Origin of the sequence: Actinomadura opuntiae, assembly GCF_030283205.1 — a bacterium.
Taxonomy (GTDB): Bacteria; Actinomycetota; Actinomycetes; order Streptosporangiales; family Streptosporangiaceae; genus Spirillospora.
The window spans coordinates 1-57,671 of sequence record NZ_JASNWF010000027.1 but is presented as its reverse complement, the minus strand read 5'-3'; the positions used below and the strand labels follow the sequence as shown (position 1 = coordinate 57,671).

The following is a 57,671-nucleotide window of genomic DNA, read 5'->3' as shown; positions in this document are numbered from 1 at the left end:
CGCCTCGCGGGCCTTCTGCCATTCGCCATGCAGGCGGGCGTGGGTGTCTGCGTCGTCGGCCGCACGCTCCCGCAAGTTCCCTTCGAGGGTTCCGACCTGCTTCTTGAGGTCGGCGAGCAGCGCCTTGCGGTCGATCATGAAGCTCTCCCAGCGGACGATTCGTCCGGCTGCCCGAACAGGCGGGGCAGCACGAGGTGTTCGTTGTCGGTGTTCGTAGGGACGACCGCGTCGTCCAGTAGCGGCAGGTTCTTCGGGTCCGCCATCGGGCACAGCAGCCACAGCCCGTTCGGCGCCTCGTGCGGGTCGCGGGCCGCTTCGGCGAGGCGGGACAGCAGTTCGGGGCCGCCCTTGTAGCGGGCGAGGGGTGTCGCGTCGTGCAGCAGCGCCACGTTCGCGGTGGCGCAGACGGTCTTCTCCACTTCGGCGAACGCCTGCTCGATGAGCTGGTGGAAGACGGGCGGCGCGTCCGCCGGGTCGGCCTCCAGCATCGTGTCCCAGGTCGGCAGCTCGCGGGCGGCGACGACGTCGCGGAGGGCGCGCGTGAATTCCGTCGTCACATTGATGGGGGTGACGTCCGGGAACGCTGTGAGGGCGGCGAGCATCGCGTCCGCGTTGCGGAGGCGGGTCTTGAGGGCGAGGAAGCCGCCGTCAGTGACGCTGCCGAGGAGCCGCCGGGTGATCTGGTCGGTGGAGATGCGTCCGGTGGCGGTGGCCGTCCCGGGACTATGCCCACCACTGTAGGAGCGGACGGCGACGTCGAATCGGGGGTCGACGAGGCGCTTGCCGTCCTTGCTCCACTCGACTTCATATCCGGCCTTGCGGAGCGCCTTGTAGAGGGCGGCCGGGGTGTCCGGCAGGCGGGTCATGCTGGGGAAGCGGGCGAGGACGCGGCGGCGCAGGTCGGCGGCGGTGATGCCGGTGCCGCCGAGGTATCCGGCGATCTGTGCGAGTTCGAGCGCGCGGACCGGGTCGAGGTCCGTCGGGTACAGCTCGAGGCGGGCGGTGACTGCCGCGTTCGCGGACGCGGCGGCGGCCAGCGCGACGAGCGCCGTGTCGGGCAGCAACGGCATCCCGGACGGGACGATGACCTCGCGCAGCGTCCCCTGGACGGTGACGGCGCTGGGCAGCGGGTTGAGGCCGGCGAGGGTGTCGGCGCGCTGCCCCAGCTCTTCCGCGTAGTCGAAGAGGTCGGGGGCGTCCGGAAGATCAGCGTCCTCGGGGGCGCGCAGCGCGATGAGGACCTTCTTGCCACCGGGGCCGGTGCGGCGCTTGGCGAGGCGCGGCTCGTCCAGGCGCTCCTCGGTCTCGATGGCGACGCGCAGGGCGGCGCCGGCGACGGCGCGGCGGGCGGCGGGGTCCGCGAGGCCGCTCCCCCGCCGGGTCAGCAGCTCGGAGGCAAGCTGGTCGGCTTCGAGGACGCGTCCCTTTTCGGTGAGGATCGCGACGACGTCCTCACGGAGCGGCTTGATCGCGCTGTCGGACGTCCAGCGGCGGCGGGCGGCGGCGAGCGCCTGCGACACGTCCGTGGGCTTGATGCGCTTGTGATCGGCGATGTCACGCTGCGACGCCCACGGCTCCAGCGGTGCCTTCGCCCCGTCCGGGCCGGGCAGCGCGAGGGCGAGCGCGACGATCTCAGCGTCCTGCCCCTCTTCCTTGGGGACGAGGCGTCCGGCGATCTCGTCGAGGCTGAGGCGCTTCAGCCGCTCCTTGACGTCGGCGCCGGCGACGGAGACGTCCTCCCCCGCCTTGCGCTGGTCGTTAGCGACGGCGGCGACGGACTCCTTGGAGCCGAGGCGGTGCCGCCAGTCGCGACCGAGGCGCAGCAGCTCGTTGCGAGGGCCGGAGCCGATCCCCGCGTTGCGCAGCCGGTGGACACGGGCGGCCGGGACCGCCATCAGCTCCCCGACCGTCGACACCCCGAGCCCGTCGATCGCGGCGGACAGCGCGCGCGGCGACAGGCCCGCCTCGACCAGCTGCGTCTCCGCGGTGGCGGCGGTAGCCCGGGCCTCGCGGGCCTTAAGGACGTCCTCGGTGTCCTCGTCGGTGCTGCTCGGCGTGGACGGAGGCGCTGTCTGGTCGAGGGCGAGGAACATGCCGCGCCAGGCGTCCCGCATCTGCTTCAGCGACGCGAACCGCTTCCCGGCGTCGCGGTGCAGGGCGCGCTGGAAGAACGCGACGAGCGCGTCGCGCAGACCCGCGTCGAACCGGTCCTCGGCGATCTGCGGGACGGTCTCGGCCTTGTCGATGAACTCGGGCTCGGCCATGCCGTCGCCCCAGGACGGGCGTTCCGCGGAGGCCATCTCGTGCAGCGTCACGGCGATGGAGTAGCGCTCGGCGTGGTCGTCGTAGCGGGGGCGGCGGTCGGTGCCGACGAACGGGTCCTTGTAGTCGGGGGTGCCGGCCTTGACGGCGGTGTCCGGGGTGTCCGCCATGGAGAAGTCGAGCATCACCAGGCGGCTCATGTTGTTCGCCAGGCGGCGGATCGCAAGGTTCTCCGGCTTGATGTCGCGGTGCCGGACGCCCTCCTCCTCCAGGTAGTCGACCGCGTCGAACAGCTCGTCGCCGAACTTCTCCAGCTCGTCCGGGGACAGCCGACCCTGCCGCTTGATGTGCTCGGCGAGCGTGACCTGCCCGGCCTCCTCCAGCACGACGACCGTGCGGTCCGCGACCTCGAACGGGCCCTCGATCAGCCCGACGATGCGGGTGCTGCGCAGCCGCGCGAGCAGCGCCGCCTCCGCATGAAGGCGGTCGGACGCGGCCTCGGTCAGCGCCACCTTCAGCACACCGGTCTGCTTGCAATCGGGCGTCTGCCGCTCGGCGAGGAAGGTGCGGGACGTGGAGCCCTGGCCGAGGTTGCGCAGCACCGTCCAGCCGTTGACGACCGTGCCACGGACGGCGTCGAGCGGGTCCGCGTCGGGCTCGGCGTCCGGCGCGGTCAGCTCCTCCTCGACCAGGTCTAGGTACTCCAGGAACTCCTTCACCGAGTCGAACCGGTCGAACACGTCGAGCGCGGTGGCGCCCTCGATCACGTCGTCCATCTGCGGGGTGATGGACTCGTCGATCGCGGACGGGGTGAGCCGGTGCTCCTCCGTCAGCCGGCGGGCGAGCGCGCCGCGGCTGTCGGCGGGCGCGGCGCCCGTCATGATCAGGTAGCCGAGCGCGCCGAGGCCGAACACGTCCAGCGGCACGCTCTCGGCGTCGGCCCGGCCGAACTCGGGGGCCAGGTACGCCTCCGCGGACCGCTCGATGTGCCCGGCGGCCGTCGCGACGGCCCCGGCGAGCGTGGAGGTACGTCCGGGATGCCCGCCGTTCGACCCGCCGCCGGGACGGGCCGCGGCCTGCCAGTCGATGATCTTCAAGGTGGGGTCGTAGCCGGCGCCGTGGAAGGCGACGTAGACGCTGCGGGCGGCGAGCGCCCGGTGGTACAGGTGGCGGCGGTGCGCGTGAGCGACGGCCTCGGCGAGCTGCCGGATCATCCCGAGGCGGGTCTCGACGTCCAGGCCGTCGCCGTACTGGGCCATGTAGTGGTCGAGGCGCAGCCACTCGGGCCGGTGCGGGAACACGATCGCCGGACCCGCGTCATGGTCGTCACTGAACTGCTCCGCCTTGACGATCCCCGGATGGTCGATGCCCTGCAGGACCAGGTACTCGCGGCGCGCGGCGCGGCGCGTCGACTCCTGCGCCTCGCGGGACGCGCCCAGCTCCGACAAGTAGAGCCTTACTCGCCGGTGGTCACCTTCGAGAGCCGTGTTCTCGGCGAGGTAGTCCTCCCAGGTGGGGCCCGCGTCCATCGCCTTGGGCTCCAGGCGCCACGTCCCGACCGTCCGGTGCTTGCGGTAGCCCTGGATGCCGATGGCGTCCATCAGGTCCGGCATCTTGCGGGAGAACGTGAGCTCAGTGCGAGAAGGCGCGACAGGACGGCGCCTGCCGAGCAGGGCATCCCAGACGGGAGGCAGCCCGTTGTCCGCGGCGCGGGCGTAGACGCCGGTGCTCTGCACATCGTCCAACTCCGACCTCAACGCCGGGTCGGACAGGAACACCGCCGCCTGGATGAACGGGACCTTCAGCCCCTTGGTGTTCGTCCTGCGCAGCGCCCACTGGAGCTGCTCCTTGAGCTCCTTGGCCTTGCGGTCGGCCAGGTGCAGCGGGTTCTCGATCGTGCTGACCCGGCCCTGGTGGTGGAACATCCAGGTGCTGCCGGAGTTGACCAGCCGCCCCTGATGGCTCTTGATCTCGACCAGGAACAGCCCGGAAGGCGTCACCATCAGCAGGTCGACCTCGCGGACATGGCCGGACTTCGCGGTGAACGTGAAGGTCGTCCACGCGCGGTACGGGTCGGTCGTGGGCATGCGCTGCCGGATGAAGTCGAGGGCGTCCTGCTCCCAGGGGAACTCGGACCGCGCCCCCCACCAGCGGTTACCGCCCGTCGCCATCAGCCTGCCATCCCCCGGATCCACTCGTGCCTGGACAGGATAGGAGTCAGGACCGACAGTCCGCACCTCGTCCCGATCACGAACCGGCAACCTTGCCAGATGCGGCCCCGCACGCCCTGTACACGAGTCATGAGGCCCTTGACCGGTTTAACCTCGGACCACAACTCGACAACGCGCACCGAGGAGCGCCGGCGTGCCCTTCGAAACTCCCCAGTACCTGCTGAGCGAACTGGTCGAAATGGTCGATGACGGCCGGATCCAGCTGCCCGACTTCCAGCGCCCCTGGAAATGGGACGACGAACGGATCGTGTCGCTGCTGGCCACCGTCACCAGGCACTATCCGGTCGGAGTCATGATGGCGCTGGAGACCGGCGGACCGGGTACGCGGTTCAAGCCGCGTCCGCTCTCCGGGGCACCTGTGGGGCGCGTCGAGCCGGCACTCCTGCTCATGGACGGCCAGCAGCGCCTGACGTCGCTCTACCAGGCCCTCCACTCGGACGCACCGGTCGAGACGATGGACGCGCGCAAGAAGAAGCTGAAGCGCTGGTACTACATCGACATCGCCAAGGCCATCGATGACGACTTCGACCGCGAAGAGGCCATCCTGTCCGTCCCCGAGGACCGAGTTCTCCGCGAAGACTTCGGCAGGGGCGTCACCTACGACCTCAGCTCCCTGGAGAACGAGGCCGCAGCCGGCATCTTCCCGTTCCAGGCCATGCTGGACACTCAGAAGGTCATGGAGTGGATGTTCGCCTTTACGGCCGGCGATCCGGCCCGGCAGCAGCTCTGGACGAAGTTCACCTCTAAAGTGCTGAACAACGTCAACCAGTACCAGATCCCCGTTATCAGGCTCACCAAGGACACCCCGAAGGAGGCCGTCTGCACGGTCTTCGAGAAGGTGAACACCGGTGGTGTGGCGCTGAGCGTCTTCGAACTGGTGACCGCCACCTACGCCGCCGATCCGGCGTACTACGACAAGCACGGCAAGGACTTCCAGCTCCACGAGGACTGGGACCGGATCTGGCGCGACCTGGACACGAACACCATGCTGACGGCCCCACGCGCCGGACTCAGCAATACCGACTTCCTCCAGGCAGTCACCCTCGTCTCCACCTACTTCCGGCGGAAGGCTCGTCCGGCGTGCAAGCGCAAGGACATCCTCGAACTGCCGTTGGAGGACTACCTGGAGTGGTCGCCTCGAGTGGTCGACGCCTTCCACTGGACGGCCCAGTTCCTTCGCCGGCAGTGCGTCTTCAACGTCGGAGACATCCCGTACATGACCCAGCTCGTCGCGCTGGCCGCGATCCGGACGGTCCTCGGCGAGGAGACCGACTCCGACGAGGCGTACGCGAAGATCTCGCGCTGGTTCTGGTGCGGCGTGTTCGGCGAGCAGTACGGCGGGTCGCCCGAGACGCGGCTCCCCCGCGACCTGGAACAGGTCGTCGCCTGGGTGCGCGATGGACAGGAGCCCGCTTCGGTCGGTGAAGCCATCTTCCGTGAAGCGCGCCTGGACACGATGCGCAGCCGCAACAGCGCCGCGTACAAGGGCTTGTACGCGCTGGTCATGCGACAGGGCGCCAAGGACTGGACGCACAACCGGACGCCGATCGACGAGAAGATCTTCTACGACCACCAGGTCGGCCTCTACCTGATCTACCCGAAGAGCTGGTGCGAGAAGAACAAGGTCCCCAGGGAGCGGTATGAGAGCATCGTCAACAAGACGCTGCTGGCGCATCGGACCGGGCAGCTCGTCGGTCAGCGCGCCCCCAAGACGTACCTGCAGTCGCTGGAGACGGACACGGGCCTGCCCGCGAACTGGCTCGACGACATCATCGCCACGCACCTGATCGACCCGGCGGCCCTGCGCGAGGAGGACTTCAAGCGGTTCTACCAGGACCGCGCCCGGCAGCTCCGCCTCCTCATCGAGAAGGCGATGGGCAAGGAGGCGATCCCGGCGGCCCAGGCGCCCGAGTCCGCCGCCGATTACGAGTCCGACCCGGAGCTGGTGGCATGACGGCCCTTCCACCGGACCTGGAGAACGCGGCGGTCGAACCGGTCGAGCTGACCGTGGCCAAACTTCTTAGGCTGTTCGGCGAGCGCAACCGCGACCCGGAGATCGTGGGCCGGATCGAAAGCGTGCTGTCGGAGGCGGGCTTGTGCTGCGTACCCGGCCTGATCTACGGCCACCTGGACTCGTCACTGGCCGTGCAGGCGGCTGATGCCGCCGGGGAAACCTCTGACGCCGGTGGCGCAGATGATGCACCCGCACCCAAAGCACTGCGCATCGGCGACCTGCCGACCGCCCGGTTGCCCGAAGGGGCACTCGTCTCCCTGCACCCCGACGACGACCTCCCGCGCGCCCGGATGAAGATGCTGGAGAACCACTACTCCCAGCTGCCGGTCCTGTCCGGACCCTACGTGCTCAAGGGAGTGGTGAGCTGGCAGTCGATCGCGCTCGCCCATGCTAAAGGAAAATGCGAATCGCTGGCGGACGCGATGGACGAGGCACGCATCGTCCGCGCCGACGCGGAGCTTCTCGTCACCATTCCCGAGATCAATGAGTACAACTGCGTCTTCGTCCGCAACGAGGACGAGAAGATCTCCGGGGTGGTGACGCCCGCCGACCTGAGCCTGGAGTTCGGCAGGCTGACCGGCCCGTTCCTGCGGCTCGGCGAGATCGAGCGGCGGCTGCGCCATTGCGTCAACCGCATGTGCAGCACCACGGCCGAGCTCCGCGAGGCGTCCGGGAACAGCAAAGCGAAGATCGCCGACGACCTGACCGTCTGGCAGATCCAGCAGGTGTTCGCCAAACCCGACCGCTGGTCGCGCCTTGCGTGGGGGCTGCACCGGGAGGAGTTCGTGGCCAAGCTCGACGAGGTGCGCAAGATCCGCAACGAGGTGGCCCACTTCCGGCCCAACCCGCTCACCAGTGACCAGGTCCATAAGGTCGAGATCTTCGCGGGCCTGCTCAAGAACTTCATGCCGTGAGGACGTCTCGCGCAGGACTTGCTGAGCCTGCGGCTGCGGCTCGCCGGTGAGGGAAGGCTGGGCTCCGCTCCGGTGACCGGTGGGCGCGAACACGCCTCCGCGAGACGTCCGCGGCTGATGCTCGATCATGGGCTCTGAACTGCAGGCGGAACTCCGACTCGTCGGCCTCGGCGATCCACTCACGGTGTTCGCCAACGCTGGCCGGCAGGTCCCTGCCGAGGTGCCGCGGCCGAGCTGCTCACCGGTGTCTGCGTCGGGTGGCGGCCCGCGAGCCCCCGGCCGTTCTCCTTTGCTCGAAGAGCGAGTTCATCCCTCACAAAATAGCCCTACTTCGACATAACGTGACAGAAAGTATTGACATCATAACTCAGGGTGCTCGTTCGTGGTATTCTCGCAGCCACCCCCCGACTCGAAAAGCATAAAGTGGAGCAGCATGCCCGACGAATGCCTGCCTCGGCACATCGGTCAGCTTAATACGGCGCGCATGAATCTCACTCATCAGGTGCGCACGCTCAATGGTGTTCTGATACGGCAGACGCTCACTCGCACGGACAAGAACGATCTTGTCACGGTGACGATGAGTGGCCTCGGACGGGTCATCGCCATCGATTGCCGCTCCTCCGCACAACGGTACCCGCATCGCATCGGTGAAGCCGTTACGGCTGCCCTGGCAATCGCAAGGCAGGCGGTCGGCGAGCTCCAGTCGGAACTAAAGAGGGCTCTGCTGCCCGGGAGCGGCGATTGGCCTACCGCCGAGACGACCGCTGCGTGGCCGCGGATCGATTTCAATGCAGTGGCCTTCTCCGACGATCCTGTCGGACGACGAAGGCTGGCCCAGGCGGTGGACTCGTTCAACAAGCTCCAAGAAGTCCAAGCACGATGCCGGGGGACCGTCACCACACGCAAGATCGGCCGCGGCGCGGGCAGCGTCCAGGTCCACGGCCGCGACGGTGACATCAGGGTCGAGGTGAGCAGAAATGCGCTGAGGGATCTCGGTGGACCACGGCTCGGTGAGCAGATCGTCGCGGCCATCGACGAGGCGGTCACGGCTGCGGCGACCTCGCACCATCGGGAACTGAACCAAATTCCTGTCGGCGACGGCACGCTCGGCGAAATACTGCGCCACGCTTCCGAACAGATGACCAACTAGCCACGACTCAGAACGCACAAGAAAGACAAAGCCGCATGACGGATCACTACAAGGCGCGCCGGGAATATATTCGCGGCTACGCGGAAGACGTCCGGTCACACGCACCGCCGTTCCAACGCAGCGGAGACCACATCAGAACGGGATGCATAGAACCTGAGGCGTTCACGGCGAACGGCGAAAGGATCGCCCAAGCATACGAAGGTATCGTCGCCGATTACTCCTGGACGGCCTGGCGGATCGGAATGACCCTCGACAGGGTGGCCGAAGCTCTCGACGACGTCGCGAAGAAATACGGCAAGGCCGAGGCGCGCGCCAAAGACGCCATCGGCACCGTCGGGAAGCAACTCTGATGGCCCCTGAACCGACCCTCCCGCCGGACCTTCCTCCAGCAACGGTGTTTGCGCTCAAGCAGATCGCTGCGACGTACAATCCCGTTTACGAACAGATCGCCCGCTTGGTGAAGGAATACTGGGGAGATACCGCAGCGATCGACCGTGCCATCAATAGCATCTGGGTGCCGGAGGCGCAAAAAGCGGGCGACGCCAACACCCAACTCGACACTTCACTCGGCAAACTGACCGCAGCGGATGCCGACGACTACTGGGAAGGGGGTGCACGCCAGGCCTATGTGGACTGGCGCACCGACTTCAAAAGCGGGACGCTCGACAAGTACGCGGACAACCTATGGCAGATCAAAACCATGCTCGACGAGGTCATCGGCACGATCAACACCTGTCGCGATCATCTGGTCGCCATGATCATCGAGGTCGCCATCACGATCGCAGGTGCCGCGTCCAGCAACCCGATCGGTGTCGGTGCGGCCGTCGTCGCGGGCCTGTCCCTGGTCGGTACCTTCGCCAACTACCTGTTCAACGTGAGCAACGATCTGGACGCACACGGTCGCGCCATGGAGACCTTCCGCGAGCAGCAGAAGATCGATCGAGGCGGCGGTGTGGTGTCCAAGCCGTTCCGCACCGACATCATCGGCGACTGGGACAACTGGCAGCACAAGAAGCCGCTGACCGGCGACTGAGCCGAAAGGCGGGGCGGAAACGGTGAGGTACGAGCGTGGTTTGCAGAAATCCTATCGGCTCGCGCTTGTCTTGTTCTGGGCTGGTGGGGCGGTGCTGATCGTCGTCATGGCGACGGTGGCCTGTGTCACGGTCGGCGTGGCCAATCTCGCCTTCATGGTTCTCGCCCTTCCGTTCGCGTTGAACGCGTGGCGCTTTCATCGCGAGTCGGTCCAGCGCGATGATGACGGTGTTATCGTGCGACGGCTGAGGGATCGGCGAATCCTTTGGTCTCAGGTCTCTGAGGTCAAGGCTGAGCAAGGTATCACCGGAAGGCATATTGTCCTGGGGCTTCACAGTGGCAGAGCCGTCGTCCTCCCTGTTCCCTGTGACCTCGGTCCCGTGAAGGAGCGAGCCTTCGAGGAGAAGGCGGCTGCTCTGCGATCGTGGCGGAGCGAGTAGCCGGGAGTCGGGCGGCTCAGGTCGTCTTGGTGGTCAGGTGGGGGCCGGTCGGGCCGGCGAAGGGTTCGCCGCCGGGTGGTTGGTCGGAGGAGCTCGGCGGGGTTTCTTCGTTGTCGGAGCCCGGTGCTGAGGGCTCTTCGGACGGGGTCGGCTCACTCGTTTCGGGTGACGAGGGCTCCTCGGTGGGAGTCGACGGTTCTTCGGTTGGTGTGGACGGTTCCTCAGTGGGGGTGGTGGGCTGCTCGGTAGGCGTCGTGGGCTGCTCGGTCGGAGTGGACGGCTGCTCGGTCGGGGACGGTGGTTCCTCGGTGAAGCCCGGTTCGCAGTCGATGCCGTCATGGTCGCGGTCGATGTACCAGTTGTATTCGGGATCGATGCCGCGGCGATAGGGGCCATACCCGTGGGCGTTGGCCTCCTTGCAGGTGGAGAAGCGCGGGTCCAGGCCGGGACTCGCGGGTGGGACGCTGGGCGCGGCACCGTGGGCGGGCTCGCAGTCGACGCCGTCGTGATCGCGGTCGATGTACCAGAAGTACTCGGGGTCACGGCCCTTGACGTAGTCGTGGTAGCCGTGGGCGTTGGCCTCTTTGCAGGTCGGGAAGCGCGGGTCGAGGCCGGGTTGGCCCGGGGTGGGGCTGCCTGCGGCCGGACGGTGCGGGGTCGCCGGGGCGCCGGGGACGGTGGTGGTCGCCGGCGGGGACGGGGAGGCCGTCCGGGTGGGCTCGTTCTGCGTCTGGGACTGCTGTCCGCAGGCGCCGGCGAGCGCGGCGGCGGCCAGCCCGGTGAAGGCCACGGCCGCCCGCCGCCACGGCGGAACGGGATGTAGCGCCATGGAATGGGCTGTTCCACCTCAAAGGCCCCTTTAAGGGCATGGAACCTCAAGGTTCCCTCAAAGCGTCAAAGAGCGTCCATCAGGCGGCGGACGGCCTCGGCGAGCGCGGCGACCGGCGCCACGCGCGCGGCCAGCCGGGCGAGCGCATTGTCGCGGCGCTCGATGTCGCCGTCCTCGGCCTCGGCCTCCTCCCGTGCGTCGGCGAGGTCACGGCGGGCGCGGCGCGCGTCGGGCAACGCGGCCTCGTGCTCGTCGATCAGCGCCGCGACGCGGTCGAAGAGACTCGCGTCCGGGGACGGGGCCGCATTCTGGACCTGCGACACGGTGCGTCCCATGGCGACCTGGCCGCGGATCTGCGCGTCGTCGCCGATGTACATGCTGTCGGACATGCCGTCTCCCCTGGTCAGCCGGTTGCCTGCTGGTGGACGTGACCGCCGGGCGCGAAGCCCACCTGGCCGCTCACCGTGCCGCCGTTCATGATGAGCGAGTTGCTGATGATCGACGCGGTCTCGGCGCGGTAGGCGGACACGTCGATGTTGCGGTCGCGTTCGAGATGGTCGAGCAGCGCGGCGAGGACGCGGCGCTCGAACATTCGCGTGTGCTTGTTCACGTCCAACTTCTGGAGGAAGGTGCTGAAAGCCGGTTCCGCCGCGCGCTCGCGGACGGACATCCGGGCGCCGTAGTCGAAGGAGTAGAAGTGCCGGCGCCGTCGCGCCCGATCGCGGTGGAAGATCGCCCCCCAGCCCGCTGCGGCCAGATGGAACGGGCCTGCAATCGCCTCGCCGATGGCGCTGAATCCCGCTTGCCGGACCGCGTCCAGGACGATCTCCGCGGGTGTGAAGGACGGCAGCACGTCCACGACCTTGTAGTCCTTGCGGATCGGCGGCAGTGCGTTGCAGATGAACTGCGCGTAGAGCATGCGGCCCTGCACCGCCAGGTACAGGAAACCGGTGATCTGCACGCCTTCCTGTTTGGCCGGCACCATGTGGCGCCCCTGCGCGTCCGTCACCGATGAGCCGTGCGTTTCGAGGGTGATTCGCTGATAGCAGCGGACGTCCGCTTGCGGATTGCGGACGAGGACGTCGATGGCCGCGGCGCTCGCGAGCGAGAAGGGCCGCCAAGGGCCGTGGTCGATCAGCGGATGCCCGTCATAGCCGACGCCGGGGTGCGCGGGGTCAAATGGGCGACGTCCCTGCACGCACACCCCCTCAGCCACGACGTGGTCGCTGATCGACAGCCCGACGGATTCGTGGTGTGGCAGTTCGTCGCGCATGGAAACGAGCTTCTGCTCGATCGCCTTGCGCAGTTGGACAGGGTCGACGGGCAGCGCGGGAGCGCCCGGCCGCGCCGGCCGCGCCCGGTCCAGTTCGATCACGAGCGACCAGGCGCGCGTGCGGTCCTCGTCGACCCTGCCCGAGCCGATGAAGGGATTCTGACGGGAGTAGAGGGTGACGTTTCCGTATTGCGCGGCGCCGACCTGTTCGATGCGCTCCCTATTGGCCGCCGAGCGCACGCGCGGCTCGGTGGCGGCGCCGTCCGGGCCGAGCGATCGCAGAGTTCTCGCCGTGGCGAGCCGGTGGACGGCGGGAATCCCCAGTAGCAGTATGAGAAGGCTCAGGCCGCCGAGGAGCCATTCTGCCCGCCCACCTTGCCCGGCGGTTCCGATTTCCTGCCCTTCCAGCGCCGGGTCGGCCGCGCTCGCCGCCTCCAACACGGAAACACCGATGAAGACGAGGATCGGACCGCCGATGACGAGCAGCGCGATGGCGACGACGGCATGGAAACGACCGGAACGCCCCGGCAGCATGGCGACGGCTATGGCGAGGACGGTCAGGGCCACGAGCACGAGGACGGTGACGCGCCACGACAGGATGAGCGCGATCAGAATCACGCCCGTCAGCACCGCGTCCCTGATCAGTCTTGTTTCGCGTGCGTGTAGGCAATGCGCCAGCACCGGCCGGAGGTCGAACCCGTAGGACGGCACCACGGCCCGATGCTCCTCGTCCAGGAACTCGCTGAGGAGCTGCTGGGAAAGCAGCTCATCCCGGTAGGCAGCACAGCACAGGTAACGCGTCGCGTCCTGCATCGGGCGGAAGCGCGGCGGTGCCGAGGCGTGGGTGAAATAGCCCGATGGCGTCCGCGCGACACCGTTGCCATCAGTCGGCATCTGCACTCCCCTTATGAGCGACCTTGCGACCGAGACCAGTGAAGGGCCAGTGACGCAACGTGCACAACCGGGCTTACACCGGATCTTCAAAGGTGTTAACCACGGTTAATCAGGCACTCGGTAGGGGAACTCCGCGTTCAGGCTGGACATCGACTAGATGCCGCCCATTGGAGAAGGCCGCCGTCGGATTGGACCGCGCGAATCAGGACGTGTCGGCCACCCGGCTGGTGAAGGAGCCATGGAATCCCATGGGGATGTGATGGCGCAGGTGGGCGACGGCGACCGGCTCGGCTTCGACGTCGCGCGCGTCCAGGATCAGCAACCGCGAGCGATGCTCGATCGGGTCGTAGGCGAGGGTCAGCAGCCAGCCGTCCCCCTCGTCCGCATCAGCCGAGCGGGGCACGAACACCGGCTCGCCAAAACCATGCCCGGGCGGCAGTTCACGGGTCGCCCGGCGGCCGGTCGCGTGGTCGTACGCATGAATGCCCGTACTGGTCGCCGTCCGGCCGGCGAAGTATGTGTACCGGTGCGGGCGCCCCGCTTGCCGGACGTCGGCGTGCGGCAGTTCCATCGGGCCCGCGTACACCTCTTCCTCCTCGATCCGTCCGGACGGGGTGACGCGATAGCGCATCAGCGCGTCACCCCACGGGAAATCGCTGGTGCGGAAGTCGCGGAAACGTGTGGCCACCTGGTTCCAGTCGGCGAAGCGCACGAACTCCACCACGATGTCGTCGCCGTCCTCGAAGGCATTGACGAAATGGAATCCGAGCAGGGCCTCGTGCTCGATGATGTGCGCCTTACCGCCATCTCTCGGAACGATGGCGAAACATGTCGGCCGATGCGGCTCGTATGACAGGGCGTCCGCGATCGATCCGGTGCCGAACAGGATCGGCGCAGCCTTCGGAATAACCGGATTGATGACGAACACTAGATACCGGCGCGTGAGCGCGAAGTCGTGATTCCACGGACTGTAGGGCAGCGATATCCGCGGCATGTGGTGCAGCGTCCCGCCCGGATCGACCCGGTAACAGCGCAGGCTTCGCAGCCGCGTGAAGTCCATCCCGAAGTTGAAGAGCTCGCCCGTCTCCGGGCACCGTGACGGGTGCGCCGAGAAGGCCGACATCACCTTCAGCCGCCCGTCAAAGGAATGCTCGCCGAGGGTCTCCAGGTTGTCGGGATCCAGTCGGTACGGGCGGCCGCCCTCCCACAGCGCCAGCAGCTGCCCACCGTGCAGCACCACTCCCGTGTTCGCGACGTTCGCCGGCGGTCGCAGCATGTTGGCGAGCGCACCGCCCGGCCGTTGCGTGCCGAGCCCCCGCAGCCCGACGCGCCCTTTCCGCTGCCCGTAGCGGTAATGTTTCGTCCTTACATACCGGTTCCGATAATGGATCCGGCCGTCGCCCGGAAATGCGAACAACGACAGCATCCCGTCGCCGTCGAAGATGTGGTCGAGCAGGGTCTCCCCCACTTGCCAGCGCCCTGGACCGTTCCGATAGAGCGTCCCGACCAGACCGTCCGGAAGCTGTCCGTCGATCTCGCCGACCTCGTAGTCGTGCTCCTCGGCGAGCGCCTCGTAAAGCCCGTGCCACGCTTCGACACCCTCGACCGCTGCGGTCACGTCCGACTCCTCACCCGAAGAGGTCCCCAATTGGACAAGCGTGCCACATCCGCCATGCGTAGTTCAACAGCTAACGACTACCGCCCACCAGGCCACATCGCCGCATCCACCACACTTGATCACCATCGCCCACGGAGAACACACAACCGGTGGCCACAACGGGAGTCCGAAATGCCCAGATCCTTCGTCGACTCCTTTGACAGTGGTGTTGCGATACGGAAAGATCACTGGTCAGTCCCCGCGCCTCATGCTTCCTCGCTCCCCCTTGGAGGTACTTGTGCCGCCCACGCCCCCGGGACTCCCGCCGAACGCGCGCGCCTGGCCCGGACTCGACAGCAAGGGTCCCGATCTGGTCGTCGGCGACCTGAAGACCTTGGCACGGAGGCTGGAAAAGCAGCTTGAGGACATGATCACAACGGCCACCGCGCATCTGCAGACGGCCGCTTCCGCCTCGCCCACCGCCTACGGCCAGTGGGACGCCGCCTCTCAACTCGCTGGAACGGCCTCAACGGCCCACGCCGCGATCACCGACCACCACATGCGGTTCATCTACGCAATGCAGGCCGTGGTGAAGAAGCTCTACGCCACCGCCCACGTCTACGACGAGCACGAGGCGGAGATCAAAGCAAAGATCCGCAAGCTCGAACGGCTGCTCAGCGGAGACCCGGCGCCCATGACGAGCAACAGACCCGCACCGCAGGTAGCAGGCCCAGGCCCGTCATGGCCCGAATCCGGCACTGGACCGAGTTGGCCGGAGGCAGGCAGCTGATGACCGACGTCAAGAACTCACCGCTCCGCGAGCCCGCCCCGGCGGGAAATCCGGACTCGTACGCGACCAAAGAAATGATCACGGCGTACCTTCGCGGTGTCGACCCGGGCACCGTGACCGCCTCCGGCCAGGCGTACCTCGACCTCGCGGCCGGCTACGACAAGGCGATGACCGAACTGCGCACCTTCGCCCACGACCTCGCGAGCGCTTGGAAGGGCCCCGCGTCCAACGCCGCCCAAGGCCAGTTGCGGGAACTCTTCACCGCCGCGTTCCAGATCTCTTCGCGTTCTCAGCAGGTCGGCACCGCGGTCAAGAACCACGGCACTAGCTACCTCGCCTGGTACAAGACGAACATGCCCGCCCCGAAGACGCTCGAAGAAGCGCGCCAGTGGATGCAAGGCGCCAACGAACGCGCCACAGAAACCTGGAGTGCCATCCCCGCCGACATCTCGACAGGGCTCCCACCCATCAAGTTCAATCCGGGAGCCGAATACGGAACGCCTGCCGGCGGATCGGGATCCGCATCCGGCTCCGGCCACCCGGCGGGCAGCGGTGGCGCCACCAACCCTCTCGGCTCGGACGATGGAGGTACGGTCGCTTCTAGAGCGGGCACGACAGGTCGTGAACTTTCCCCCACCGCCTCTGGTGCTCACGGTCCCCAAGGCGGTCCGACGCACCCCGCTGGCGACGGCTCGGGCTCCGTCATCGGTCGCCCTGTGGGCGGCGCTCCGAGTGATGGCGCTCTCCCTCCGGCAGGCGACTCGGGAGGGACCCAACTCTCCGGCTTCCCCCCTTCCGGAACCGTCGGCGCGGGGTTCGGAAACGGGGGGTCCGGCAGCTACGGCCTTGGCGGTGGCGGGTTCGACGGCCTCGGTCTTGGCGGCTCGGCCGGGTCGGGCCTCCCCGGTGGTGGTGCCGGCGGCGGTCTGCCCGGTGGCAGCGCCGTTCCTCCGGGGGCGGGAGGTGGGTTCCTTCCAGGCCCGGGGGCCATCGGCGGTGTGCAGGGGCAAGGCGCCCCCAGCAGTGCCAGGAGCCCTGCCACTGGACGCCCCGGCACACCGGGTGCAGGGGTGCCCGGTGCTCCCGGCCGTGGCGGAAGGAGCGACGAAGAACGTGAGCGCAGGGCCTGGTTGCCGGACGACCACGATCTCTGGGAGGAGGGCATCGAGGCCGTGCCAGGCGTGATCGGCGACGCCCCTCCGAAACCGATTCAGCCAGAGAAGCCCGCCAGTGACGAGCAAACGGACGAGGCAGCGCTCTTGCGCCGAGTCCTCGCCCGATTGACCGAGTTGGAGTCACGCGGCCATACCCCACCGCCCGCGCCGCCCCGAATGGAGTGGACGGATTGAGCCATCCCAGATGGCCCTGGCGTCTCTCCTCTTTGATGGCGGCCAGTGCCATCGCCTTCCACAGCATGGTGGCATCCGCCGCGGTGAATCCTTTTCCCAGGAGAGACGAATGGTGGTTCCACGCATGGTCGGTGCAGGACAAGGTCTGGCCGCTCAGTAAGGGCGCCGGCGTTACCGTCGCCGTGATGGATGACGGGGTGAATGCGAGGCTGCCTGAACTTTCAAACGTGGTCCTACCCGGCCTGGACACGACAGGCAACCCCACCAAAGGGCAGATCGATTTCCACAAACAGGGGCATGGGACCTCGATGGCGGCACTCATCGCGGGGCAAGGCGGTGGAACTACCGGCTTTGTCGGCCTTGCGCCAGCCGCAAAAATTCTGCCCATCCGCCTTCCCGTTTCCAGCAAGGACGGCTCCATAGAGGGGACGGCACGGGGGATCCGATTCGCCGTCGACCACGGCGCCAAGGTCATCAACATGTCGTACGGAGGCGAGTCCTTTCAGTGTGCCGCGGAGATTGAATCCGCAATCGAGTACGCGATTGACCACGACGTTGTTCTCGTAGCCTCAGCGGGAAATGACGGCAATGGCGCCAACGCCCCGGAGCAGCCGGCGAGGTGTCCGGGAGTGCTAGCGGTCGGTGCGGTGACCAAGGATTCCCAGCCTTGGCGTGAAACTCAACGACAAAACTACGTTACCCTCGCCGCGCCGGGCGCACAGATGGGCCTCGTCGGGAAAGACGGCACATACTACCCGGACAGCCGCGGAACCAGTGGCGCCGCCGCACTCGCATCCGCAGCAGTAGCACTGATTCGTTCGCATAACCCAACCATGTCCGGGCGGACGGTTGTGCAACGACTCATCGCCACGGCAATGCGAATAGGCGATAAGAAGTGGAGCCCACAGACGGGTTATGGGGTACTCCTCGTCCGCGGTGCGATGGACCCCGACAAGTATCCGGTGCCGTCCAACGCACCCAACCCGGTCTACGGAGCGTTCGACAAGTGGAAGGCGTCAACGCACCGCGCACCCTCAGAACCGCCGGTGACGGTGAAACCGAAAACCGCCCATTCGAGTGGAATCGGGATGGCCACGATCTTCGCCGGAGTCGGCGCGGCAGTACTCGTCGTCGGCGGCCTGATCACGGGTTTTCTGGTGCTGAGCCGCAGGCGCGGGCTCGGCCGTACTTCTCACTTGTAGGACGCTCACAAGAAAGAAAGCCAGTGACCGAGACTCGGCAGTTCAGCCCTGCGCACCTGCGGGAGACGGGGAAGTCGGCGGACGACCTCGGGGACCACGTCCAGAAGGCACTGAAGAGGCTGGAGGACGCGCACCAGGGCGTCAAGAGCGGAGCGGACGGCTTCGCGTTCGCCGGTGCACTGACCAAGGTCTTCGATTCCTGGGACCAGCGGCTGGGGGCGTTGCGTGGCGAGTGCTGGTCGATCGCCGCTACGTTCCGCGCCAACGCCGGCAATGACCAGGCGACGGAGCAGGGGCTCGTGGCCGGGATGAACAAGAACTTCAACGACCTGATCAACTTCAGGACGGCTGACTGACATGGTGTCGATGGAGCAACTCCAGAAGCTCGATCTGGCGCCGGTGAAGACCGCCGCCGACGGTTGGGGCGGCCTCATGGGCGACTTGGAGACCGGCCAGCACACCACGGACCGCCGGATCATGGCGCCCTTGCACGGCACTTGGGAGGGCAAGGACGCGGAGGCCGCTTTCCAGCGGATCTCCCGGTTGAGCCAGAACTTCGAGTACGGGATGACCGAGTCCGGAGACGTCCGGACGTTGCTGGCGTCAATGCATGCGGAGCTGAGCGCGCAGCAGAACGCGCTCCAGCAGGCACTCGCACAGGCGGCCAAGCTCGGCTTCACCGTCAGTCCCGACGGGCGGGTCGGCTACCCGGCCTCTCCCCCGATGCTGAGCGGCGGCACCGCCACGGGGTCCGGCGTCGCGCCGTTCGGTGCGCCGGCGGGCGACAACAGGGCGCAGGCGCAGGCCATCGCCGACCAGATCCGCCGCGCCGTGACCCAGGCGACCGCCATCGACGAGAAGTACGCCACCGCCCTCGCCAAGCTCGCCGCCACGGCCGACATCCAGGTGACGTCGAAGACGTGGGCGGACGCCCGAGGCGACGGCCGGCTCACGACCCAACTGGCCGACGCGGGCCTCCGGCTGAAGCTCCCGGACGGCAAGGACCCGAAGACGACGGCTGCCTGGTGGCGGAGCCTGACTCCCGAGCAGCGCCAGGAGTACATCACCACGCACCCCGACAAGATCGGCGCACTCGACGGCCTGCCCGCCGAGGTCCGCGACCAGGCGAACCGCCTGGTCCTCCGCGAAACCCGCGCCGACGCCCAGCAACGCCTCAACGCCCTCGGCCCCGAACCCTTCCATGTGACCGAGGCCGGCCTAGGCGGAATGAACTCCGCCTACAAACATTGGAAAGAACAGCACGACGAGCTCACCGCACAGTTGAAGGGAATGGATTCAATTCAACGACATCTGGACAAGGCCGGACTCCAGGGTATTCCGGATGCTTATTTTCTTGGCTTCGACAACGTGGGGAACGGCCACGCGATCGTCGCACGAGGCAATCCGGATTCCGCGAGCCATACTGGAGTCTACGTACCGGGCACATTCGCCAGGCTCTCCAAAATAGACAGCGACCTCAACCGCAGCGACCTGTTGTGGCGAGCCTCCAACGGCCTGGCGGACGGACAGCCCGTCTCAACGGTTACGTGGCTGGGTTACGACGCTCCCCAGGACATCGTCACCGAGGCGCCCTTCCGCAGCTATGCCGATCAGGGGGCGCCGGCACTGAACCAATTCACCGACGGGCTTCGCACCGCTCACCCGGGTTCGCCCACGCACCTGACCCTCATAGGGCACAGCTACGGGAGCGCCGTTATCGGTTCCGCTGCGATCCACGGCCATCTGCAGGCGAACGACGTCATCTTCGCGGGAAGCCCGGGCGTGGAAGCCGATCACGCCTCAGACCTCGGCATCGGCGCTCGCCACGTTTACACTCAGCGCGCACCCGCTGATCCCGTTCCTCCGGCGGGCACATTCAGCGAGCTGCCGGGGCATACCTGGACCTCCAGCCACGGGGTGCCGGTGTTCGGGCCGTCCGTCCCCGGTGACAAGGCGTTCGGCGGGCAGATCCTTCCGTACGGAGACGACCCTGCCGGCAGTAACGTGCCCAGCGCGCACAGCAGCTACTGGAACAACGGACCGACCGGTTTCTCGACGAGCCTGGTCAATCAGGCCGCTGTGCTGGTAGGCCAGAGGTGATGCGAGATGCCGACCAAAAGGCGACGCACCGGACACCTTTTCACTCTGATGACCGCAATCGCAATGATCGGCGGATGTTCGCACATGGATCCCGATAACGCTCACCATCAGCCAAGGGCGGCCAGGCCGGACACCATCCGCGCACAGATCGACGGATACTCGAAAACCATCAGGGCATGGGCGAATGTGTCGGGCGGACAGACCTCGGCGCACGGACCCCTGATCAACCTGAATGTCCAGGGGGTCAAAAGAGGCTTCTCAATGATCGACACCTGGTCGATATTCAAATCCACCGACCAGGCGACCGGTGAGGGCTACCAGCGAATCGAGCAGCGACTTCCGGGCAATGGCTGGAGAATCACCAGGAGGGGAACCTCGGATATTCAGGACAACGCGCCAAAGCTCTGGGCGGAGCACGGGAGCGATCACGTGTTCCTTCAGCTCGAGTGGTTGCACCCGACAGCCGGTCACGGCGCCAAACTGCTGGTCACGGTGGAGTCCGGCGTCTACACAGCGCCAGCGGACGTCGACCTGGACTCCTATTGATGGCCAAGACGGTCAGTACGCGCATCCTCGTGCTCGGCACCATCCTGGTCCTTTTCGCCGCCGGGTGCGGAACGCCCAAGCACACGATCACGGTGGACAAGGCGGTCCAACGGATCGACGGGTACGTGCAGGAGACCTTGCGATCGGTGCCGACGTCGCTGCGCTTCGGCGACAGGCAGGTCGAGACCGATTACGACGGCGGCTGCGTCAAGCCTCTGACCGATTCAGGGTTCACCGGACAGATAAACCCCGACATCGTCTACAAGGCGAGTGTGCCCGCGAGCGCCGAGGGAGAGGTGCGGGACTTTTTCGCAGCGGTCGCTTCCCACTGGAAGCGGAGATCGGCTGAGGTGAGCAGCACCAGGACGCCCGACGGGACCCCCGGCCTGCTCAGCGTCCACCCATTTCATAATGGTTATCGGCTGTTCGTATCGTACTACCCGAGCCGCATCATCGAACTGGGTGGAGTGCTCGACGACTGCATCTGGCGTTACGGGGCCCCGCAACCCACCGACGACCCGTGATCCTCAGGGGGTGGAGGACGTTCAGGCTGGTCGGGATTGTGGCGGCGCCACGTGGGAGGCCAGGGCAGGCATAGCGGCGGATGGGGGCGGGTGAGTCGGCGCCTGCCCACTTCTAGCGTGTTCACGGCTCGCTGGGAACCTTGACGCGGCAGGGACTCCGTTTCATAGTGGACGGACATCCCCCGACATCGTCCCGCGGAGGCCGCAACGAAAATGTTAGCGCTAACATAGCGCTCGCTCCCACCCCCAGTCGCGATTCCGCACGTCAGAGCGATGTATTGGCGGCGCAGCGGTGCGCGAGGTTCTCTCGCGCATTTCGAGTGTCGCCCCCTGCCTGAATTACGCGGCATTCATCGCGACCGCTCGAAAGGCAGAGATGCACCATGACCGCCCGGTCTCTAAGAAAGGCCATGCTGTCCGCAGGGACGGCCGTCGCGCTCGCCGTCGGCATGCTGAGCGGTATCTCCATGCCGTCGCAGGCGGCGGCGTCCTTGCCCTGTGACGTCTACGCCGCCGGCGGCACGCCGTGTGTGGCGGCGCACAGCACGACCCGCGCCCTGTACGCCTCGTACAACGGGCCGCTGTACCAGGTACGCCGGACTTCCGACAACGCCACCCGGGACATCGGCGTACTGAGCACCGGCGGATACGCCAACGCCGCCGCGCAGGACTCGTTCTGCACCGGCACGACCTGCCTCATCAGCGTCATCTACGACCAGTCCGGCAGGGGCAACAACCTCACGCAGGCGCCCCCGGGCGGGTTCTCCGGCCCGACCGCGAACGGGTACGACAACCTGGCGATCGCCACGGCGGCACCGACCCTGGTCAACGGCCACAAGGCCTACGGCGTGTACGTGGGGCCCGGTACCGGATACCGCAACAACCACACCAACGGCATCGCCACCGGTGACCGGCCAGAGGGAATGTACGCCGTTTTCGACGGCACGCACTACAACGGCGCCTGCTGCTTCGACTACGGCAACGCCGAGACCGACAGCCGGGACGACGGCAACGGCACCATGGAAGCGATCTACTTCGGGAACAGCAAGTTCTGGGGGTCCGGCACCGGCAACGGCCCCTGGATCATGGCCGACCTGGAGAACGGCCTGTTCTCCGGCGTGAACGCCGGCTACAACGCCAACGACCCGACCATCGGTCACCGGTACCTCACCGCCATCATCAAGGGCGAGTCGAACCACTGGGCCATCCGCGGCGGAAATGCCCAGTCCGGCGGCCTGTCGACGTTCTACAACGGACCGCGCCCCAACGTCTCGGGCTACAACCCGATGAAGAAACAAGGTGCGATCATCCTCGGCATCGGCGGCGACAACAGTAACGGGGCCGCCGGTACCTTCTACGAGGGTGTGATGACCTCCGGTTATCCCTCGGACGCCACGGAGAATTCCGTACAGGCCGGTATCACCGCCGCCGGGTACTCGCCATCCGGCGGGGGCACGGACGGAACGCTCACTCCCGGCTCGCTGATGTCGCTGCGTGCGACGACGCCCTGCTGTACCGATCGCTACATCCGTCACCAGAATGACGGAGCCGTCACCTCGACGATCAGCTCGTCCAGTTCGTCTCTCGACAAGAGCGACGCCACATGGATCGTGCACAGTGGGTTGGCCAGCGGTTCCTGCGTGTCCTTCGAGTCGAGGAACTACCCGGGCGACTATCTGCGGCACCAGAACTTCCACCTGTACCGGCAGCACAACGACGGCAGCTCGCTGTTCGCCGCGGACGCCACATTCTGCCCGCAGACCGGCAAGAGCGGCCAGGGCACCTCGTTCGCCTCTTACAACTATCCCTCTCGCTTCCTCCGCCACTACAACAGCACCGTCTACATCGCCAGCGACGGCGGCTCCAACGACCTCGACAGCTCCACCTCCTGGGCAGCCGACGTGAGCTGGGCCGTCCAGAAGCCGTGGGCGTAGTCGCCGGAGACGGCCCAAGGCCGAACGACGCGGGCCCGGCCGGAGTGCATCCGGCCGGGCCCGCACGGTGCCCACGTCCCCGAGGCCGTCGTCGACGACTACAACTGGAGGCACCCCGAAGCCCACCCGACCACTGAGGTTCAGGCGGGGCGGACGGCGGTTTCGACAGTTCGGCGGTCGAGGGGGGCGGGGAGGCGCCAGTAGGGGCGGGCCGCGTTGAGTTTGGCGGTCAGGGAGTCGATGAGCTGGTCCTGCGGGTAGGGGTAGGGGCCGCCGCGGGCGAAGAGCTGGGAGTAGCGGACGGAGTCGACGATCGCCGACTTGATCCGCTCGTGGGTGAGGTAGGCGCCGAGGTCGTTCTCCCAGCCGGTGGTGTGCTCGGACGGCATGGCGGCCCGCCACCGAGCGACCAGGGCGTCCCGCTCGTCCGGCAGGTAGCCCATCTTGTGGATGTGGACGGCCAGGTCGTAGACGGGGTCGCCCCACAGGGCGAGCTCCCAGTCGAGGAACGTGGTCGAGCCGTCATCGACGATCATGTTGCGGCGGTGGACGTCGGCGTGCACGCAGGCGAACGGGCGCGGCGTCAGGCCGCGCCACAGCGCGTCGACCGGCGCGAGGGGCTCGGCGGGGATGGCCAAGGCCGCGAACAGGCCGGCGTACTCGGCGCTGAAGGTGTCGTACACGCGCCGGGTGAGGTCGGACAGCAGGCGCGCGAAGGCCGCGGTGTCCTTCTCGGCCGGCCAGGAGGCGGGGACGTCGGGGAGCCGGGGAACGCGGACGAGCTGGGTGAACAGCCGGACGGTGTCGTCCAGCACGTGCGGCGGGACGGGGACGCCGCGGGGTGCGACGTCGTTGAGGACGTCGCCTGCGATGAACTCGTGCACCTGGAACGGCGGGTCGGCGGAGACGTGCAGGAGGCGGGGGGCGGCGCGGACGTGCGGGGCGATGGCGGCGAGCACGCGGTCCTCGCGCCAGGGCCGCAGGTCCATCATGTCGGCGCCGTGGATCGGGATGCGGACGATGACGGGCCCGCCGGCGGTGTCGACGCGGATGTTGTCGTTGTAGTAGCCGGCCGCGGAGTCGCCTTTCGCGCGCGCCCGCTCGTACAGGTCCCGCCAGTTCATGCGTCCTCCAGCATGGCCGTCACGAGCGCGCGTGCGTGGTCGTCCAAGGATGGCAGCAGGTGGGCCGGGCTGATCTGGGCGCGGGCCCGCGCGGTCTCGGCGGCGATGTGCTCGCCGGCCGTGCCGAGGACGTCCAGCAGGTGGCCGGCGACCATGATCAGGGTGGGGTAGACCTCGGCGGCGACGAGTTCGGCGACGGCCCAGTGGGCGGACGCCGACGCGGCGCGGGCGTCGCCGGTCCGGGCGTGCAGGAAGGCGCGGAACAGTTCCGCGCGGGCCCGGCCGGACCGGTAGCGCGCCCGGTCCAGGGCGTCGGCCGCGGCCTGGAACGACATCGCGGCCGGGGCGTGCTGTCCGAGACGGAGCTGGGCGATGGCCAGTGCGGTGTACGCCTTGCCGATCTCGTGGTGTGCGCCGCGTTCGGTCTGGACCTCGATCGCCTCGGCGGCCGCATCGACGGCGCGCGGCGGGTCGGTCCAGGCGAGCAGTTCCGCGCGGTTGGTCTTGATGTCGGCCTGGCCGATCGCGGTGCCCGCGCGCGCGTAGAGCGCGGCGGCGGACTCCAGGGTCCGGTGCGAGGCGTCGAGGTCGAAGGAGAACCGGTGGCCGAGATGCAGGAGGCGGACGACGTCGCCGCGCAGCACGAGGTCGTCGCCGGGGGCGTCGGCGAGGATCTGGTCCGCGGTGGCGGAGGCGTCCCCGAAGCGTCCCTGGCACATGTCCAGGTCGGCCATGCAGAAGCCGGCCCGGAGCCGTGCGGTGCCGGTGTGCTCGGTCCACACCCGGCTGAAGATCCGCTGGGCTTCGCCGGTCGCTCCGGCGATGCGGCGGCCGTGGGCGCCGGCCAGCGCGAGGCGTGCGCCGGGGGTGTCGTGCAGCGGCCAGTCGATGGACGGGGTGAGCCGGGTGGCGGTCGCCGCGTCCCCGAGCAGGACGGCCGCCTCGGCCTCCAGGCAGCGGGCCGTCCGGGCGAGGTCGGTGTCGCCGCGGCCCGCGTCCAGGTAGTCGCGCAGATCCTGGGCCACGCCGTCCATGCCCTGCTTGCCGCCGTGGATCATCGCGCGGTCGGCGTAGGCCAGGACGTCGTCGCCCTGGAGGGTTCCGGCGTGCAGGCCGCAGAACGCCGCCTCGCGGACGGCGCGGGCGCGGATGGCGACGCCGTCCTCGGCCGCGTGGTCGCGCATGGCGCGGGCGTCCCAGACTTTGCGCAGGAGCGTCTGGACGTCCCGGACGGTGTCCTGCGACAGCCGCTGGTGCAGTGCCGCCCGCATGAGCTGGTGGAGGCGCCTGCCGTGCGCGCCCGCCGGATAGACGAACGAGTATGCGGTCAGCGACTCCCATGCCATCCGGTGCCGGGGCAGGTCGAACGCGTCCGCCAGCGCCTGGAAGATCTCGAAGTCGAAGATCCGGGCGACGCTCAGCAGTTCGAGGGAGCGGACCTCGTCGGAGGCGACGTGGGTCAGGAACCGCTGCAGGATCTCCTCGGACGAGACGGTCGCGGCCGCCTGCCGGGCCGTGGTGCGGGTGTCCACGGCCAGGTGCAGGTAGAACGGCAGCCCTTGGCTGGCGGTGGCTATCGCCTGCCGGGCCGCGTGGTCGGTGATGCCGCCGTCGGCGAGCAGTTCCAGCCGGGCGGCCATGGGCAGGCCGTCGACGCGCTGGTGGCGGATGACCTCGGCCCAGCCGGGGTCGTGCGCGTCCCAGGCGAGGGGCTCGCGGCTGGCCACGACGACCACACCCCGGTCGAGCTGGGCGATCAGGTCGCGGAGCCACACGTCCTGGGCCATCGCCCGGCCGGACCGCGCCGGGGCGGGCACCAGGGCCTCGTAGGCGTCCACGAGGATGACGTAGGGACGGTCGGAGCCGTCCCGCAGGTCCTCGGCGAACAGGTAGGTGACCGCGTCGGCGAGTTCGGCGTTGGTGAGGTCGTCGAGGTGGCCGAGCGTGTCGTCGGCCTTGATGCGGTGGCGTTGCCGCATCCCGGTCGTGGCCTTGCTCAGCAGGCGTAGCAGCCCCACGCCGGTGCCGAACACCGGGACGCCCGCCGCGCCGTCGAGGATCTGCGACAGCGCTTCGCTCTCGTCCGCGAACGGCAGTTCCTTGCGGGTGAGCCGCAGGTGCGGGTGCAGCCGCTGCCAGAGGACGGCGTAGGCGATGTCGAAGCGGTCGAACCGGACGCCCTGCCGGCCCAGTTCGACGCGCAGGACGGCGAGGGCGTCCTCCTGCTGGCGCATGGCGGGCACCTGCAAGTCGATGGTGGCTCTGCGATGCGTCGCGGCGCTGCGCTGCCCGAGTTCCTGCAGCAGGCGCGACTTGCCGATGCCTCCCACACCGACCACGTTGAACACGCGCGGCGATCCGTCCGGAGCCGATAACACCTCGGCGAAGGCGGCCGTCACCTGTTCCCTGTCCACGAACGGACGGTGCAGCGCGGCCACCCGCCGGAAGCGGGGTTCGAGGGGCATTGCGTCTCCTGGGGGGCGGAGGTTGTTTCCGTCCGGCGCAGCGCGGACGGCGACACGTTGCACGCCGACGATAACGGGGCCCGTGCGGCGTCGTGTGAGCCGAGCCCGCCGAGGAGACGCGGGGTCAGTGGGCGGTGGTCTGGGGGCGGGGGGTGAGCTTGGTGCGGAGGAGGCCGCCGAGGCCCTTGACGGAGGCGGCGAGGAAGGTGGTCCAGTCGAAGTAGTCGCGCCACAGGGTGATGAGGCCGTCGTGGACCTCGAAGGTGCCGCAGACCCAGAACTCGGCGCGCCAGGCGCCCGCTTCGAGGACGTCGGTGCGCTCGGTGAGGACGACGGGGCCGTTGGCGGCGATGTTGTGCAGGCGGGCCTCGAAGCCGGTGCCGTAGCGGCCCATGGTGCGCAGGGCCTTCTCGACGGCGGGCAGGCCGCGGGCGGGGGGCAGCGGGACGTTCTGGTAGACGATGGCCGGGTCGGCGAGGGTGAGGGCCCGGTCCACGTCGAGGGCCTCGAGGGCGGACAGGAAGTCGCGGACGGTCTGGATCTCGCTCATGGACGACCACGGTACTTCAGGGGATACGCCAGAATCAGGCCCATGCTGTTCGGCGTTCTGGGGCCGGTCGAGGCCCGTGGCGGTGCGGGGGCCGTACCGGTGGGCGGCCCGCGGGTGCGGGCGCTGCTGGCGATGCTGGCGCTGGACGCGGGACGGGTCGTGACGAGCGAGCGGCTTATCGACGGCCTGTACGGGGAGGACCCGCCGGCCGGGGCGGCGAACGCGCTCCAGTCGCAGGTGTCGCGGCTGCGCCGGGGGCTCGGCGACACCGGGCTGGTCGAGGGGCGTCCCGCCGGGTACCGGCTGCTCGCCGACCGGGACCGGGTGGACGCGCACCGGTTCGAGGCGCTGGCGCGGGACGGGCGGCGGGCGCTCGCGGCGGGCGACCGGGCGCGGGCGTCGGTGCTGCTGAAGGAGGCGCTGGAGCTGTGGCGGGGCCCGGCGCTGGCGGACGTGCGGTCGGCGCCGTTCGCGGAGCCGCAGGCGGCACGGCTGGAGGAGGCGCGGGCCGCCGTCGCCGAGGACCACGCCGAGGCGCGGCTGGCGCTGGGCGAGTTCGACGCGGCGGTCGCCGGGCTGCGCGGCCTGCTGGACGAGCGGCCGCTGCGGGAGCGGGCGCGGGCGCTGCTGATGCGGGCGCTGTACGGGGCCGGGCGGCAGGCCGAGGCGCTGGCGGTGTTCGAGGACGGTCGGCGGGTCCTCGCCGACGAGCTGGGCGCCGACCCCTCGCCGGAGCTGGCGGGGGTGCACCTGGCGATCCTCCGCGGCGACCTGGAGGGGCCCGCGGCCGGGGCGGAGAGCGTCCGGCTCACCCTGCCGGCGCAGCTCACCAGCTTCGTCGGGCGCGACGAGGAGGTCCGGCGGGTCGGGGCGATGCTCGCCGAGGGGCGGCTGGTGACGCTGCTCGGCCCCGGCGGGGCGGGCAAGACGCGGCTGGCGGTCGAGGCGGCGGCACGCGAGGACGGCGAGGTCTGCTTCGTCGACCTGGCGCCCGTCGACCGGGCCGAGGTGACCACGGCGGTGCTCGGGGCGCTCGGGCTGCGCGAGGGCGCGATGATGCCCTCCCCCGGCGAGCGCCCGGCGGACGCGGCGGAGCGGCTGGTCACGGCGCTGAGCGGGCGGCGGATGCTGCTCGTCCTGGACAACTGCGAGCACGTGGTGGCGACGGTCGCGCCGCTGGCGCACCGGCTGCTGAGCGCCTGTCCCGAGCTGCGGGTGCTGGCGACCAGCCGGGAGGCGCTGGCGATCACCGGGGAGGCGCTGTGGCCGCTGCCGCCGCTGGCGCTGCCGCCCGAGGGAACGCCCGCCGCGGAGGTCACCGGATACCCGGCGGTTCGGCTGTTCGCCGACCGGGCCGCGGCGGTCCGTCCCGGCTTCGCGGTGGATGACGGCAACGTGGACGCGGTGCTGCGGATCTGCGGGGCGCTGGACGGGCTGCCGCTGGCGATCGAGCTGGCGGCGGCGCGGCTGCGGTCGCTGCCGGTCGAGCAGGTCGCGAGCCGGCTGGACGACCGGTTCCGGCTGCTGTCGCGCGGCAACCGGACGGCGGCGCCGCGGCACCAGACGCTGCGGGCCGTCGTGGAGTGGAGCTGGGAGCTGCTGGACGAGGCGGAGCAGACGCTCGCGCGGCGGCTGACGGTGTTCTCCGGCGGCCTGACGCTGGAGGCGGCGGCGCAGGTCTGCGACCTGGACGACGCCGACGAGCTGCTGGTCGAGCTGGCCGACAAGTCGCTGCTGCAGAGCGACGGGACGCGGTACCGGATGCTGGACACCGTCCGGGCGTTCTGCGCCGAGCGGCTCGCGGAGGCGGGCGAGGCGGAGCGGTTCGAGCGGGCGCACGCGGCGTACTTCCTCGACCTGGCGCGGCGCGCGGAACCGCACCTGCGGGGCATCGAGCAGCTGGAGTGGCTCGGGCTGCTGGCCGCCGACCACGGCAACCTGCACGCGGCGCTGCGCCGGTCCGTGCGGCTGGACGCCGTCCTCGCGCTGCGGCTGGTGGCGGCGCTGTCGTGGTACTGGTGGCTGCGCGGGCGGGTCGAGGGCGCCTCGATCGCGTCCGAGCTGCTGGACGTCGTGGGCCTCGACCCTCCGGAGGGATGCGAGGAGGAGTACGTCCTGTGCGTGATGAACGCGGTGTCGGCGGGCTCGACGGGCGGCCGCGCCCAGGCGTGGCTGGACCGGGCCGAGGCGCTGCTGCACGGCATCCGCCGGGTGCTGACCTATCCGTCCACGATCGTGCAGTACGCGCTCACGGCGGGGCCGAGCCGGACGCAGTACGCGGTGTTCACGGTGCACCTCGGCGACGATCCGTGGGCGCAGGCGCTGATCCACATGAGCGACGGGTTCCTGCGGCAGTTCAGCGGCGACGTCGAGCGCGCGGAGGAGTCGTGCACCGCGGCGGTCGCGGGGTTCCGGGCGTGCGGCGACCGGTGGGGCACCGCCAACTCCCTCGACCCGCTCGCCCAGCTCGCGGCCTGGCGCGGCGACCTGGACCGGGCGCTGGAGCTGCTGGACGAGGCGCTGGAGCTCGCCGGGCAGCTCGGCGCGCTGGAGGACACCGCGGACCTGCTGTACCGGCGCGCGGACGTCCTCGTCCGGTCGGGCGAGCCGGACCGGGCGGCCGCCGAGCTGGAGCGCGGCATCGAGCTGGCGCGCCGGGCGGGCGCCCCCGACAAGGTCGCGGGCGGGCACAACGGGCTGGCGGGGATCGCGCGGCTGCGCGGCGACCTCGGCGAGGCGCGGCGGCTGTACGAGAAGGCGCTGACGGGGTTCGCGTCGGAGCGGTTCATCGCGACGGCGGTGCGCGGCACCGCGCTGGTCGGCCTCGGCTGGGTCGAGCTGGACGGCGGCGGCGACGCGGCGCGGGCGCGGGAGCTGTTCCGCGAGGCGCTGGACATCTCCTTCGACCATCCGATCTTCACCTACCAGGCCGCGGCGGCGGTCGGGCTGGGCGGCGCCGCCCTCGCGGAGGGCGACGCCAAGCGCGCGGCGCTGCTGGCGGGCGTGGCGTCGACGCTGCGCGGCGTCCAGGTCCCCGGCGACGACGACGCCCGGCGGGTCGCGGCAGGCGCCCGCGCCGCGCTCGGCGACGCCGGTTACGACGCCGCCTTCGCCGAGGGCGCGGCCCTCACCCGCGAGGAGGCCCTCGCCATGCTCAACGTGGGCGCCGGCCTCCCGCCGCCCGACTCCTGGCGGGGCCTCACGGACGGCTGACGGCCGGACATGAGCCAGGGTGCGGGACGGTCAGCGGACGGTGCGCACACGGTCAGCGCGCCCCGCGAGCCTTGCGGACATGTACTCCTCAGCCCGCAAGTGGGGCACGTTCGCGATCTGCTGCCTGCTCGCCATCGTGCCGAACATCGACCTGACCGCGCTCAACCAGGCCGTCCCGCACCTGAGCGCCGACCTGCACCCCTCGGCCACGCAGATCCTGTGGATCGCCGACTCCTACGGGTTCGCCCTCGCCGGCCTGCTGATCACCATGGGCGGGATCGGCGACCGGATCGGGCACAAGAAGCTGCTGCTGATGGGCACGGCGCTGTTCGCCACCGCGTCCGCGGTGACCGCCTACGCGCCGAGCGCCGAGCTGCTGATCGCGGCGCGGGCGCTGCTGGGCGTCGCCGGCGCGACGCTGATGCCGTCCGGGCTGTCGCTGATCCGCCGGGTGTTCGCCGAGCCCAAGGAGCGGACGATGGCGATCGGGATCTTCAGCGGCGTCGGCGGGCTCGCGGTCGGGCTCGGCCCGGTCATCGGGGGCGCGCTGCTGGACCACTTCTGGTGGGGCTCGGTGTTCCTCATCAACGTCCCGATCATGGTCGTGGCGTTCCTCGCCGGGGCCGTCGTGCTGCCCGAGACGCGCACCACCCTGCCCGGGCGGCTGGACCTGGCCAGCGTGCCGCTGTCGATCGCCGGCGTCCTCGGCCTGGTGTACGCGGTCAAGGAGGCGGCGGCGCACGGTGTGGACGAGCCGCGGGTGGTGACCGCCGCGGTGATCGGCGTCGTCGCGCTGGCCGCGTTCTGGATCCGGCAGACCCGGATCGCCGAGCCGCTCATCGACGTCCGGCTGTTCCGCCGCGCCGCGTTCTCCGGCTCGGTCGGCACCAACATGTTCGCGATGTTCGCGCTGGTCGCCCAGTCGCTGATCTTCTCGCTGTTCTTCCAGCTCGCGCTCGGCTGGTCGCCGCTGAAGGCGGGCCTGGCGGGGCTGCCCGGCGCGGCCGGCGCCATGGTCGGCGGCGCGGCGCTCGCCCCGCCGCTGATCAACGCCCTGGGCCGGGCCCGCGTCGTCGCGATCGGCATGCTGGTCTCCGCCGGCGGCTTCTCCCTCTTCCTCACCATCGGGCTGGACACCACGTACTGGGTGATGCTGGCGGGGATGCTGATGTCCGGCATCGGGATGGGGATGGCGCTGACCACCACCGCCGACACCGTCCTCGCGTCGGTGCCGAAGGACCGGTCGGGCGCCGCGTCCGCGATCTCCGAGACGGCCACCGAGCTCGGCGGCGCGCTCGGCATGGCGATCCTCGGCAGCGTGCTGAACGCCGTCTACCGGGACTCGCTGCACCTGCCGGCGAACGTGCCGGCGCCGGCCGCGTCCGCCGCCCGCGACTCGCTCGCCGGCGCTTTCGAGGCCGCGTCCGCGCTCCCCGGCCGGCTCGGCGGGCAGGTCCTCGGCGCCGCTCGGGACGCGTTCGTGGACGGCATGCACGGTGCCCTGCTGTGCAGCGCGGGCCTCGCCGCGCTGGTCGCGGTCTTCGCGCTGGTGACCCTCCGGTCCGTCCCGAAGGTCATCCCCGACGCCGCCGCCGAGAGCCCCGATCCCGGGACCGTCCCGGCCGCCAAGTAGCCCGCTCCCGGAAGTGCCCGGTCCCCCGCCAGGGGCCGGGCCTCCGCTATTGAGAAAAGTGATATCACTTTGCTATGTTGTTGCTAACCGAGGAGGAGGCGAGCGTGGTGGACGCTACGGCGCAGGTGGAGATGCCCAGGCCGCGGATCGGGGAGCACCCGGCGCGCGACCGGGGCGGGTGGGCCATGCTCGGGGTCGCCGTGGTGCTCGTGCTGGTGGGGATCGCGGCGCTCGTGGCCGGGCTCGCCGCCGGCGGCGGCGCCGCGGTCGCGGCCGGGATCGTGGCCGGGGTGCTGCTGATCATCGCCGGGCTCGTCACGGCGGCGGGGCTGACGCCGGTCGCACCGGGCGAGGCGCGGGTGCTGCAGCTGCTCGGCCGCTACAAGGGGACGGTCCGCGAGGACGGGCTGCGCTGGGTGAACCCGCTGACCGACCGGCGGCGGGTGTCGACCCGGATCCGCAACCACGAGACCGGCCTTGCGAAGGTGAACGACCTGGACGGCAACCCGATCGAGATCTCGGCGGTGGTCGTCTGGCAGGTGCGAGACACCGCGCGGGCGGTGTTCGAGGTCGACGACTTCGTGGAGTTCGTCGCGTTCCAGACCGAGGCGGCCGTCCGGCACATCGCGGGCAGCTTCCCCTACGACGCCGCCGACCGGACGTCGCTGCGCGACAACGCCGACGAGATCACCGCGCAGATGTCGGAGGAGCTGCAGCAGCGGGTCGCCTCCGCGGGGGTCGACATCGTCGAGTCGCGGATCACCCGGCTGGCGTACGCGCCGGAGATCGCGCAGGCGATGCTGCGCCGGCAGCAGGCGGGCGCGGTCGTCGCGGCGCGGGAGCGGATCGTGGACGGCGCGGTCGGCATGGTGCACCGGGCGCTGGAACGGCTGGACGAGGAGGAGGTCGTGGAGCTGGACGAGGAGCGCAAGGCGGCGATGGTCAGCAACCTGCTGGTCGTGCTGTGCGCCGACCGGGACGCGCAGCCGGTGGTGAACACCGGCACGCTCTACCAGTGACCGCGGGCAGTGGCCACGGAGCGCAAGAAGATCCTGCTGCGGCTCGACCCCGCCGTGCACGACGCGTTGGCGAAGTGGGCCGGGGACGAGCTGCGCAGCACCAACGCCCAGATCGAGTTCCTGCTGCGGCAGGCGCTCGCCGACGCCGGGCGGATGCCCGGGTCGGCCGGGCGGATGCGGCGGCCCGGCCGGCCGCGCAAGCCGCGCGGCGAGCAGGGCAAGGCGCGCGGCGAGCAGGGCGAGGCCGGCGCGCAGGGGGCATCGGGCGAGCGCGGGGCGCCGCCCGGGGGAGACGAGGAGTAGGCATGGTCGAGGTACCGGACACGCTGCCGGCGAGGATGTACCTCCTGGCGTACGACCTGCGCAAGCAGAGGCTCACCACGCGCGGTTCGCAGCTCGGCTACGTGCTGCGGGCGGCGGCGCTGACCGAGCTGTTCCTGGACGGGCGGCTGGAGGACCGGCGGGGCAGGCCGGTGCCGGGCACGCCGGGCGAGGACCCGTACGGCGTGCTGGCGCAGATCTCCGCGTCGCGCCCGCGGTCCTGGCAGCACTGGGTGCGCAAGGGCGGCCGGGCGCTCGTCCGGACGGTGCGGGACGAGCTGGTGCGGGACGGCTGGATCCGGGTGCGGGGGCGCCGGATGCTGGGGCTGTTCCCGTACCAGGAGGTCACCGTGCGGGACCCGCGCGTGGTGAAGGAGCTGTGGGGCGGGGCGTCGTCGGCGCTGCGGGGACGTCCGGTGGCGCACGTGAACAGCTACGACGCGGCGGCGGTGGCGCTGGCGGCGGCGGGCGAGCTGAAGGCGGTGCTGCCGGGGTCGGAGCGGCGGCGGCACAAGCGGCGGATCGCGGAGCTGACGGCGCGGTCGGGCCCGGCGGCGCCGGCGGTCCGCAAGGTGATCCGCGCGCAGCGCGCCGCGGCGGTGGCCTCCAGCTCCTGACCCGTCCCCGGCGGTCCGGGCCGCCGGGGGACGCCACCTCAAAGGGGCGCCAGTGCGGAGACCTACAAACTTCCAAGGGTCGAACTTGTAACGGTGCCCCACCGCCGGGGCGGGCGCGGGCGCCATAGCGTTCTCGGACATGGATCCCGAACGCGTTGTCTATCCCCTGATGAAATACGTCGTTCTCGGCCCCGCGATGCGGGTGGCATTCCTTCCGCGGGTGAGCGGTCTGCGGAACGTGCCGCGCACGGGGCCGGTGATCCTGGCGGCCAACCATCTGGCGTTCATCGACTCGTTCGTGCTGCCGCTGATCGTGCCGCGCCGGGTCCACTTCCTCGGCAAGAACGAGTACTTCACCGGGACGGGCGTGAAGGGCCAGGCGACCTCGACGTTCTTCCGCGGCGTCGGCGCGATCGCGGTGGACCGCGCGGGCGGGCGGGCCGCGTTCGACGCGCTCGACACCTGCGCGGCCGTGCTGGAGCGCGGCGACGTCTTCGCGATCCACCCGGAGGGGACCCGGTCGCCGGACGGGCGGCTCTACCGCGGCCGGACCGGGGTCGCGCGGCTGGCGATGCGGACGGGCGCGCCGGTCGTGCCGGTGGCGATCAAGGGCACCGACCGGGTGCAGCCGCGCGGACGGGTCGTCCCGAAGCCGGGCCGGATCGAGGTGCGGATCGGCGCGCCGATGCGGTTCGCGGGCCGCGACGAGGGGATGCCGCGCGGCAAGGTCGCCCGGCAGGTCACCGACGAGATCATGGAGGCGATCCAGAGCCTGTCGGGCCAGGAGTACGTGGACGACTACGCGCCGCGCCCCGCCGACCCGCCCTGACCGGGCGGGGAGGCCGGAAACCGGTCGTGGCGCGCGTCCGGACGCGGGTACCGTCGCGGCCATGGACGAGCGGTTCGGCCGGTATCTCAACGTGGTCGACGTCGAGGCGACGTGCTGGCAGGGCAAGGTTCCGCCCGGGCAGGTGAACGAGATCATCGAGATCGGGCTGTGCGTCGTCGACCTCGACGAGCGCAGGCGCGTGGCGAAGCACCGCATCCTGGTGCGGCCGCAGCGGTCGGCGGTCAGCGCGTTCTGCACCGAGCTGACCGGGCTCACGCAGGACGAGGTGGACGGCGGGGTGTCCTTCGCCGAGGCGTGCGCGCTGCTGGAGCGCGAGCACCGGTCGCGGTCCCGGGCGTGGGCGAGCTGGGGCGACTACGACCGCAAGCAGTTCGAGCGGCAGTGCGCGGGCGGCGTCCGGTACCCGTTCGGGCGGCGGCACACCAACGCCAAGGCGGCCTACTCCGCCGCGCACGCGCTGCCGCGCCGGCTCGGCATGGCGGGGGCGCTGCGGCACGCGGGGCTGCCGCTGGAGGGCCGGCACCACTGCGGCGCCGACGACGCGTGGAACATCGGCGCGCTCGTCCTCGACATCGTGGGACGCGGCGCATGGCCGGACGATGCGGCCGGGAACGGCGGGGCCGGCGGGGCCGATGGGGCGGCCGGGAACTGAGCCCGATGTTTGAGCGCGGGCGCCGGGGCACGGTTCTAGGGGACGGACGCCGGAGACGACGGAGACGCGACATGGACATCAGCCTGGACCTCCTACTCCCCCGGGAGACGGCGAGCGTCCCCGCGACGCGCAAGATCCTCGACGCGTCGCTGCAGGCCCTCGGCGTGGACGAGGAGATCCGCGGCGACATCGAGATCATGCTGACCGAGGCGTGCACGAACGTGATCAGGCACGCCCGGCACGGCGACGACTACACGGTGCGCGCCGCGATCCACGACGAGCGCTGCGTGATCAAGGTGATCGACTCGGGCCGGGGCTTCGACGCCGAGCGGGTGCCGCCCGAGCCCGACCCGGTCTCCGAGCACGGCCGCGGTCTGATGATCATGCGGTCGCTCGCCGACGACGTGCGCTTCGACTCCTACCCCGAGGACGGCGCGCTCGTCGCGCTGGAGAAGCACCTGGACTACGCCGCCGGCAGCATCGGCGGGCGGCTCGCCGAGAACCACGCCTCCAAGGGCTGAGCCGGAGGGCGCGGCGGGGCCGGCCGGGGCACCGGCCGGCCCCGCCGCGGTCACCGCTCGACCCGCAGCGCGAACACCGCGACCAGCAGCGCGGCGGCGGCGAACACCGCGCCGGCCGCGAACGCGGCGTCCATGTCGTGCATGATCTCGGCCGTGCCGGTGTGCCCGGAGCCGAAGACCGTCACCATGACCGCCGAGCCCAGCGACCCGCCCGACCACAGCATCGTCTGCGCGATGCCGGACGCGGCGCCGGAGTCGGCGGGGTCCACGCTGCCGAGGATCGTCGCGTTCAGCGGCATGATCGACAGGCCGCCGCCCGCGCCCATCAGCACGAACGGGCCGAGCACCCCGGCCGCGTACCCGTCGCCCGGCGACAGCCGCGTCAGCCACAGCAGCCCGGCCAGCGCGCAGATCATCCCGGCGATGACCAGGACGCGGGCGCCGAACCGCGGCAGCAGGCGCGGGGCGGCCCGGACGGTCGCGAACTGGAGCCCGACGAACGGCAGGAACGCCGCGCCGGCCCGGAGCGGCCCGTAGCCGAGCACCTGCTGGAGGTAGAGGGTGCAGAAGAAGAACGCGCCGAAGTTCGCCCCGACCAGCAGCAGCTGGCACAGGTAGGACGCGGCGCGGTCCCGTCCGGTGAGCAGCCACAGCGGCATGACGGGCTGCGCGGTGCGGTGCTCGACGGCGACGAACGCGGCGAGCAGCGCGGCGGCGGCGCCGAACGCGGCGAGCGCCCGGCCGTCGCCCCAGCCGTCCGAGCCGGCCCGGATCAGCGCGTAGACCAGCGCGGTCATGCCGGCGGTGGACAGGACGGCGCCCGCCGCGTCGAACCGGCCGGGCCGGCGCGCGGTCTCGGTGAGCACGAGCAGGGCGAGCAGCGCCAGCGCGACGCCGACGGGCACGTTGACGAAGAAGACCAGCCGCCAGGAGGCGGCCTCGGTGAGCACGCCGCCGACCAGCATGCCCACGGCGGCGCCCGCGCCGGTCACGGCGGAGAACACGCTGAGCGCGCGGACGCGGGCGGCGCCCTCGAAGTTGGTGGCGATCAGCGCCATCGCGCTCGGCGCGGCGACGGCGGCGGCGACGCCCTGCAGGGCGCGCGCCGCCAGCAGCCACCAGCCGGCGCCGGCGAACCCGCCGAGCAGGGACGCGGCAGTGAACAGCGCGATCCCGGCGGCGAACGCGCGGCGGCGGCCGAACACGTCCCCGGCGCGCCCGCCGAGCAGCAGCAGGCCGCCGAATGCGAGCATGTAGGAGTTCTGGACCCAGGCGAGCCCTCCGGTCGACAGCCCGAGGGCGGCCCGGACGTCCGGGAGCGCGATGGTGACGACGGAGGTGTCGAGGCCGATCATGAGCTGGCAGCCCACGATGACGGCGAGGACGACGCCGGGACGGCGGCGGAGACGATGACGGGCGCGGGGACCGGCCGGCGGAGCGGTGGGCTCCTGCGGCGCGGTCGTCCGCCCGTGCGGTGCGGCGGGCACGGCGGGACCTCCGGAACGAGAACTTAGGGAACGGCGACGTACACTATGTGGGGAACGTACCACCGATCGGCACAGAAGAGAACGCTCGCGTTCACTATTTCCGGGAGGGCGCGGTGACCCCGGCCACCCGCAGGCGCGGCGGCGCGCTGGAGGCGGCGATCTACGACGCGGTGTTCGCGCAGCTCGAGGCGGTCGGCTACCGGAAACTGACCATGGAGGGCGTCGCGGCGGCCGCCCGCACCGGCAAGGCCGCCCTCTACCGGCGCTGGCAGTCCAAGGACGAGCTCATCACCGACGCGCTCAAGCACGCGCTGCCCGAACCGCCCGCCCAGGAGCCGACGGGCGACGTCCGCGCGGACGTCCTGCGGCTGTGCCGGACGTTCCGCGAGACGATCGAGGCCTGCCACGGCGCGCCGATCCGGGTCCTCAAGGAGGAGACCGGCGGCGCCGACGGCAAGGGGCTCATGCACGACGTCGTGAAGTCGCGGCTGAGCGAACCGCTCAAGGAGGCGCTGTACCAGGTCCTCGTGGACGGCGCCGAGCGCGGCGCGGTCCGGCCCGGGGCCGCCACCCGGCAGGTCGCCAACGTCGGCCCCGCGATGGTCGTGTACCACTCGCTCACCGAGTCGTCCGAGATCACCGACGAGTTCGTCGTCTCGCTGGTCGACGACGTCATCATGCCGATGCTCCGGCCGTGACCGGGCGGATCACCGGGGCGGCCACGCGGCCGGCGGGTCGCCGTGCGGGCCGCCTGCGGGTCAGGGCGCCGGATACGGGACGGCGGCGCCGTTGGAGGCGGCGGCGTCGGGCGCACCGGGGAAGATGAGCTGCCGGCGCGGATAGGGGATCTCGATCCCCTCCTCGCCGAACCGGCGGTGCAGCCGCTTGACGAACTCGTGCTTGATCCTGAACTGGTCGCCGAACTCGCCCGTCCGCAGGATCACGGTGAAGCCGATCCCGGACTCGGCGAAGGTGTGGAAGCGCACCAGCGGCTCGGCCTCCTTGACGCCGCCCTCGACCTCGTTCATCACCTGCTCCCCGACCTCGACGACCACCTTCTCGACGTGGTCCAGGTCGCTCTCGTAGGCCACGCTCGCCTGGATCAGCAGCGACATGTCCTGGGCGGGCCGGTGGTAGTTGGTGAGGATGGAGTCGGAGAACCGCGCGTTCGGAATGACCTCGATGTTGTCCGACAGCGTCCGGATGGAGGTGTTGCGCCAGTTGATGTCGACGACGTACCCCTCCTGGCCGGTGCTCAGCTTGATGTAGTCGCCCGGCTCGATGGTCTTGGACGCCAGCACGTGCACGCCCGCGAACAGGTTGGCGAGGGTGTCCTGCAGAGCCAGCGCCACCGCCAGCCCGCCGACGCCCAACGCGCCGAGCAGCGGGGAGATCGAGATCCCGAGGCTCTGCAGCATGATGAGCACGCCGAGGCCCATCACCACCACCCGGGTGATGTTCGCGAAGATCGACACGTTGGCGGCGACGCCCTGCCGGGCGGACGCGACGGAGCCGACCACCCCCGCGATCAGCCGCGCCAGCGCCAGCGACACCACCAGGATCGTCGCGGCCGTCAGCACCTTGGCCGAGACGTCCAGCGTGCCGCGCCGCAACTCCAGCACGTTCGCGGCGATCCACGCGCCGCCGAGCACCGCGACCGGCATCGCCAGGTCCCGCACCAGCCGCGCCGCGAGGTCGTCCCAGGCCCAGCGGGTGTCCCCGGCCCGGCTGAGCAGGCGGCCGGTGAGCAGCCGCAGCACCACCGCGATCGCCAGGGCGACGACCATCACCACGGCGGCGGCGACGACCCGCTCCCAGCTCACCCCGTCGAAGGCGTGCATCGCTTCCTCCCCCGGACGGCCCGCGCCGCCCGTTCGTCCGGCAACGCGCCATCCTTGCCGCGAACCGCCCTCGATCGTAGTGAAACCCCGCAACTCTGCGAGACACCTCACAGCCGGGGCCCCGTCCCCCGCCGGATACGATCGATCAAGTGGTAGGCGTGGAGAGGATGCGCCGGCTCGGGGTCACGGCGCTCGGACTGCGGAACGGCCCCCACCGGGTGACGGTCGAGCGCGACCTGAGGGTCCCGGCCGCCGACGGCGTGACGCTGCTGGCCGACCGGCACGCCCCCGCCGGCGTCGAGCGGGCGCCGGTCGTGCTCGTCCGCTCACCCTACGGCAGGCGCGGGCCGTTCGGGCTGATGTGCGGGCAGGCGTTCGCCTCGCACGGCTTCCAGGCCGTGGTGCAGAGCGTGCGCGGCGGCTTCGGCTCCGGCGGCGTGTTCGAGGCGCTCGACGAGCGCGAGGACGGCCTGGCCACCATCGCCTGGCTCACGGAGCAGCCGTGGTTCGGCGGGTCCTTCGCCATGCACGGCCCGAGCTACCTCGGCTACGTCCAGTGGGCCGTCGCCGCCGAGGCCGGGCCGGAGCTGAAGGCCCTGTCGATGCAGGTCACCGCGTCGACCTTCCGCGACGCGGTGAACGTCGGCGGGACGTTCGCGCTGGAGTCCGCGCTGATCTGGGTCGACCTCACCGCCCGGATGAAGAACTCGCTGTCGGGCATCACCACCGGCATCATGTCGCCGCGTCGCGCCCGGCGCGCCGCACTGTCGGGCCGCCCGCTCGCCGAGCTCGACCGGCTCGCGACCGGCGCGCAGCAGCGCTTCTTCCAGGAGCTGCTGGTCAACGGCCCCGACACCCCGTTCTGGGACAAGCGCGACTTCAGCCCCACCGTCTCCAAGGTGTCCGCCCCGGTGAACATGACCGGCGGCTGGTACGACATCTTCCTGCCGTGGCAGCTCAAGGACTACGCCGCGCTCCGCGCCGCCGGGCACCGCCCCTACCTCACCATCGGCCCGTGGTTCCACGCCGACCAGCGGATGATGCGCGGCTCGGTGGCCGAGTCGGTCAAGTGGTTCCGCGCGCACCTGCTCGACGACCCGTCCGGCCTGCGCGAGCAGCCCGTCCGGCTGCTGGTGACCGGGGTGGACGAGTGGCGCGAGTTCCCCGACTGGCCCGTCCCGGGGATGCGCGAGCAGCGCTGGCACCTGCAGCCCGCCGGCGCCCTGTCCCCCGACGAGCCGCCCGAGTCCGAGCCCGACACCTACCGGTACGACCCGGAGCACCCCACGCCGTTCCTCGGCGGCCCGACCCTGCTCGGCGAGACCCACCCCGTCACCGACCAGCGCCGCCTCGAACGCCGCCGCGACGTGCTCGTCTACACCTCGCCGGTGCTGGACGACGACCTGGAGATCATCGGCCCGGTCACCGCGGACCTGCACATCCGGTCCAACCGCGAGCACACCGACTTCGTCGTCCGGCTCTGCGACGTCACCCCGGACGGCGAGTCCCGCAACCTGTGCGAGGGCATGCGGCGGCTCGTCCCCGGCACCCCCGAGCCCGGCGAGGACGGCGTCCGCCGCGTCACCGTCGAGCTGTGGCCGGCCGGGCACCGCTTCCTGCGCGGCCACCGCGTCCGCGTCCAGGTCGCCAGCGGCGCCTACCCCCGCGTCGCCCGCAACCCCGGCACCGGCGCCCCCATCGGCACCGCCACCGAGATGCTCACCGCCGACCAGGAGATCCTGCACACCCCCGACCACCCCAGCGCCATCGTCCTCCCGATCGTCCCCGCCTCCTGAGCAGCGCAGCGCCTCACTTGCGGGCGCGGAGGGCTTCCAGGGCCTTGTCGGCGTGGGTGTTCATGCGGACCTCGCTCTTGATGACCGCGAGGACGCGGCGGTCGGTGTCGATGACGAAGGTCTGGCGCTTGGTGGGCAGGAGGGCGAGGCCGCGCTTGACGCCGAAGCGGGCGCGGACGGTGCCTTCGGGGTCGGACAGCAGGGGGTAGGCGAAGGAGTGCTTCTCGGCGAACTCCTTCTGCTTGGCGACGGGGTCGGCGCTGACGCCGACGGGGTGGGCGCCGACCTCCGCGAGCTCGGCGACGAGGTCGCGGAAGTGGCAGGCCTCGGCGGTGCAGCCGGGCGTCAGGGCGGCGGGATAGAAGAACAGGACGACCGGGCCCTGTTCCAGCAGGCCGGTCAGGGTGCGCGGTTCGCCCGTCTGGTCGGGCAGTTCGAAGTCGTCAACGACGTCACCGACGTTCATGCGACGACGGTAGCCCCGCGGCGCGGGCGGCGGGAGGGCGGGGCGCCGCGAGGAGGGCGGCGACGCGCCGCGGGGTCCAGGCGCCGCGGGCGCCGGGGCGGGCGGCGAGGTAGGCGGCGGCGCGGGCGGGCGGCCAGTCGTGCGACTCGCGCAGGCCGTGGCCGAGCATGGTGAGGTACGGCGCGGACGGCGCGTTCAGCTCGGCGGCGGACGCGGCGTGCGGCGCGGTGAACGTCAGCATCGGGTGGCCGCCCCGCTCGCCGACCTTGACGATCGTCTCGTAGCGGCCGGGGCCGATGCGCTGGCTGCCGTGCGCGACGGCCTCCGACAGGTCGTGGTCGGTGCCGACGTCGCGGCGCATCTCCTGGGACATGACGTCGCAGAACTGGCGGCGGGTCAGCAGGTAGGCGCGGGCGGCGGCGCGTCCGGGCAGGGCCGGGTCGTAGAAGGCCATGCCGCCGCCCCACACCTGGGACGTCAGCGCGAAGTAGATGCCGCCGGGCACCGTGACCGCCAGCTCGGCGCGGGCGGGACGGGGGTCGCGGCAGCCGGTGTAGCGGCGGGCGCCGCCGGCGGGGCGGCCGCCGGACAGGTAGCACGTGAACCTCTCGCGGAAGAGGTTCGAGCCGTACGCGACGTACCAGAGCGAACTTTCGTCCATCCCTTCCAGTATCCACGCTGGTGAGAGTGTTGGCGGGGGGCGGCGGGGACAGCAGTCCGATTCGCGAGGTTTGACGGGGAGAGCGGTAGGAAATAGATTCCAGCGAGCAGGTGTCTACGACGCAGATACCTCCAGGCTTCCCCTGTGTTGTCCCGGAGGATACGTCATGCACCGCACGCTGAACATCGCTCTCGTGTCCGCCTCCGACCTTGACGGCGAACACCTGCAGTCAGTCCACGTCCGGGATCTCGCCCGTTCCCTCGCCCGCGGTGACGCGGGCCACCAGGTGACGGTCTACGCCCGCCGCCAGGACGCCGACGCCCGCGGCCGGGTCCGTCTCGGCCCCGGCGCCACGCTCGTCCGGCTGGACGCCGGCCCCGCCCGTCCGCTGACCGACGACGAGCTGCTCGAGCACGTCCGCGACTTCGCCGACGAGCTGCGGCACCGCTGGTCCGGTGCCGGCCGCCCCGACATCGTGCACGCGCACGGCTGGATCGGCGGCCTCGCCGCCTGCGCCGTCGCCCGCGAGCTCGACATCCCCTTCGCGCAGAGCTACCACGGCGTCGCCGCCGCCGAGCGGCGCGCCGGCCGCACGGTCCACCCGCACCGCGACCGGCTGGAGAAGGCCATCGGCCGCGGCGCCGACATCGTGGTCGCCGGCCACGCCGAGGAGGCCGGCGCGGTCGTGCGGATGGGCGTGCCCCGCCCGTCGGTCGCGGTGGTCCCCTACGCCGTGGACGCCGAGCAGTTCGCGCAGGTCGGCCCGGCGATGCCGCACGGCGACCGGGACCGGCTGGTGATGGTCTGCGACGACCTGGAGGCCGGCGACGTGGCGACCGCGCTGCGCGCGCTGGTGCACGTCCCCGACGCCGAGCTGGCCGTGGCCGGCGGGCCCGCCCGCGAGGACCTGGAGAACGACCCGGTCGTGCACCGGCTGATGATGCTGGCCAAGGAGCTGCACGTCGCCGACCGCGTGATCTTCCTCGGCCGGCTGCCCCGCAAGTCGCTGCCGAAGCTGCTGCGCACCGCCAGCGTGGCGCTGTGCCTGACCCCGGTGCAGCCGTCCCCGGCGGCGCCGCTGGAGGCCATGGCCTGCGGCGTCCCGGTGGTGGCCACCCCCGCCGGCGGCAACGCCGACGAGGTGCTCGACAAGATCACCGGCCTGCACGTGCCGGCCGGGCGGCCCGCGGTGATCGGCCGCGCGGTCCGCCGGCTGCTCACCGAGGAGACCACGCTGCACGGCTACTCGATCGCGGCGGCGGACCGGGCCCGGTCCCGCTACTCCTGGGACCGGATCGCGGCCGAGACGGTGCGCGCCTACGACCGGGTGCTGCCGGTGCCCGAGCCGGAGCCGGTCCCCGAGGCGGCGGAGGACGAGACGGAGCTCGAGGCCGAGAGGATCCCCGCCCTCGCCGGCTGACGCCTCCGTCCTACAGCGGGCCCCGGATCCACCCCCCGTCGGATCCGGGGCCCGCCGCTGTGCGCGGCCGCCGCCGTGCCGCCGCGCCCCGGCCGCCGCCCCGGTGCCGCGCGACCGGCGCCATGCCGTTCCCGGGGCGTGTCTTCGCAGGTCAGAGGGCATGTTTTCGCAGATCGGCGGGTACCGCTACGCACTGTGAACACTCTTCGACGCATCGAGATCGGCTGGCCCGTGCTGGGCGTCACCGTGACCGCCGACCTCGACGAACGCAACGCCGTCCTCGCGGACGCGCTCTGGAACGCGCTGCCCTACCGGAGCCTGCAGGGCCACGCCCTCGTCGCCGGCCACCACCTCTACCACGTCGCGCCGGTGCACGAGGTGCTGCACCTGTCCGCCGCGTACCGGGTGGACCGGCGGACGGTGCCGGACGGCACGCTGTTCTGCTCGCGGCTCCAGCATCTCGGCATCAAGTACGGCGAGCTGACCGAGCCGATGGCGGCGACGCCGATCGGGCGGGTCGTCCCCGGCGACCTGGACGCGCTCGCCGACGCCGGGCGGGCCGTGTGGGAGTCGGTGTACTCGTCCAAGAAGCCGGTCGTGGCGGAGGTGCGCCGGGCCGGGGAGCCGAGCGGGCACCGGCTGCCGCGGCTGCGCGCCGCCGACCCGGAGATGGACGCCCTGGCCGGGGACGTGCACGCCGAGACCGAGCGGATCTGGCTGGACGCGCCGCGGGAGCTGGCCGACCTGCACGACGGGCGCATCGCCTCGCGCGCCGGCACGCACGGGACCGTCCTGACGACGCTGCTGTTCGTCAACGGCGAGACCCGTCCGCTGGGCTACAACGCCTACAGCGGCCTCGTCCGGCTGGCGCACGAGGGGATGCCGCTGGACTCGCTGCGGATGGCGGCCCGCGCGATGATCGCGGTGCCGGCGGAGTTCCTCGCCTACTGCGGCCTGGAGACGCTGGGCGCGTTCACCGAGCGGCTGATCGACGGCCTCGACCGGCTCGCGACCCGCCAGGACTTCGCCGCGGTGATGGCGCACATGGCGCTGTACGTCAACTGCCTGGGCGGCTGGAACCTGCACCTGTTCCCGTGGAATGTCGGCGACCATCTGCGGCAGGCCGGGGTCGCGTCGTGACCCGCGGGCCGGCGGTGGTGATCGGCGGCGGGGTCGTCGGGCTGTCGGCCGCCTGCCATCTGGCCGAGGCGGGCGTCGAGACCGTGCTGCTGGAGCGGGACGGGCTGGGGTCGGGTGCGTCCCGCGCGACGGCGGACGTCGTCCGCACCTACTTCCCCGGCAATCCGGTCAGCTCGGCGATGGCCGTCCGGAGCCTGGCCGCCTACCGGACGTTCGAGAAGCGGTCCGGGACCGCGATCCCGCTGCGGCGGGTCGGGTACCTCGTGCTGTTCGGCGAGCCGGAGCAGGTCGCGGCGTTCGAGGCGGACCTCCCGGCGCAGCGCGCCGCCGGTGTGGACGTGCGGCTGATCGACGCGGACGAGGCCCGGCGGCGCAACCCGCTGCTCGGCGACGTCCCGCTGCTGGCGGCGGCGTGGTCGCCGGACGCGTACGTGTCGGACACGGCGGCGATCGTCGGCGGGTTCGCCGAGGCGGCGCGGCGGGCGGGCGCGGACCTGCGGACGGGCTGCCCGGTCAAGGCGGTCGACATCGCGTCCGGCCGGCTCGACACCGGCGACGGCCCGCTCACCGCCGGCGCGGTCGTCTGCGCGGCCGGCGCCTGGTCGGCGCCGCTGGCCCGCGCGGCCGGGGTGGAACTGCCGCTCGGCGATCCGGTCGAGCAGGAGCTGCTGGCCTGCGGGCCGCCGCCGTCCGGGACGCCGGTGCCGGACGTCCCGATGACGCTGCACGCGGCGAGCGGGCTGCTCGTCCGCAAGCGCGGCGACGGGCTGCTGGTCGGCATGGGGTACCCGGGGCCCGACCGGGACGGGTGGCGTGCGCGGGTGCGCGAGCGGCTGGCCACCGTGTACCCGGCGCTGGCGGGGGCGGAGGTGCGGACGGCCTTCGTCGGCGTCCGCGACGCCAGCCCGGACCGGACCGAGTTCATCGGCCGGCTGCCCGGCGAGACGCCGTTCCTGTACGCGGCGGGCTTCTCCGGGCACGGCCTGTGCACCGCGCCCGCGGCCGGGGACCTGGTCCGCGACCTGTACTTCGGCCGCACGCCTGACGTCGACGCCGGACGGCTCGCCGCGACCCCGGAGCGGTCGTGACGGCCGTGGAGCCCGCCCGCTTCACCCTCGATCCGGCCACGCCGGACGTGCACGGGGACAACGAGCGGCTGCGGGCGGCCGGCGCGCTGGTGCCGGTCGAGATCGAGGGCGTGCGGGCGTGGGCGGCGGCGCGGTACTCGGCGCTCGAGGCGGTCCTCGCCCATCCGGACCTGTCGCGGGACGTCCGGCACTGGTCGGCGGAGGGCCGCCGGTCGCTGTGCCCGACCGGGTCGCTCGCCCCGATCGTGCTGGCCCGGACGATGCTGAACGCCGAGGGCGAGGAGCACCGGCGGCTGCGCGGCCCGCTGTCGCGGGTGTTCTCGGCGCGCCGGGTCGCCGCGATGCGCCCGCGGGTGGAGGCGGTGACCGCCGAGTTCACGGACCGGCTGGCGGAGCTGCCGCCCGGCCCCGTCGACCTGCGGCGCGCGTTCGCCTACCCGCTGCCCTGCGAGGTCATCTCCGACGTCATGGGCATCCCGCGCGAGCGCCGCGCGGAGCTGACCGGCAACGACCACGTGCTCACCACGACCCGCGGCAGCGCCGAACGCCTGGCGAGCGCGCGGGCCGGACGGGACGCGGTGATCCGGGAGACCGTCGAGGCGCGGCGCCGCTCCCCCGCCGACGACCTGATCAGCGACCTGGTCGCGTTGGAGGACGGGGACCCGGCCCGGGGGGCGCTGTCCGCCGGCGAGGTGTTCGATACCGTCCAGGAGCTGTACGTCGCGGGCCACGTGACCACGGTCAACCTGATCACCAACGCGGTTCGGCTGCTGCTCGCCCGTCCCGGCCGGCTCGAACTGCTGCGCTCGGGGGCCCGGCCGTGGAGCGCGGCGGTGGAGGAGGCGCTGCGGCTGGAGTCGCCGCTGCGCCATTTCCCGATGCGCTACGCCGTGCGGGACGTGGAGATCGGCGGCGTGACGGTGCGGAAGGGCGAGGCCGTGCTGGCCTGCTTCGCCGCCGCCGGCCGCGATCCCGACCGGTACGGCGAGCGGGCCGCGCGGTTCGACGTCGCCTCCGACCCGCCGCCGCACCTGTCGTTCGGGCACGGCCCGCACTTCTGCCTCGGCGCGCCGCTGGGCCGCCTCGTCGGCGAGGTCGCGCTGTCCGCGCTGTTCGCGGCCTTCCCCGGCCTCGCGCTCGCCAAGCCGGCGGACGAGCTGGCCCCGGTGCCGTCGGTCCTCGCGCTCAGCACCACGACCCTGCCGGTGCGCCTCGGCCGGAGGGCCGGGTGAGCTCGGGGATCGGGGCCGCCCTGCTGGACGGGCTGCGGGCGGCCGGGCCTCGCGAGGTGCTGGTGCACGGGGGGACGCGGCTGTCCGGGGACGACGTGCTCGGCATGGTCGCGGCGGCGGCCGCGCGGCTGGCGGCCAGCGGGGTCCGCCGCGGGGACACGGTCGCGTGCCTGTACGGCACGGGCGCGGAGTCGCCCGTGAGCCGGATCGCCGCGCTGGCGCTCGGCTGCCGGTTCGTCCACGTCTGGGGCGGTGTGCCGGTCGAGGTCGCCGCGCGGGCGATGCGCGCGCTGGACGCGTCCGCGCTGCTGTACGCGCCGTCGCGGCGGGCGGAGGCGGCGCCGCTGCTCGCGGCCTGTCCCGTGCGGGTCCGCCAGGCGCTCGACGACGACCTGTACTCCGGGCCCGCCGCCGGGCCCGTGACGACGCCCCCCTGCGACGGCGTCTCGCTGGCGACCTTCAGCAGCGGGACGACCGGGCAGCACAAGATCGTCGCCTACGACCACGCCGCCGAGGCCGCGCACCTGGCCGCCGCGCAGGCCATGTACGGCACGCCGCCGTGGCGGCTGCTGGTCGCGCCGCGCTCGCGGTACCTGCCGGACATGTTCGTGATCTGGACGCTGGCGGGCGGCGGCACCGTGATCCTGGAGCCGGACGCGCGGCCCGCGCAGCTGGCGGAGACGATCGAGCGGGAGGCGGCGACCCATCTGATGGCCGGCCGCCCGGTGGACCTCTACGCGCTCGCCGAGCACCTGGAGGACGCGCCGGCCGATCTCACGAGCCTGCGCCTGATCGTCTACGGGGGCGCCGCCGCCGTCCCGGCCCGGACGGCGCGGGCGGCCGGGCGGCTGGGGCCGCTGCTGATGCAGAACTACGGGACGTCCGAGGGCGGGTTCCTGACCGTGCTGGAGCCGCGCGACCACGCCCGTCCCGAGCTGCTGATGTCGGTGGGACGGGCCGCGCCGGGCGTCGAGCTGCGGGTCCGTGCCCCGGACGGGACGGACCTGCCGCCCGGCGAGGTCGGCGAGGTGTGGGTCCGGTCGCCGCAGCGGATGAGCGGATACGTGGACGACCCCGCGCGCACCGCCGCGGCGGTGCGGGACGGGTGGGCCCGCACCGGCGACGTCGGCCGGATGGACGGCGACGGGTACCTGTTCCTGCTCGACCGGGCCGAGGACCGGCTCCCGGGCGGGCTCTACGCCCACCCGATCGAGCACGTCCTCACCGGCCACCCGGCCGTGCTCGACGCCGCGGTGTTCGCCCTCCCCCGCGCCGCCGGGCCCGTCCTGGCGGGCGTGGTGGTCGGCCGGGACGGGCGGCGCGTCGATCTCGACGGGCTGCGCGCGCTCGTCCGCCGGGCGCTCGGCGACCGGTGCGAGCCGCGGCACCTGTGGCGGGTCGACGCGCTGCCCCGCACGCCCGGCGGCAAGCCCGACAAGGCGGCGCTGGCCGCCCGGTTCGCGGCGGGCGCGGGCGCGCCGGGACGGCCGCCCGCCCCCTGATCGTTCCGGGCCCGGAACATCCCGCTCGCTGGGATAATGTGCGGGATGACGGAAGGGGGGCGGCGGGTGCTGATCGGCAGGACCGCCGAGCTGGCCGAGCTGACGGCCGCACTCGACCGGGCCGCCGCGGGCGGCGCCGCCGTGGTGCTGGTCAGCGGCGACGCGGGCGTCGGCAAGACCCATCTGGTGTCCGCGCTCACCGCCACCGCCCGCGAGCGGGACTGCGCGGTGCTGGTCGGGCAGTGCGCCGAGCTGGGCGAGAGCATGCCGTACCTGCCGCTGGCGGACGCGCTGTGGACCGCGTCGCGCGGCACCGGGACCGAGGCGGCGGGCGTGCGCGCCGCGCTGGAGTCGCGCCCGGTGCTGCGGCGGCTGCTCCCCGACGGCGAGGGCGGCCCGGACGCGGCGTCCGAGCTCGGCCAGCAGCAGCTGTTCGGCGCGGTGCTCGGGATGCTCGGCGAGCTGGGCGCGCGGACCGGGGACCGGGACCGGCCCGTCCTGCTGGTGCTGGAGGACCTGCACTGGGCGGACCGGTCGACCCGGCACCTGCTGACCTTCCTCAGCCGGGTGCTGGCGCGCGAGCGGGTCTGCCTGGTGGGCACCTACCGCTCCGACGACCTGCACCGCCGGCATCCGCTGCGGCCGGTGGTCGCCGAGCTGCTGCGGCTGCCGACCGTGACCGGCGTGGAGGTCCGGCCGTTCGGGCCGGGCGAGACCGCCGAGTACCTGGCCGGGCTGGCGGGCGGCGGGGCGCCGGTGACCGCCGAGACGGTCGAGCGGGTGTACCGGCGCTCGGAGGGCAACGCCTTCTACGCCGCCGAGCTGTACTCGGCGGCGAGCACCGGCGAGGAGCTGCCCGCCGGGCTGGCGGACCTGCTGCTGTCGCGGGTGGAGCGGCTGTCGGACGGCGCGCAGCGCGTCGTGCGGGTCGCCGCGGTCGCCGGGCGGCGCATCGACGACGAGCTGGTCCGCCGGGTGGCGGGCCTGGACGAGGCCGCGGTCGGGGACGCGCTGCGCGAGGTCGTCTCGCACCAGCTGCTCGTCCCGGCGGGCACCGGGTACACCTTCCGGCACGCGCTGCTGCGCGAGGCCGTCTACGCCGACCTGCTGCCGGGCGAGCGGATCCGGCTGCACGCCGACTTCGCCCGGCTGCTGGCCGGGACGGCGGCGGACGCGGCGTCCGGGGGCGCGGGCGGCCGGCGCGGGTCGGCCGCGGAGCTGGCGCACCACAGCCTCGCCGCGCACGACCTGCCGACCGCGTTCGCCGCGTCGGTGCGGGCGGGCCGGGAGGCCGAGCGGCTCGGCGCGCCCGCCGAGGCGTTCGAGCACTACGACCGGGCGCTGGAGCTGTGGGAGGCGGTGCCGGACCCGGAGGGGGTCTCGGGCACCGACCGGATGGGGCTGTCGCTGGACACCGTCCGCACCTCGGGGCGGTCGGGCGAGCAGCGCCGCGCGGTGTCCCGGCTGCGCCGGCTGCTCGACCTGGCCGACCCGGCGGACGTGCTGCTCGGCGCCCGGCTCCGCGACCGGCTCGCCGAGTACCTCAACGACATCGACGAGGACGACGAGTCGGTCGAGACGGCCCGGGCCGCCGTCGAGATGCTGCCGGCCGAGCCGCCCCTGCCCGAGCGGGCCGCCGCGCTGTCCACCTATGCGCGCACCCTGCTGGCCCGCGACGAGCGCGGCGAGATGCCCGAGCTCGCCGAGCGGGCCATCGAGCTGGCGCGCGCGACCGGGGCGGCGGGCGCCGAGGCGAGCCTGCTGGTGACGCTCGGGGTCTTCCGGGAGTCGCGGGAGGCCGACACCGGCGTGGCCGAGATGTTCGCGCGGGCCCGCGACCTGGCGCTGCGGGAGGGCCGCCAGGTGGTCGCGCTGCGCGCCGCGTTCCACTACGCGCGGACGAAGTTCGACCGCGGCGACCTGGCCGGCGCGACCGCCGCCGCCGACGAGGCCGTGAAGTGGACCCTCGACAGCGGCCTCGGCTGGAGCACCTACGGGACCGTCCTGCGCTGCCTGCGGTTCCTGATCCACTACACGTCCGGGGACTGGGCGGAGGCGAACCGGCTCGCCGGCGAGTTCGCCGTCCGGGTCACACGGACGGCGGAGGCGCAGGTGTCGGCGTACGCGCTGTTCACCGAGGTCGCCCAGGGCAGCCCGGCGGTGGCCGAGCGGCTGCGCTGGATCGCGCCGCTGTGGGGGCGCGACGCGTTCCTCACCTACGTCGCGCGCGGCCTGGCCGCCGAGCACGCGCTGTGGAACGGCGACCCCGACGCCGCCGCCGAGCAGATCGAGCGGACCCTGGTGGAGAGCAACTACACGCAGGAGGCGCCCGTCATCCGCCTCGCGGCGACCGGCCTGTGGGCGCACGCCGAGCGGGCGGCCCGCGCCCGCGCCGCCGGCGACGAGGAGACCGTCCGCGCCGCGGTCCGGATCGGCGACGACCTGATCGGGCGGGCCCGCGCCGCCGCGACGACCAACTCCGACGGACGGCCCCGCGCCTGGCTCGGCGTCGAGGGGCACGCCTGGCTCGCCCGCGCCGAGGCCGAGCGGCGCCGCCTCGACGGCGTCCACGACGTGGACCTGTGGCGCCGGGCCACCGACCTGTTCACCTACGGCGACCCGGACGGCGGGTTCGTGTACGAGGTGGCGCGGTCGCGGTGGCGGCTCGCCGAGGCCCTCGCCGAGAGCGGCGACCGGGAGGCCGCCGCGGCGCAGTGGCGGCCGGCGGTCGAGGCCGCCGAGCGGCTCGGGGCCGCGCCGCTGCTGGCCGCGCTCCGCGATCTCGGCGCCCGCGCCCGGCTGGACGCCGGCCGGCCCGCCGCCCCGGGCCCGTCCGGGCCGTTCGACGCGCTGACCGCGCGGGAGCGGGAGGTGCTGAAGCTGGTCGCGGAGGGCCGCAACAACAAGCAGATCGCGGCGGCGCTGTTCATCTCGCCGAAGACGGCGAGCGTGCACGTCTCCAACATCCTGGCGAAGCTGAACGTCACGGGCCGCACCCAGGCCGCCGCCCTCGCCCTCCGCGAGGGCCTGTGAAAAGGGACCGGAAATCCGGCCTTGAGCAATGGCCGCGGTTTCTGTAGGTTCTTCTTCGTGACTGCCGGGTCGGCCATGGGCCACGAGCGAGTGAGGCACCCGGCCTCCGAGTGAGCCGGGGGCGGGCACGCGGCCCGCCCTGCCCATCGCGTTTCCTTCTTTCTCTTCCGCATCCTGCGACGTCAGCGGCATGCCCGCCGGACGCCGCGCGCGGACGCATCCCCTTTTCGCATGCCGTTCGGCATGCCATTTCGTGACGCCATTCGATGGCGCGCGACGTCATTCCATCGCCAATCAGCCATGCCCGAAAACAGAGAGGAAGACCACCGCAGGATGGATTTCAACAAGCAGGTCATCGGGGAGTTCCGCGCCAACGGCGGACGGGTCGGCGGGCCGTTCGAGGGCGGCCGGCTGCTCCTGCTGACCACCACCGGGGCGCGGTCGGGCGCCCCGCGCACCACGCCGCTCGGCTACCTGCCGGACGGTCTCGGGCGCGTCCTCGTCATCGCGTCGGCCGGCGGGGCGCCGAAGCACCCGGCGTGGTTCCGCAACCTCGTCGCGAACCCGCGCGTGACGGTGGAGAGCGACGCGTTCCGGTACGAGGCGGACGCGGTCGTCCTGGACGGCGACGAGCGCGACCGGGCGTTCGCGCGGGCCGTGGAGAGCGATCCGGGCTGGGCGGAGTACGAGGCGAGGTCGGGCCGGACGCTGCCGGTGGTCGCGCTGGTGCAGGTCGGTGAGGGTCCGCCGCCCGGGCCGGAGCGTCCCGGCGACATGCTCGTCGCGGTGCACGACGCGTTCCGCGCCGAGCTGCGGCGGATCCGCGCGGAGGCCGCCGCGTCCGGCCCGGTGCTCGGCGCGCAGCTCCGCGTGAACTGCCTCGTCCTGTGCCAGGGGCTCGGCAACCACCACGCGGGCGAGGACCTGATGCTGTTCCCGGGCGTGGAGCGCGGCCGTCCCGAGCTGGCGGCGGCGCTGGCGCGGATGCGCGAGGAGCACGAGGCGATCAAGGCGATCCTGGACGACCTGCAAGCCGTCCTGGCCGCCGAGGCGCCCGACCGCGCGGCGCTCGCCGCCGAGGTGGACCGGCTGACCGCCGACCTGGAAGGGCACCTGGACCGGGAGGAGGCCCTCCTCGTCCCGGCCCTCAACGCCACCGCGCCGTAGGTCAGAGCAGGCCGCGGCCGGTGATGAGGGGGAGGTCGAGCGCGGTCAGCAGGCCGGGCGGCGCCGCGACGACCGCGGGGATCGCGTTGACCAGCCGCATCGCGGTCGCCTTCAGGCCCGCGGTGTTGTGGTCGCCGTCGCCGCCGAGCAGCTGCAGGTCGACGGTGTAGTCCGGCTCGCCGCGCACCTCGACGCGGTAGCAGCCGGCGCCGGCGGGCTGCGGCCAGTCCGGGGCGAGGTCGTCGCGCAGCCGGGTGACGTGCTCCAGGACGATCACGGGTTCGCCGCCGCGCATGCCGCGCACCTCGAAGCGCAGCGCGGCGGCGGTGCCCTTCTCGACCGTCCCGGCGGAGACGTCGAAGGTCTCGGGGGCGGGCAGCCGGGTGTGCTGCTCGGTGACCTCGTCCAGCTCCACGCCGAGCCCGGCGGCGAGCTGCCGGACGACGCTGCCCCACGCCATGGTGAGCACGCCGGGCTGCAGCAGCATCGGCGTCTCGTCCAGGGAGCGGCCGAACCCCATGATGTCGAACAGGACGGTGCCCTGGTCGTAGGTGGCGTAGTTGAGGATCTCCATGCAGCGGACCTGGTCGATCCGCTCGCTGATGCCGGTGACGGCGAGCGGCAGCGCGTCGTTGGCGAAGCCGGGGTCGATGCCGTTGACGAACAGCGACGCGCCGCCCGCCTCGGCCGCCTCCCGCACCGGATCGGACATCTCCGGCGGGACGACGCCGTCCGGGAACTGCAGGAAGACCGGGCTGCTGGAGACGACGTTGATCCCGGCGCGCAGGATGCGGCACAGGTCGTCGATCGCCTCCATCAGCCGGACGTCGGCCATCGAGGTGTAGACGACGCAGTCGGGCCGCAGGGCGAGCAGCTCGTCCTCCGACCCGGTGGCGGCGACCCCGAGGGTGCGGCCGAGCCCGGCCAGCTCGCCGGCGTCCTTGCCGATCTTGGCGGGGTTGGACACCCACACCCCGGCCAGCTCCAGGTCGGGGCGGGCGTCGATGCCCGCGATCGCGTGCCGGCCGACGTTGCCGGTGCTCCACTGGACGACGCGGTAGGTCACAGGTCCTCCAGTCCGAGGTCGAGGTTCGGGACGTCGATGCCGCCGTCCACGCGCAGCACGGTGCCGGTGGTGTAGGCGGCCGCGGGCGAGGCGAGGTACAGCACGGCCGCCGCGACGTCCTCGGGGTCGCCGATCCGGCCGAGCGGGGTGCCCTGCTCCATCTGCGTGCGCATCTCGTCGTTGGTCATCACGATGTCGAGCGCGGACGTGGCGACCGAGCCGACCGCGACCGCGTTGACGCGGATGCGCGGCGCGAGGTCGGTGGCGGCGAGCCGGGTGTAGTGCGCGAGGGCGGCCTTGGCGGTGCCGTAGGCGAGGTAGCCGCGCCCGGCGACCCGTCCCATGACCGAGGAGATGTTGACGACGGCGCCCGGCGCGGAGGCGGTGGCCGACTCCAGGATGTGCGGGACGGCGGCGCGGGTCAGCGCGTGCGCGGTGCTCACGTTGAACTGGAACGCGTTCTCGAGGTACTGGGGCGTGGTGTCCAGGAAGGCGTTCGGGATCGTGCCGCCCATGTTGTTGACCACGATGTCGAGGCGGCCGAGGCCGTCAACGGCGCGGGTGGCCAACTCGGCCGCCGCGTCCGGCGTGCTGAGGTCGGCGGGGACGACGAGCGCGCGCCGGCCGGCCGCCTCGATCTCCGCGGCCACCTTGCGCAGCTGGTCCTCGGTGCGGGCGGACACGACCACGTCCGCGCCCGCCTGCGCGAGCGCCACGGCGGCCGCCGCGCCGATCCCGCGGCCCGCCCCGGTCACCACCGCGACCCTGCCATCGATTCGGAACCGGTCCTGGATCACCGGCGTCACCTCCGGTCGCTCGCCCGTGCCCGCACAGCCTAGACAGGAACTAGAACCTGTTTCAATACCGGGGTTCCGCGGGCGGTGCCGGATGATCCGCGCACACCGCGGGCGGTAGATCTTCACGGGTCGATCGTTATTTCGGCTACTGGCCGCGCCGCGGCCGGCCTGCAATTGTCTTCTCTCGTGGGCGCCACCGTGCCGGTGCCGGGAGAGGAATTCCATCCATGGACATGGGGTATGAGCTCTACTGCATAGCGGACAAGCTCTTTTACGACGCCCCGCCGATCTCCCGTGAATCCGATTTCGCGATTTCACGGCGCCCGCTGCCCGAGGGCTGGGAGCAGGAGCGCGGTGACGAGTGGACGGTGTACGTCCCGCCCGTCCGGCGGACTCCCCTGCAGGGCTGGAAAGTCCATGTGACCGGCTGCGCGGAAAGCGCCGAGAAAGTGCTCGAACAGACCTGGGACTACTGCGTCGCCAAGGGCCTGGAATTCAAGCATCTGCGCGCCCCGGGAACGCTGCGGACGCGGAACGCCAAGTACGCGCCGCGCGGCGCGAGCGGCAAGCTCGTCACGGTCTACCCCGAGGACGAGGCGGAGCTGGAGCGGGTGCTGGCCGAGCTGGGCGCCCGGCTGGACGGCCTGCCCGGCCCGTACATCCTCAGCGATCTGCGCATCGGCGACGGCCCGCTGCACGTCCGGTACGGCGGGTTCGCCGACCGGCGGTGCCTGGACGGGCGCGGCGAGCTCGTCGCCGCGCTGGAGAACGGCGCCGGCGACCTCGTCCCCGATGTGCGCGGTCCCGTCTTCAGCGTGCCGGAATGGGTGACGCTCCCCCGCTGCCTGGAATCGCACATGGCGGCCCGCTCGGCCACGACGACGACCGATCTCCCCTACCGCATCGAGAAGGCGCTGCATTTCTCCAATGGCGGCGGAGTCTATGCCGGAACGGACAGCCGGACCGGCGAGAAGGTCGTCCTGAAAGAGGCCCGACCGCACGCCGGCCTCGCCGCGGACGGCGCCGACGCCGTGGAGCGCCTGGAACGAGAGCGCCGGACCCTGGAACGGCTCGCGGGGATCGACGGAGTCCCCCGGGTGCACGATTCTTTCACGCTCGGCGAGCACCATTTCCTCGTCCAGGAGTTCATCGAGGGAAAGACGCTCAACAGTTTCTACGCGACGCGCCATCCCATGCTCGACCCGGACCCCGAGCCCCGGAAGTTCGCGGACTACACCGCGTGGGCGCTGCGGGTGTACGCGGGCGTCGAGCGGATCGTGACGGCCATCCACGAGCGCGGCGTCGTCTTCAACGACCTGCACATGTTCAACATCATGGTCCGCCCGGACGACTCCGTCGCGCTGATCGACTTCGAGACGGCGGCGCCCGCCGCCGACCGGGGCCGGCAGACCCTCGCCAGCCCGGCGTTCCTGGCGCCGCACGACCGGCGCGGCGTCGAGGTCGACCGGTACAGCCTGGCCTGCCTGCGGCTCGCCCTGTTCACGCCGATGACCACGCTGTTCGTCATCGACCGCGGCAAGGCCCGGCATCTCGCCGACGTCGCGGCCCGCTACTTCCCGGTGCCCCGCGCGTTCCTGGACGAGGCGGTCGCCGAGATCACCCGCGACCTGCCGGCCGCGCCCGCGCCGCAGTTCGCGCCCGGCCCGTCCGGCTGGGAGCGCGCGCGGGAGGACCTGGCCCGGGCGATCCTGGCGAGCGCCACGCCCGGACGGGCCGACCGGCTGTTCCCCGGCGACGTCGAGCAGTTCGGCAAGGCGCGGCTCGGGCTGGCGCACGGCGCCGCCGGCGTCCTGTACGCGCTGGACGCGACGGGCGCGGGCCGCCACCCCGACCACGAGGAATGGCTGGCCGACCGCGTCGCCGCCCCGCCCCGCGGGACCGGGCTCGGCCTGTACGACGGGCTGCTCGGCGCCGCCTACGTCCTCGGCCGCTTCGGCCGTACCGACGCCGCGCTCACCGCCGTCGGCCACTGCCTGGACGAGCGCTGGGAAGGGCTCGGCGGCGACCTGTTCGGCGGCCTGCCGGGCGCCGCGCTCGTCCTGGACGACCTCGCCGGACGCACCGGCGACACCGCCCTGCGCGACGCCGCCCACCACGCCGTCCGGATCGTCGCGGACCGGCCGGCGGCGGAGCGCAGCCCGCGGCCCGGGCTCATGCACGGCGGCGCGGGCGCCGCGCTGATGTTCGTCCGCTTCTACGAGCGGACCGGCGACGCCGCGCTGCTCGACCTGGCCGCCGCGGCGCTCCGCCGCGACCTCGCGGGCTGCGTCGACGACGGCCACGGCGCGCTGTTCGTCGACGAGGGCTACCGGATCATGCCCTACCTCGCGCTCGGCAGCGTCGGCATCGGCCTGGTCCTGGACGACTACCTCGCGCACCGCCCCGACGAGGAGTTCGAGCGGGCCCGCGAGGCGATCCGGCTCGCCGCGGCGGCCCGGTACTACGCGCAGCCGAGCCTGTTCGGCGGGCGCGCCGGGATGCTGCTGTACCTCGCCCGCCAGGACCGCGACGACCCGCGCGTCGCCCGGCACGTCCGCGACCTGGCCTGGCACGCGCTGCCGTTCGCCGGCGGCCTGGCGATGCCCGGCGAGAACCTGTTCCGGCTGTCCATGGACCTCGCCACCGGCACCGCCGGTGTGCTCCTCGCGCTCGGCGCGGCGTCGCACGACGCCCCGGCCGGGCTGCCGTTCCTGGCGACGGCCCCCCGACCCCCCGCGGAGCCCTCCGCGGTGGCCACCTCTATCCAGCCCGAAAGGGGGTGACGGAACATGGCGCTCCTCGACCTTCAGGGAATGGAGTCGGAGCACAACGGCGGCGGCGGCAAGAGCACGCTGAGCCTGCTCTGCGACAGCGCGGCCAGCATCCTGCTGTGCCTGTGACGCATGACGCGGCCGCGGTCCCCGGTGAC

At 71.8% G+C, this 57,671-nt stretch carries 48 protein-coding genes (1 of these 48 running past the window's edge); 33 read left to right on the top strand and 15 right to left on the bottom strand.

From position 1 onward, the window contains the following. A protein-coding gene (gene pglX, locus QP089_RS41555) for a BREX-2 system adenine-specific DNA-methyltransferase PglX (RefSeq protein WP_285919870.1) crosses the window boundary here: on the bottom strand, positions 1 to 138 show its 5' portion. 3,435 nt of this gene lie to the left of the window's left edge; only the first 138 of its 3,573 coding nucleotides appear in the window; the start codon lies at positions 136 to 138; the stop codon falls past the left edge of the window. Beyond that, positions 135 to 4,433, bottom strand: a complete 4,299-nt coding sequence (gene pglW / locus QP089_RS41550; RefSeq protein WP_285919868.1) for a BREX system serine/threonine kinase PglW — start codon at positions 4,431 to 4,433, stop codon at positions 135 to 137. The genes pglX and pglW overlap by 4 nt, the downstream gene beginning before the upstream one ends. Before the next feature lie 193 nt (positions 4,434 to 4,626). On the opposite strand from pglW, the gene QP089_RS41545 reads away from it, so the two are divergent. The 6 genes from QP089_RS41545 to QP089_RS41520 all read left to right on the top strand — a co-directional run bounded on the left by QP089_RS41545 (position 4,627) and on the right by QP089_RS41520 (position 10,043). After that, complete coding sequence (locus tag QP089_RS41545) at positions 4,627 to 6,447, top strand: DUF262 domain-containing protein (RefSeq protein ID WP_285919866.1); 1,821 nt, start codon at positions 4,627 to 4,629, stop codon at positions 6,445 to 6,447. Next, a complete protein-coding gene (locus QP089_RS41540) occupies positions 6,444 to 7,421 on the top strand; it encodes a CBS domain-containing protein (protein WP_285919864.1) in 978 nt (325 codons plus the stop codon). Before QP089_RS41545 ends, QP089_RS41540 begins: the two co-directional genes overlap by 4 nt. Before the next feature lie 433 nt (positions 7,422 to 7,854). Next, entirely contained in the window at positions 7,855 to 8,571 is a 717-nt protein-coding gene (locus QP089_RS41535) for a hypothetical protein (protein WP_285919862.1), read from the top strand. A 35-nt stretch (positions 8,572 to 8,606) separates the two neighbouring features. Beyond that, positions 8,607 to 8,921 (top strand): hypothetical protein, encoded by a 315-nt coding sequence (locus QP089_RS41530; RefSeq protein WP_285919860.1) that lies wholly within the window; start codon positions 8,607 to 8,609, stop codon positions 8,919 to 8,921. Beyond that, the gene (locus tag QP089_RS41525; protein WP_285919858.1) at positions 8,921 to 9,604 is read left to right on the top strand and encodes a hypothetical protein; all 684 of its coding nucleotides are present in this window, start codon (positions 8,921 to 8,923) and stop codon (positions 9,602 to 9,604) included. Before QP089_RS41530 ends, QP089_RS41525 begins: the two co-directional genes overlap by 1 nt. A gap of 91 nt (positions 9,605 to 9,695) precedes the next feature. Next, positions 9,696 to 10,043 (top strand): hypothetical protein, encoded by a 348-nt coding sequence (locus tag QP089_RS41520; RefSeq protein ID WP_285919857.1) that lies wholly within the window; start codon positions 9,696 to 9,698, stop codon positions 10,041 to 10,043. A 16-nt stretch (positions 10,044 to 10,059) separates the two neighbouring features. Here QP089_RS41520 and QP089_RS41515 read toward each other — a convergent pair whose 3' ends face one another. The 4 genes from QP089_RS41515 to QP089_RS41500 form a co-directional block, all read right to left on the bottom strand. Then, complete coding sequence (locus QP089_RS41515) at positions 10,060 to 10,872, bottom strand: excalibur calcium-binding domain-containing protein (protein WP_285919855.1); 813 nt, start codon at positions 10,870 to 10,872, stop codon at positions 10,060 to 10,062. A 65-nt stretch (positions 10,873 to 10,937) separates the two neighbouring features. Beyond that, a complete protein-coding gene (locus QP089_RS41510) occupies positions 10,938 to 11,261 on the bottom strand; it encodes a hypothetical protein (protein WP_285919853.1) in 324 nt (107 codons plus the stop codon). Positions 11,262 to 11,275: 14 nt separating this feature from the next. Next, complete coding sequence (locus QP089_RS41505; protein ID WP_285919852.1) at positions 11,276 to 13,039, bottom strand: AbeC-like domain-containing protein; 1,764 nt, start codon at positions 13,037 to 13,039, stop codon at positions 11,276 to 11,278. 202 nt (positions 13,040 to 13,241) lie between these two features. Continuing rightward, the gene (locus QP089_RS41500; RefSeq protein WP_285919850.1) at positions 13,242 to 14,657 is read right to left on the bottom strand and encodes a carotenoid oxygenase family protein; all 1,416 of its coding nucleotides are present in this window, start codon (positions 14,655 to 14,657) and stop codon (positions 13,242 to 13,244) included. 277 nt (positions 14,658 to 14,934) lie between these two features. Between QP089_RS41500 and QP089_RS41495 the strand changes: the two genes are divergently transcribed. From QP089_RS41495 to QP089_RS41460, 8 genes are all read left to right on the top strand, one after another. Then, entirely contained in the window at positions 14,935 to 15,426 is a 492-nt protein-coding gene (locus QP089_RS41495; RefSeq protein ID WP_285919849.1) for a hypothetical protein, read from the top strand. Then, complete coding sequence (locus QP089_RS41490; protein ID WP_285919847.1) at positions 15,426 to 16,775, top strand: WXG100 family type VII secretion target; 1,350 nt, start codon at positions 15,426 to 15,428, stop codon at positions 16,773 to 16,775. Before QP089_RS41495 ends, QP089_RS41490 begins: the two co-directional genes overlap by 1 nt. Before the next feature lie 35 nt (positions 16,776 to 16,810). Then, entirely contained in the window at positions 16,811 to 17,977 is a 1,167-nt protein-coding gene (locus QP089_RS41485) for a S8 family serine peptidase (protein ID WP_285919845.1), read from the top strand. Between the two features lie 23 nt (positions 17,978 to 18,000). Further along, positions 18,001 to 18,333 (top strand): hypothetical protein, encoded by a 333-nt coding sequence (locus tag QP089_RS41480; RefSeq protein ID WP_285919843.1) that lies wholly within the window; start codon positions 18,001 to 18,003, stop codon positions 18,331 to 18,333. Positions 18,334 to 18,343: 10 nt separating this feature from the next. Then, positions 18,344 to 20,077, top strand: a complete 1,734-nt coding sequence (locus QP089_RS41475) for an alpha/beta hydrolase (RefSeq protein WP_285919841.1) — start codon at positions 18,344 to 18,346, stop codon at positions 20,075 to 20,077. Positions 20,078 to 20,083: 6 nt separating this feature from the next. Further along, a complete protein-coding gene (locus QP089_RS41470) occupies positions 20,084 to 20,623 on the top strand; it encodes a hypothetical protein (RefSeq protein WP_285919839.1) in 540 nt (179 codons plus the stop codon). Next, on the top strand, positions 20,623 to 21,147 hold the full coding sequence (locus tag QP089_RS41465; RefSeq protein ID WP_285919836.1) for a hypothetical protein: 525 nt from the start codon (positions 20,623 to 20,625) through the stop codon (positions 21,145 to 21,147). The genes QP089_RS41470 and QP089_RS41465 overlap by 1 nt, the downstream gene beginning before the upstream one ends. Positions 21,148 to 21,530: 383 nt before the next feature. Next, the gene (locus QP089_RS41460; RefSeq protein WP_285919834.1) at positions 21,531 to 23,081 is read left to right on the top strand and encodes an alpha-L-arabinofuranosidase B; all 1,551 of its coding nucleotides are present in this window, start codon (positions 21,531 to 21,533) and stop codon (positions 23,079 to 23,081) included. Between the two features lie 140 nt (positions 23,082 to 23,221). Here the strand turns inward: QP089_RS41460 and QP089_RS41455 are convergent, their stop codons facing one another. From QP089_RS41455 to QP089_RS41445, 3 genes are all read right to left on the bottom strand, one after another. Then, on the bottom strand, positions 23,222 to 24,205 hold the full coding sequence (locus tag QP089_RS41455; protein WP_285919832.1) for a phosphotransferase family protein: 984 nt from the start codon (positions 24,203 to 24,205) through the stop codon (positions 23,222 to 23,224). Beyond that, on the bottom strand, positions 24,202 to 26,670 hold the full coding sequence (locus QP089_RS41450; RefSeq protein ID WP_285919831.1) for a hypothetical protein: 2,469 nt from the start codon (positions 26,668 to 26,670) through the stop codon (positions 24,202 to 24,204). The genes QP089_RS41455 and QP089_RS41450 overlap by 4 nt, the downstream gene beginning before the upstream one ends. 124 nt (positions 26,671 to 26,794) lie before the next feature. Further along, the gene (locus tag QP089_RS41445; protein WP_285919829.1) at positions 26,795 to 27,220 is read right to left on the bottom strand and encodes a limonene-1,2-epoxide hydrolase family protein; all 426 of its coding nucleotides are present in this window, start codon (positions 27,218 to 27,220) and stop codon (positions 26,795 to 26,797) included. A 42-nt stretch (positions 27,221 to 27,262) separates the two neighbouring features. Between QP089_RS41445 and QP089_RS41440 the strand changes: the two genes are divergently transcribed. From QP089_RS41440 to QP089_RS41405, 8 genes are all read left to right on the top strand, one after another. Beyond that, positions 27,263 to 30,433, top strand: a complete 3,171-nt coding sequence (locus tag QP089_RS41440; protein WP_285919827.1) for an AfsR/SARP family transcriptional regulator — start codon at positions 27,263 to 27,265, stop codon at positions 30,431 to 30,433. 79 nt (positions 30,434 to 30,512) lie between these two features. Continuing rightward, positions 30,513 to 32,066, top strand: coding sequence for an MFS transporter (locus QP089_RS41435; protein WP_285919826.1), 1,554 nt, complete (start codon positions 30,513 to 30,515; stop codon positions 32,064 to 32,066). Between the two features lie 74 nt (positions 32,067 to 32,140). Continuing rightward, positions 32,141 to 33,085: an SPFH domain-containing protein gene (locus QP089_RS41430; protein WP_285919824.1), complete on the top strand. Its 945-nt coding sequence runs from the start codon at positions 32,141 to 32,143 to the stop codon at positions 33,083 to 33,085. 9 nt (positions 33,086 to 33,094) lie between these two features. Beyond that, the gene (locus QP089_RS41425) at positions 33,095 to 33,388 is read left to right on the top strand and encodes a type II toxin-antitoxin system antitoxin (protein ID WP_285919822.1); all 294 of its coding nucleotides are present in this window, start codon (positions 33,095 to 33,097) and stop codon (positions 33,386 to 33,388) included. 2 nt (positions 33,389 to 33,390) lie between these two features. Beyond that, positions 33,391 to 34,023, top strand: coding sequence for a GOLPH3/VPS74 family protein (locus QP089_RS41420; RefSeq protein ID WP_285919820.1), 633 nt, complete (start codon positions 33,391 to 33,393; stop codon positions 34,021 to 34,023). 220 nt (positions 34,024 to 34,243) lie between these two features. Next, positions 34,244 to 34,852: a lysophospholipid acyltransferase family protein gene (locus QP089_RS41415; protein ID WP_285919818.1), complete on the top strand. Its 609-nt coding sequence runs from the start codon at positions 34,244 to 34,246 to the stop codon at positions 34,850 to 34,852. A gap of 61 nt (positions 34,853 to 34,913) precedes the next feature. Further along, positions 34,914 to 35,525 (top strand): 3'-5' exonuclease, encoded by a 612-nt coding sequence (locus tag QP089_RS41410; protein WP_285919817.1) that lies wholly within the window; start codon positions 34,914 to 34,916, stop codon positions 35,523 to 35,525. Positions 35,526 to 35,596: 71 nt separating this feature from the next. Continuing rightward, positions 35,597 to 36,046: an ATP-binding protein gene (locus QP089_RS41405; RefSeq protein ID WP_285919815.1), complete on the top strand. Its 450-nt coding sequence runs from the start codon at positions 35,597 to 35,599 to the stop codon at positions 36,044 to 36,046. 50 nt (positions 36,047 to 36,096) lie between these two features. On the opposite strand, the gene QP089_RS41400 is transcribed toward QP089_RS41405, so the two are convergent. Then, positions 36,097 to 37,533, bottom strand: coding sequence for an MFS transporter (locus QP089_RS41400; RefSeq protein WP_285919813.1), 1,437 nt, complete (start codon positions 37,531 to 37,533; stop codon positions 36,097 to 36,099). Positions 37,534 to 37,646: 113 nt separating this feature from the next. On the opposite strand from QP089_RS41400, the gene QP089_RS41395 reads away from it, so the two are divergent. Further along, positions 37,647 to 38,231: a TetR-like C-terminal domain-containing protein gene (locus tag QP089_RS41395; RefSeq protein WP_285919812.1), complete on the top strand. Its 585-nt coding sequence runs from the start codon at positions 37,647 to 37,649 to the stop codon at positions 38,229 to 38,231. Between the two features lie 60 nt (positions 38,232 to 38,291). Here QP089_RS41395 and QP089_RS41390 read toward each other — a convergent pair whose 3' ends face one another. Beyond that, complete coding sequence (locus tag QP089_RS41390; protein ID WP_285919810.1) at positions 38,292 to 39,374, bottom strand: mechanosensitive ion channel family protein; 1,083 nt, start codon at positions 39,372 to 39,374, stop codon at positions 38,292 to 38,294. Between the two features lie 167 nt (positions 39,375 to 39,541). Between QP089_RS41390 and QP089_RS41385 the strand changes: the two genes are divergently transcribed. Next, on the top strand, positions 39,542 to 41,170 hold the full coding sequence (locus QP089_RS41385; protein WP_285919959.1) for a CocE/NonD family hydrolase: 1,629 nt from the start codon (positions 39,542 to 39,544) through the stop codon (positions 41,168 to 41,170). A 13-nt stretch (positions 41,171 to 41,183) separates the two neighbouring features. Here QP089_RS41385 and QP089_RS41380 read toward each other — a convergent pair whose 3' ends face one another. Both QP089_RS41380 and QP089_RS41375 read right to left on the bottom strand, forming a co-directional pair. After that, entirely contained in the window at positions 41,184 to 41,636 is a 453-nt protein-coding gene (locus QP089_RS41380; RefSeq protein ID WP_285919808.1) for a peroxiredoxin, read from the bottom strand. Then, on the bottom strand, positions 41,623 to 42,297 hold the full coding sequence (locus QP089_RS41375) for a histone deacetylase (protein WP_285919806.1): 675 nt from the start codon (positions 42,295 to 42,297) through the stop codon (positions 41,623 to 41,625). The genes QP089_RS41380 and QP089_RS41375 overlap by 14 nt, the downstream gene beginning before the upstream one ends. Positions 42,298 to 42,463: 166 nt before the next feature. Here QP089_RS41375 and QP089_RS41370 point away from each other — a divergent pair, with 166 nt between their 5' ends. From QP089_RS41370 to QP089_RS41340, 7 genes are all read left to right on the top strand, one after another. Beyond that, positions 42,464 to 43,717: a glycosyltransferase gene (locus tag QP089_RS41370; protein WP_285919804.1), complete on the top strand. Its 1,254-nt coding sequence runs from the start codon at positions 42,464 to 42,466 to the stop codon at positions 43,715 to 43,717. Between the two features lie 195 nt (positions 43,718 to 43,912). Beyond that, entirely contained in the window at positions 43,913 to 44,857 is a 945-nt protein-coding gene (locus tag QP089_RS41365) for a cucumopine synthase-related protein (protein WP_285919802.1), read from the top strand. Continuing rightward, positions 44,854 to 45,945, top strand: a complete 1,092-nt coding sequence (locus QP089_RS41360) for an NAD(P)/FAD-dependent oxidoreductase (RefSeq protein ID WP_285919800.1) — start codon at positions 44,854 to 44,856, stop codon at positions 45,943 to 45,945. The genes QP089_RS41365 and QP089_RS41360 overlap by 4 nt, the downstream gene beginning before the upstream one ends. Then, complete coding sequence (locus tag QP089_RS41355) at positions 45,942 to 47,177, top strand: cytochrome P450 family protein (RefSeq protein WP_285919798.1); 1,236 nt, start codon at positions 45,942 to 45,944, stop codon at positions 47,175 to 47,177. Before QP089_RS41360 ends, QP089_RS41355 begins: the two co-directional genes overlap by 4 nt. Beyond that, positions 47,174 to 48,679 (top strand): class I adenylate-forming enzyme family protein, encoded by a 1,506-nt coding sequence (locus QP089_RS41350; RefSeq protein WP_285919796.1) that lies wholly within the window; start codon positions 47,174 to 47,176, stop codon positions 48,677 to 48,679. Before QP089_RS41355 ends, QP089_RS41350 begins: the two co-directional genes overlap by 4 nt. A gap of 45 nt (positions 48,680 to 48,724) precedes the next feature. After that, on the top strand, positions 48,725 to 51,712 hold the full coding sequence (locus QP089_RS41345) for a helix-turn-helix transcriptional regulator (RefSeq protein WP_285919794.1): 2,988 nt from the start codon (positions 48,725 to 48,727) through the stop codon (positions 51,710 to 51,712). Positions 51,713 to 52,045: 333 nt separating this feature from the next. Beyond that, the gene (locus QP089_RS41340; RefSeq protein ID WP_285919792.1) at positions 52,046 to 52,879 is read left to right on the top strand and encodes a nitroreductase/quinone reductase family protein; all 834 of its coding nucleotides are present in this window, start codon (positions 52,046 to 52,048) and stop codon (positions 52,877 to 52,879) included. Between the two features lies 1 nt (position 52,880). On the opposite strand, the gene QP089_RS41335 is transcribed toward QP089_RS41340, so the two are convergent. Both QP089_RS41335 and QP089_RS41330 read right to left on the bottom strand, forming a co-directional pair. Next, on the bottom strand, positions 52,881 to 53,945 hold the full coding sequence (locus tag QP089_RS41335) for an NAD(P)H-dependent amine dehydrogenase family protein (protein WP_285919790.1): 1,065 nt from the start codon (positions 53,943 to 53,945) through the stop codon (positions 52,881 to 52,883). Next, complete coding sequence (locus tag QP089_RS41330) at positions 53,942 to 54,742, bottom strand: SDR family oxidoreductase (protein ID WP_285919788.1); 801 nt, start codon at positions 54,740 to 54,742, stop codon at positions 53,942 to 53,944. The genes QP089_RS41335 and QP089_RS41330 overlap by 4 nt, the downstream gene beginning before the upstream one ends. 227 nt (positions 54,743 to 54,969) lie before the next feature. Between QP089_RS41330 and lanKC the strand changes: the two genes are divergently transcribed. Beyond that, positions 54,970 to 57,525: a class III lanthionine synthetase LanKC gene (lanKC, locus tag QP089_RS41325; protein WP_285919786.1), complete on the top strand. Its 2,556-nt coding sequence runs from the start codon at positions 54,970 to 54,972 to the stop codon at positions 57,523 to 57,525. Between the two features lie 6 nt (positions 57,526 to 57,531). Then, the gene (locus tag QP089_RS41320) at positions 57,532 to 57,642 is read left to right on the top strand and encodes a SapB/AmfS family lanthipeptide (RefSeq protein ID WP_285919784.1); all 111 of its coding nucleotides are present in this window, start codon (positions 57,532 to 57,534) and stop codon (positions 57,640 to 57,642) included. Positions 57,643 to 57,671: the final 29 nt, after the last annotated feature.

Bases quoted from the DNA above. Each gene is read 5' to 3' on its own strand.
- pglW (WP_285919868.1), bottom strand. From the start codon at position 4,433: ATGGCGACGGGCGGTAACCGCTGGTGGGGGGCGCGGTCCGAGTTCCCC.
- QP089_RS41540 (WP_285919864.1), top strand. From the start codon at position 6,444: ATGACGGCCCTTCCACCGGACCTGGAGAACGCGGCGGTCGAACCGGTC.
- QP089_RS41535 (WP_285919862.1), top strand. From the start codon at position 7,855: ATGCCCGACGAATGCCTGCCTCGGCACATCGGTCAGCTTAATACGGCG.
- QP089_RS41530 (WP_285919860.1), top strand. From the start codon at position 8,607: ATGACGGATCACTACAAGGCGCGCCGGGAATATATTCGCGGCTACGCG.
- QP089_RS41525 (WP_285919858.1), top strand. From the start codon at position 8,921: ATGGCCCCTGAACCGACCCTCCCGCCGGACCTTCCTCCAGCAACGGTG.
- QP089_RS41515 (WP_285919855.1), bottom strand. From the start codon at position 10,872: ATGGCGCTACATCCCGTTCCGCCGTGGCGGCGGGCGGCCGTGGCCTTC.
- QP089_RS41510 (WP_285919853.1), bottom strand. From the start codon at position 11,261: ATGTCCGACAGCATGTACATCGGCGACGACGCGCAGATCCGCGGCCAG.
- QP089_RS41505 (WP_285919852.1), bottom strand. From the start codon at position 13,039: ATGCCGACTGATGGCAACGGTGTCGCGCGGACGCCATCGGGCTATTTC.
- QP089_RS41490 (WP_285919847.1), top strand. From the start codon at position 15,426: ATGACCGACGTCAAGAACTCACCGCTCCGCGAGCCCGCCCCGGCGGGA.
- QP089_RS41485 (WP_285919845.1), top strand. From the start codon at position 16,811: ATGGCGGCCAGTGCCATCGCCTTCCACAGCATGGTGGCATCCGCCGCG.
- QP089_RS41475 (WP_285919841.1), top strand. From the start codon at position 18,344: ATGGAGCAACTCCAGAAGCTCGATCTGGCGCCGGTGAAGACCGCCGCC.
- QP089_RS41470 (WP_285919839.1), top strand. From the start codon at position 20,084: ATGCCGACCAAAAGGCGACGCACCGGACACCTTTTCACTCTGATGACC.
- QP089_RS41465 (WP_285919836.1), top strand. From the start codon at position 20,623: ATGGCCAAGACGGTCAGTACGCGCATCCTCGTGCTCGGCACCATCCTG.
- QP089_RS41460 (WP_285919834.1), top strand. From the start codon at position 21,531: ATGACCGCCCGGTCTCTAAGAAAGGCCATGCTGTCCGCAGGGACGGCC.
- QP089_RS41455 (WP_285919832.1), bottom strand. From the start codon at position 24,205: ATGAACTGGCGGGACCTGTACGAGCGGGCGCGCGCGAAAGGCGACTCC.
- QP089_RS41450 (WP_285919831.1), bottom strand. From the start codon at position 26,670: ATGCCCCTCGAACCCCGCTTCCGGCGGGTGGCCGCGCTGCACCGTCCG.
- QP089_RS41445 (WP_285919829.1), bottom strand. From the start codon at position 27,220: ATGAGCGAGATCCAGACCGTCCGCGACTTCCTGTCCGCCCTCGAGGCC.
- QP089_RS41440 (WP_285919827.1), top strand. From the start codon at position 27,263: ATGCTGTTCGGCGTTCTGGGGCCGGTCGAGGCCCGTGGCGGTGCGGGG.
- QP089_RS41435 (WP_285919826.1), top strand. From the start codon at position 30,513: ATGTACTCCTCAGCCCGCAAGTGGGGCACGTTCGCGATCTGCTGCCTG.
- QP089_RS41430 (WP_285919824.1), top strand. From the start codon at position 32,141: ATGTTGTTGCTAACCGAGGAGGAGGCGAGCGTGGTGGACGCTACGGCG.
- QP089_RS41420 (WP_285919820.1), top strand. From the start codon at position 33,391: ATGGTCGAGGTACCGGACACGCTGCCGGCGAGGATGTACCTCCTGGCG.
- QP089_RS41410 (WP_285919817.1), top strand. From the start codon at position 34,914: ATGGACGAGCGGTTCGGCCGGTATCTCAACGTGGTCGACGTCGAGGCG.
- QP089_RS41405 (WP_285919815.1), top strand. From the start codon at position 35,597: ATGGACATCAGCCTGGACCTCCTACTCCCCCGGGAGACGGCGAGCGTC.
- QP089_RS41390 (WP_285919810.1), bottom strand. From the start codon at position 39,374: ATGCACGCCTTCGACGGGGTGAGCTGGGAGCGGGTCGTCGCCGCCGCC.
- QP089_RS41385 (WP_285919959.1), top strand. From the start codon at position 39,542: ATGCGCCGGCTCGGGGTCACGGCGCTCGGACTGCGGAACGGCCCCCAC.
- QP089_RS41380 (WP_285919808.1), bottom strand. From the start codon at position 41,636: ATGAACGTCGGTGACGTCGTTGACGACTTCGAACTGCCCGACCAGACG.
- QP089_RS41375 (WP_285919806.1), bottom strand. From the start codon at position 42,297: ATGGACGAAAGTTCGCTCTGGTACGTCGCGTACGGCTCGAACCTCTTC.
- QP089_RS41370 (WP_285919804.1), top strand. From the start codon at position 42,464: ATGCACCGCACGCTGAACATCGCTCTCGTGTCCGCCTCCGACCTTGAC.
- QP089_RS41345 (WP_285919794.1), top strand. From the start codon at position 48,725: ATGACGGAAGGGGGGCGGCGGGTGCTGATCGGCAGGACCGCCGAGCTG.
- QP089_RS41340 (WP_285919792.1), top strand. From the start codon at position 52,046: ATGGATTTCAACAAGCAGGTCATCGGGGAGTTCCGCGCCAACGGCGGA.
- lanKC (WP_285919786.1), top strand. From the start codon at position 54,970: ATGGACATGGGGTATGAGCTCTACTGCATAGCGGACAAGCTCTTTTAC.
- QP089_RS41320 (WP_285919784.1), top strand. From the start codon at position 57,532: ATGGCGCTCCTCGACCTTCAGGGAATGGAGTCGGAGCACAACGGCGGC.